The organism is Modestobacter altitudinis (genome assembly GCF_005930475.1).
In the GTDB taxonomy this organism is placed as follows: Bacteria; Actinomycetota; Actinomycetes; order Mycobacteriales; family Geodermatophilaceae; genus Modestobacter; species Modestobacter altitudinis.
In genome coordinates, this window is the sequence record NZ_SJEW01000008.1 from 57,419 (window position 1) to 101,945 (window position 44,527).

The 44,527-nt window shown below is 70.8% G+C and carries 37 protein-coding genes (1 of these 37 only partly in view); 17 read left to right on the forward strand and 20 right to left on the reverse strand.

All coding sequences use genetic code 11. The features are described from left to right. Positions 1-386, reverse strand: partial view of a dioxygenase family protein gene (locus FHL79_RS05085; RefSeq protein ID WP_138757542.1) — the 5' end (the start) only. Its footprint begins 478 nt before the window's first position; the window shows 386 of its 864 coding nt (coding positions 1-386); its start codon is at positions 384-386; its stop codon lies beyond the left edge, outside the window. A 102-nt stretch (positions 387-488) separates the two neighbouring features. Between FHL79_RS05085 and FHL79_RS05090 the strand changes: the two genes are divergently transcribed. Then, a complete protein-coding gene (locus tag FHL79_RS05090; protein WP_138757543.1) occupies positions 489-1,019 on the forward strand; it encodes an NUDIX hydrolase family protein in 531 nt (176 codons plus the stop codon). A gap of 169 nt (positions 1,020-1,188) precedes the next feature. Further along, positions 1,189-2,688 (forward strand): DUF4407 domain-containing protein, encoded by a 1,500-nt coding sequence (locus FHL79_RS05095; protein WP_138757544.1) that lies wholly within the window; start codon positions 1,189-1,191, stop codon positions 2,686-2,688. A gap of 88 nt (positions 2,689-2,776) precedes the next feature. Here the strand turns inward: FHL79_RS05095 and FHL79_RS05100 are convergent, their stop codons facing one another. Beyond that, on the reverse strand, positions 2,777-4,033 hold the full coding sequence (locus tag FHL79_RS05100) for a serine hydrolase domain-containing protein (RefSeq protein ID WP_138757545.1): 1,257 nt from the start codon (positions 4,031-4,033) through the stop codon (positions 2,777-2,779). 185 nt (positions 4,034-4,218) lie between these two features. Here FHL79_RS05100 and FHL79_RS05105 point away from each other — a divergent pair, with 185 nt between their 5' ends. Beyond that, positions 4,219-4,506, forward strand: a complete 288-nt coding sequence (locus FHL79_RS05105) for a hypothetical protein (protein WP_138757546.1) — start codon at positions 4,219-4,221, stop codon at positions 4,504-4,506. Positions 4,507-4,599: 93 nt separating this feature from the next. Further along, positions 4,600-4,947 carry a nuclear transport factor 2 family protein gene (locus tag FHL79_RS05110; protein WP_138757547.1) on the forward strand — a complete coding sequence of 116 codons (348 nt, stop codon included), beginning with the start codon at positions 4,600-4,602 and terminating at the stop codon, positions 4,945-4,947. 4 nt (positions 4,948-4,951) lie between these two features. Here FHL79_RS05110 and FHL79_RS05115 read toward each other — a convergent pair whose 3' ends face one another. The 3 genes from FHL79_RS05115 to FHL79_RS05125 all read right to left on the reverse strand — a co-directional run bounded on the left by FHL79_RS05115 (position 4,952) and on the right by FHL79_RS05125 (position 5,873). Continuing rightward, a complete protein-coding gene (locus tag FHL79_RS05115; protein ID WP_138757548.1) occupies positions 4,952-5,182 on the reverse strand; it encodes a hypothetical protein in 231 nt (76 codons plus the stop codon). Between the two features lie 140 nt (positions 5,183-5,322). Beyond that, the gene (locus FHL79_RS05120; protein WP_138757549.1) at positions 5,323-5,640 is read right to left on the reverse strand and encodes a type II toxin-antitoxin system PemK/MazF family toxin; all 318 of its coding nucleotides are present in this window, start codon (positions 5,638-5,640) and stop codon (positions 5,323-5,325) included. Next, positions 5,640-5,873, reverse strand: a complete 234-nt coding sequence (locus FHL79_RS05125; RefSeq protein WP_138757550.1) for a ribbon-helix-helix domain-containing protein — start codon at positions 5,871-5,873, stop codon at positions 5,640-5,642. The genes FHL79_RS05120 and FHL79_RS05125 overlap by 1 nt, the downstream gene beginning before the upstream one ends. A gap of 101 nt (positions 5,874-5,974) precedes the next feature. On the opposite strand from FHL79_RS05125, the gene FHL79_RS05130 reads away from it, so the two are divergent. After that, positions 5,975-6,988: an LLM class flavin-dependent oxidoreductase gene (locus tag FHL79_RS05130; RefSeq protein WP_138757551.1), complete on the forward strand. Its 1,014-nt coding sequence runs from the start codon at positions 5,975-5,977 to the stop codon at positions 6,986-6,988. Positions 6,989-7,140: 152 nt separating this feature from the next. After that, the gene (locus FHL79_RS05135) at positions 7,141-7,554 is read left to right on the forward strand and encodes a hypothetical protein (protein ID WP_138757552.1); all 414 of its coding nucleotides are present in this window, start codon (positions 7,141-7,143) and stop codon (positions 7,552-7,554) included. A 130-nt stretch (positions 7,555-7,684) separates the two neighbouring features. On the opposite strand, the gene FHL79_RS05140 is transcribed toward FHL79_RS05135, so the two are convergent. From FHL79_RS05140 to FHL79_RS05160, 5 genes are all read right to left on the reverse strand, one after another. After that, complete coding sequence (locus FHL79_RS05140; RefSeq protein ID WP_138757553.1) at positions 7,685-7,906, reverse strand: antitoxin; 222 nt, start codon at positions 7,904-7,906, stop codon at positions 7,685-7,687. Positions 7,907-7,959: 53 nt separating this feature from the next. Further along, positions 7,960-8,745 carry an ABC transporter ATP-binding protein gene (locus FHL79_RS05145; protein ID WP_138757554.1) on the reverse strand — a complete coding sequence of 262 codons (786 nt, stop codon included), beginning with the start codon at positions 8,743-8,745 and terminating at the stop codon, positions 7,960-7,962. A gap of 9 nt (positions 8,746-8,754) precedes the next feature. Continuing rightward, positions 8,755-9,621: an ABC transporter permease gene (locus FHL79_RS05150; protein ID WP_138757555.1), complete on the reverse strand. Its 867-nt coding sequence runs from the start codon at positions 9,619-9,621 to the stop codon at positions 8,755-8,757. A gap of 62 nt (positions 9,622-9,683) precedes the next feature. Further along, a complete protein-coding gene (locus FHL79_RS05155; protein ID WP_171058024.1) occupies positions 9,684-10,658 on the reverse strand; it encodes an ABC transporter substrate-binding protein in 975 nt (324 codons plus the stop codon). A gap of 173 nt (positions 10,659-10,831) precedes the next feature. Further along, on the reverse strand, positions 10,832-11,266 hold the full coding sequence (locus FHL79_RS05160) for a hypothetical protein (protein ID WP_138757557.1): 435 nt from the start codon (positions 11,264-11,266) through the stop codon (positions 10,832-10,834). Positions 11,267-11,408: 142 nt separating this feature from the next. On the opposite strand from FHL79_RS05160, the gene FHL79_RS05165 reads away from it, so the two are divergent. Together FHL79_RS05165 and FHL79_RS05170 are read left to right on the forward strand one after the other, a co-directional pair. After that, entirely contained in the window at positions 11,409-11,639 is a 231-nt protein-coding gene (locus FHL79_RS05165) for a ribbon-helix-helix domain-containing protein (protein ID WP_138757558.1), read from the forward strand. Continuing rightward, on the forward strand, positions 11,626-11,973 hold the full coding sequence (locus FHL79_RS05170) for a type II toxin-antitoxin system PemK/MazF family toxin (protein WP_138757559.1): 348 nt from the start codon (positions 11,626-11,628) through the stop codon (positions 11,971-11,973). The genes FHL79_RS05165 and FHL79_RS05170 overlap by 14 nt, the downstream gene beginning before the upstream one ends. 8 nt (positions 11,974-11,981) lie before the next feature. Here FHL79_RS05170 and FHL79_RS05175 read toward each other — a convergent pair whose 3' ends face one another. Further along, positions 11,982-13,526, reverse strand: coding sequence for a PucR family transcriptional regulator (locus FHL79_RS05175; protein ID WP_171058025.1), 1,545 nt, complete (start codon positions 13,524-13,526; stop codon positions 11,982-11,984). Between the two features lie 130 nt (positions 13,527-13,656). Between FHL79_RS05175 and FHL79_RS05180 the strand changes: the two genes are divergently transcribed. The 5 genes from FHL79_RS05180 to FHL79_RS05200 are packed head-to-tail and all read left to right on the forward strand — an operon-like array spanning position 13,657 to position 18,791. After that, a complete protein-coding gene (locus tag FHL79_RS05180; RefSeq protein WP_138757561.1) occupies positions 13,657-14,772 on the forward strand; it encodes a BMP family protein in 1,116 nt (371 codons plus the stop codon). Continuing rightward, the gene (locus tag FHL79_RS05185; RefSeq protein WP_138757562.1) at positions 14,769-16,352 is read left to right on the forward strand and encodes an ABC transporter ATP-binding protein; all 1,584 of its coding nucleotides are present in this window, start codon (positions 14,769-14,771) and stop codon (positions 16,350-16,352) included. Before FHL79_RS05180 ends, FHL79_RS05185 begins: the two co-directional genes overlap by 4 nt. Continuing rightward, positions 16,349-17,413: an ABC transporter permease gene (locus FHL79_RS05190; RefSeq protein WP_138757563.1), complete on the forward strand. Its 1,065-nt coding sequence runs from the start codon at positions 16,349-16,351 to the stop codon at positions 17,411-17,413. Before FHL79_RS05185 ends, FHL79_RS05190 begins: the two co-directional genes overlap by 4 nt. Before the next feature lie 3 nt (positions 17,414-17,416). Next, on the forward strand, positions 17,417-18,316 hold the full coding sequence (locus FHL79_RS05195; RefSeq protein ID WP_138757564.1) for an ABC transporter permease: 900 nt from the start codon (positions 17,417-17,419) through the stop codon (positions 18,314-18,316). A 25-nt stretch (positions 18,317-18,341) separates the two neighbouring features. After that, positions 18,342-18,791, forward strand: a complete 450-nt coding sequence (locus tag FHL79_RS05200) for a nucleoside deaminase (RefSeq protein ID WP_138757565.1) — start codon at positions 18,342-18,344, stop codon at positions 18,789-18,791. A gap of 5 nt (positions 18,792-18,796) precedes the next feature. On the opposite strand, the gene FHL79_RS24985 is transcribed toward FHL79_RS05200, so the two are convergent. Continuing rightward, positions 18,797-19,486, reverse strand: coding sequence for a hypothetical protein (locus FHL79_RS24985; protein ID WP_171058026.1), 690 nt, complete (start codon positions 19,484-19,486; stop codon positions 18,797-18,799). Positions 19,487-19,526: 40 nt separating this feature from the next. On the opposite strand from FHL79_RS24985, the gene FHL79_RS05210 reads away from it, so the two are divergent. Continuing rightward, positions 19,527-20,138 carry a TetR/AcrR family transcriptional regulator gene (locus FHL79_RS05210; RefSeq protein ID WP_218938331.1) on the forward strand — a complete coding sequence of 204 codons (612 nt, stop codon included), beginning with the start codon at positions 19,527-19,529 and terminating at the stop codon, positions 20,136-20,138. On the opposite strand, the gene FHL79_RS05215 is transcribed toward FHL79_RS05210, so the two are convergent. The 6 genes from FHL79_RS05215 to FHL79_RS05240 all read right to left on the reverse strand — a co-directional run bounded on the left by FHL79_RS05215 (position 20,110) and on the right by FHL79_RS05240 (position 32,773). After that, complete coding sequence (locus FHL79_RS05215; protein WP_138757568.1) at positions 20,110-20,988, reverse strand: hypothetical protein; 879 nt, start codon at positions 20,986-20,988, stop codon at positions 20,110-20,112. The genes FHL79_RS05210 and FHL79_RS05215 overlap by 29 nt on opposite strands. After that, complete coding sequence (locus FHL79_RS05220) at positions 20,985-21,623, reverse strand: MerR family transcriptional regulator (RefSeq protein ID WP_138757569.1); 639 nt, start codon at positions 21,621-21,623, stop codon at positions 20,985-20,987. The genes FHL79_RS05215 and FHL79_RS05220 overlap by 4 nt, the downstream gene beginning before the upstream one ends. A gap of 382 nt (positions 21,624-22,005) precedes the next feature. Then, positions 22,006-23,259: an MFS transporter gene (locus tag FHL79_RS05225; protein WP_171058027.1), complete on the reverse strand. Its 1,254-nt coding sequence runs from the start codon at positions 23,257-23,259 to the stop codon at positions 22,006-22,008. A gap of 167 nt (positions 23,260-23,426) precedes the next feature. After that, positions 23,427-24,224, reverse strand: coding sequence for a nuclease-related domain-containing protein (locus FHL79_RS05230; RefSeq protein WP_138757571.1), 798 nt, complete (start codon positions 24,222-24,224; stop codon positions 23,427-23,429). A gap of 279 nt (positions 24,225-24,503) precedes the next feature. Further along, the gene (locus FHL79_RS05235) at positions 24,504-26,597 is read right to left on the reverse strand and encodes a UvrD-helicase domain-containing protein (protein ID WP_171058028.1); all 2,094 of its coding nucleotides are present in this window, start codon (positions 26,595-26,597) and stop codon (positions 24,504-24,506) included. After that, positions 26,594-32,773, reverse strand: a complete 6,180-nt coding sequence (locus FHL79_RS05240; protein WP_138757573.1) for a DEAD/DEAH box helicase — start codon at positions 32,771-32,773, stop codon at positions 26,594-26,596. The genes FHL79_RS05235 and FHL79_RS05240 overlap by 4 nt, the downstream gene beginning before the upstream one ends. Positions 32,774-32,919: 146 nt before the next feature. On the opposite strand from FHL79_RS05240, the gene FHL79_RS05245 reads away from it, so the two are divergent. Both FHL79_RS05245 and FHL79_RS05250 read left to right on the forward strand, forming a co-directional pair. Beyond that, entirely contained in the window at positions 32,920-34,023 is a 1,104-nt protein-coding gene (locus tag FHL79_RS05245) for a helix-turn-helix domain-containing protein (protein WP_171058029.1), read from the forward strand. Next, positions 33,983-34,561 (forward strand): PIN domain-containing protein, encoded by a 579-nt coding sequence (locus tag FHL79_RS05250; RefSeq protein WP_138757575.1) that lies wholly within the window; start codon positions 33,983-33,985, stop codon positions 34,559-34,561. The genes FHL79_RS05245 and FHL79_RS05250 overlap by 41 nt, the downstream gene beginning before the upstream one ends. A gap of 13 nt (positions 34,562-34,574) precedes the next feature. Here the strand turns inward: FHL79_RS05250 and FHL79_RS05255 are convergent, their stop codons facing one another. Together FHL79_RS05255 and FHL79_RS05260 are read right to left on the reverse strand one after the other, a co-directional pair. Next, on the reverse strand, positions 34,575-39,194 hold the full coding sequence (locus tag FHL79_RS05255) for a DNA methyltransferase (protein ID WP_138757576.1): 4,620 nt from the start codon (positions 39,192-39,194) through the stop codon (positions 34,575-34,577). Beyond that, positions 39,194-41,992, reverse strand: a complete 2,799-nt coding sequence (locus tag FHL79_RS05260; protein ID WP_218938332.1) for a helicase-related protein — start codon at positions 41,990-41,992, stop codon at positions 39,194-39,196. The genes FHL79_RS05255 and FHL79_RS05260 overlap by 1 nt, the downstream gene beginning before the upstream one ends. Positions 41,993-42,299: 307 nt before the next feature. On the opposite strand from FHL79_RS05260, the gene FHL79_RS05265 reads away from it, so the two are divergent. Next, positions 42,300-44,474: a GmrSD restriction endonuclease domain-containing protein gene (locus tag FHL79_RS05265; RefSeq protein ID WP_138757578.1), complete on the forward strand. Its 2,175-nt coding sequence runs from the start codon at positions 42,300-42,302 to the stop codon at positions 44,472-44,474. Positions 44,475-44,527 lie beyond the last annotated feature (53 nt).

Consider the following 44,527-nt stretch of genomic DNA (forward strand, 5'->3'; position numbering starts at 1 on the left):
TGCAGCTCCTCGCCGTCGGGCAGCACCGACATGACCAGCTGCGCCAGGTCCGCAGCCGACGGGGTGTCGTAGCGCATCCGGTAGTACATCGGCGCGAAGCCGCCGAAGTCGTAGACCAACTCGGTGCCGGCCTGGGTGCTGCTGATCGACAGCGGCGCGGACTCCCAGTGCGCGCTGACGATCAGGATGGCCCGCGGCTTGGGCAGCGACCGGGCCCAGGTGTGCAGCTCGGTCATCCAGGCGGCGTCCTCGAAGGTCGGCGGGGCGCCGTGGCTGAGGTACAGGCTCGGCAGCGCGCCGTCCTCCGGCGTCCACGTCCGCTGTGGCGCGGACGCCTCCAGCTCGGCGTGCCGCTGCAGGTGGGTGCTGAACGGGTGCTGGGCCATGCCCCGACCATACGCCTTCTGCTTGAAGATTCAAGTACCGACGTGAGGAGTGCCACGCCCCGCCGTCAGGAGAGTCCGGCTGCCGTCGGCTAGACAGTGGGCATGACCGAGGTGACGCAATCTGGTGCCGGCTGGCTCTCCCGCGAGGAGATGGACGCCGCGCGCGAGCGGCTGCCGATCCTCTACGTCGACGCCGTCCCGGTGCGGGTGGACGACCACGGCGTCGTCACCGCGGTCGGTCTGCTGCTGCGGATCGGGCAGAACGGCCAGGTCAAGCGGGCTCTGGTGTCCGGGCGGGTGCTGTACCACGAGCGGGTCCGCTCGGCGCTGCTCCGGCACCTGGAGAAGGACCTCGGCCCGCTGGCGCTGCCCCGGGTCCCGTCGGCGCCGCAGCCGTTCACCATCGCCGAGTACTTCCCGACCCCGGGCGTGACGCCGTTCCACGACCCCCGGCAGCACGCGGTGTCGCTGGCCTACGTGGTGCCGGTCGGGGGCGACTGCGCGCCGCAGCAGGACGCGCTGGAGCTGACCTGGTTCGCGCCGGACGACGTCCGGGACCCGGCGGTGCTCGCCGAGCTGGCGAACGGCCAGAGCACCCTGCTGCTCCAGGCCCTCGCGCACCTCGGCGTCTGACCCCCCGTTCGCCAAGAGCGCCACTTTGGCGAACGGGACGGCTGCCGAAGGCGCGCCTTGGGCGAAGACCGGAGGCATGACGTGGGCGACGCCGGGCGCAGGGGGTACCGATCCGCGGCTGGACGACCGATACCGGGTCTGAACAGACCTGGGAGAGGACGTCGTCTGCATGAGGGCCCGCAACAGTTCCGTCGGTGACCGCCTGGCCGTGCTCGCCGGAGCACGGTTGGACGTGCTCACGGTCGCGCCGGGCTCCCGCGCCAAGTACGTGGCGCTCGGTGGTGTCCTGCTCAGCACGGGTGGGCTGGCGGCCGTGTCGGCGGCCTTCGCCGTGCACATGGCCCTCGGCGCCCCGTGGCTGCTGGCCGGCGTGATCGGCCTCGGCTGGGGCCTGGTGATCGTCAACCTGGACCGGATGCTGCTGGTCGGCATGGGCCACGACGCCTCGGTGTTCCGCAACGTCGCGATGGCGGTGCCACGCATCGCCCTCGGCGTCCTGCTCGGCACGGTGATCTCGATGCCGCTGACGCTGCAGGTGTTCAACAAGGAGATCGACGCGACGATCGTGACGCTGCAGGCCGAGGCGGCCGACGAGTTCACCGCCGAGCTGGACGCCGACGCCCGGTACGCGCAGATCCCCGAGCTGCAGGACAAGATCGCCTCCGAGCAGGCCGTGCTGGCCGGCGGTGGGCAGACCGACTCGAACGCCGACCCGCGGGTCACCGCCGCGCAGACGGACCGGGAGTCGAAGCAGCAGGCCTACGACGCCGCGCTGGCCAGCTACGGCACGCTGCAGGCCAAGGCGCAGTGCGAGCTCGACGGCACGTGCGGCTCCGGTGATCCCGGCGAGGGCGACGCCTACGTCTCCGCCGCCGCGGCCGCCGCGCAGCAGGCCACCGTCCGGGACGCCGCCAAGGCCGAGCTGGACGCCGCCGACGCCGCGCTCGTCGACGCCCGGACGTCGGCCGGCGCGGACGCGGCCAGCAACGGTGCCCGCAGCGTCGCGATGGCGCAGGCCGACCTGGCCACCGACCAGGCCGAGCTGGCCCGGCTGACCGCGCTGCGCACCGCCGAGCAGGAGGCGTTCGCCGCGCAGAACTCCCAGGCCGACGGCCTGCTCGCCCGGCTCGAGGCGATGGACCGGCTGGCCGAGGACCGGCGGGCCGCCGGCACCGCGCACGTGATGCTGTTCCTGCTCTTCCTGTCCGTCGAGCTGCTGCCGGTGCTGATGAAGACGCTGCTCAACTTCGGTGAGCCCAACGCCTACGAGGTGCTGGAGAAGCTGCGCGACGAGGAGGACGTCGAGGCGGAGAAGATCCGCCGCGACGGACGCCAGCGCGCGGTGCAGGCCCGCGCCGACCTGGTGGTCGCCGCCGAGACCGACCGGATGGCCCGGGAGATCCTGGACCGGGAGATCGCCGCCCGCGAGGAGGCCGAGCGCCGGGAGGCCCGCCGGCAGGCCCGCCGCGGCCGGTTCGCCCGGATCCTGCGCAACGCGGTCGGCTCCGACCGCCCGGTTCCGGCGGCGACCGAGGTCGTCGAGCCCACGCTGGACACCGGCGAGCTCGAGGCGCTGATGACCGCCCCGTCCGCCGTCCGCCCGTGGCCGCTGCCGGCCCCGCGTCCGGCCGCGGAGCTGTTCACCCCGGTGGAGTCCCGCGAGCGCTGACCCGCCCCACCCGTACTGGCCTCGACCCCGGCATCTCGCGGGGGTCGGGGCCAGTCGGCGTTCGGGACGGCGCGGGTTCGCCGGTCGGTCAGGCTCCGGGGACCAACCCTGCTGCGTCCACGGTCTCGTACAGCGTCTGCATCAGCGGTCCGATCTGGTCATTGGGGCCCTCGACGGAGCTGTTCAGGGCGAAGGCGATGATCAGGCCCGACTCCGGGAAGTAGGCGTGCACGGCGCGGAAGCCGAGAGTCTGGCCTTCGTAGAACCAGAACGTGCCGAGTTGCGGGGTCGTGAGCTGGGCGATCCCCAGACCGAACCCCTGGGGGTCGGTCGCCGACGTGCTGTCGATGGGCTGGCCGGTCGTGGTCGAGACGAGGCTCTCCAGCTCGGCCTGCTGCTGGGGTGGGAGCAGCCGGCCACCGTAGAGCGCGCGTTCCCACCGGGTCATGTCGCTGGTGGTGCTGATGATGGCGCCGGCGGAGCGCGCCCAGGACAGCGTGTCCCGGCTGACGTCCTGTCCCAGGAGCCCGGGCAGCGGGAAGTCGGGGTTGAAGAGGTAGCCGGCGGGTTCGCGGTCGGTCACCCAGGCGGGGTAGACGTCGGGGCGGTAGTGCAGGTCGCGCAGGCCCAGCGGCTCGATGATGCGGCGGTACAGCTGGTCGGAGTAGCTGTGCCCGGTCGCCCGCTCGATGATCATCTCGGCGAGGACGTAGTTCGTGTTCGAGTAGCTGTAGCCCGACGTCGCCGGGGCGTCGAGCACGTAGCCGACCAGCCGCTCCTGTGAGAAGTACGTGTGCGGATCGGCGGCGTAGTCGGCGTACCAGGCCGGCTGGTCGTCGTAGGTCGGGATGCCGCTGGTCATGTTCAGCAGCCGCCGGATCGTGACGTCCCGCCACTGCGGGTACTGCGGCAGCCACGTCCCGAGCGTGTCGTCGATGGACAGCCGGTGCTGTGCCTCCAGCTGCAGCAGCAGCACGGCGGTGAACGCCTTGGTGTTGCTGCCGATCTGCCAGACGGCGTCCGGTGGCACCGGCACGGAGCCGCCGAAGGTCGTCGTCCCGGTGGTCACGTCGATCGTCGACCGGCGGCCGGGCAGGTTGACGCTGACGCCGGCGGCCGAGACGTGCTCCGCCGCACCGCGGTCACGCAGGTAGGCGTCGAGGTCCGCGCGCAACTCCGCAGCGACGTCGTCGCCGCGTGCCCCCTCTGGAATGGACGGCGCGGCGTGCGCGGGGACATTCCCCGCGATCGGGGCCACGAGGCCCGCGAGCACGAGCAGCGCGACGACGAGGGCGCGGATCAGCGCGGCTCGGGTGGTCAGGTGAGGTGCGCGGTGTCCGGTCATGGCGGGCTCCACCCAGGAACATCGAAGGTGTCGGGCGAGTGGCCCACCGTTCCGCAGGCGGAGCGGCCCGTGGTGGCTGGGAATCGCGGTGTGCAGGCGCAGACGGCGCGTCCCTACGCCGTGGCAGTGTCGGCTCCGGTCAGCACGACGTCCCAGTTGCGGCGAAGCGGTGCCACGCTGACTGCATGAGCAGCCCGGTGGAGGTGACTGCCCTGGCGATCAACGTGACGATCCCGGAGGCGATGCGCTGGACGGACACCCGGCGCGGTCAGGAGTTCCTGCTCAGCACGCTGAACGTCCGGCTGCTGCCGGACGGGCACCTGGCGGCGAAGGCCTACGGGCGGCCGACCGCCGGCGGTCGCGGCACGTACGTCTCCTTCCGGGTCCCCGACCGGCCGGAGCTGGCGGCGCTGGTGTCGGAGGCCGCCGGCCGCGCCGGTGAGCTGTGGGCGGCTCACCGCGGCCTCGGCTGAGGCCCGGCGGATCCGACTGGTTCCCCGGGGGGCGTGGGCGGACTAGCTTGCCCGGCGACGGCACCCCCGCCGTCCGATCCACGGGAGGCAGCCGTGACCCGCACCCCGCAGGAGATCTTCGCCCACCACGCGAGCGCGTTGATGGCCGGTGACGTCGACGAGCTCGTCGCCGACTACGCCGAGGACGCGGTCCTCATCACCCCGGCCGAGGTCTTCCGCGGCCGGGACGGCGTCCGGGGGTGGGTCAAGGGGATGCTCGCCGACCTGCCCGACGCGAGCTGGGACGTGCCCACGCAGGTCTTCGAGGGTGACGTCCTGTTCATCGAGTGGTCGGCCGTCGCCACGTCCAGCCGGGTGACCGACGGCGTGGACACCTTCGTCTTCGCGGACGACAGCATCCGAGTGCAGACGGTGCGCTGCACTCTGGAGAAGACGGGCTGACGTGTCAGGCGGTGACGCGGCGCCCGTGCAGGTGGCCCTCGAGGCCGAAGTAGATCTTGCCGGTGGCGGCGCCGTCGCAGACCTCGCAGGTCGCCTCGGGGCGCTCGCCGGAGTCGTCCAGCCGCTTGCGCAGCCGACGGGCCGTCGTCTCGCCGTCGACGAGGTCCTCCAGCCAGGTCTGCAGCCCGCCGTCGTCCGGCGGCACCGCGTCGTGCGCTCTCTTCCGGAACCTCACGGTGCTGTTGTCGGCAGGTGGGGCGGGGGAATCGCCGGGAACGGGTGCTGGTCGAGCCGGGGCACCCCACCTGCCCCAGGCGCCACTCCCGTGCGGACATCCGGGGCCGCACGCGACCACGGCAGGCAGACGCTGGGGAATCAGCGCAGTGGGGGGAGATCGTCGAGGTCGAAGGCCGCGTGCAGTGCCGCGGTGAGCGCCGTCTCCTGGTCAGGCAGCAGGCGGCCGATCTGCCGGCCGAGGGCCGTGACCGGAACGGTGACGACGTCGTCGCAGCTGACCACGCTCGGGTGGTCGAGCCCGTTGTCGTGGCCGACGGGGACCTCGGTGGACAGTCCCCGGATCGTGCTGGTGATCGGGGCAACGGTCACCCGGCTCAGGTGCGGCCGGACGAGCTCGCGGGTCAGCACGAGGACCGGGCGCGTCTTGTCCAGGGAGGCCAGGTGGATCGGCCGCATCAGTCGAGGTCGTCGAGCGGCAGCGCGGCGACGTGTTCGGCCAGCCCGTCCAGGTCGTCGCTCGGTCCACCCGCCAGGATGGCGGCGTCCCGGGCGGCCAGCTCCCGACGGCGCTCGCGCTGCAGAGCCTGGCTCACCGCCGCAGCACGGGAGGACGCTCGACCGTCGGCCACGAGCTGGTCGATGAAGCGGACGAGTTCCTCCGGCAGGCGGACGGCGACCTGGATGCTCACGCACCTACGGTACCGCCGTGGGATGCGAGGTGCTACCACCCGAGGGGTTCCCGCTCTGGACCGAGTGCGACCGCCGCATCTCCTCGCTGCATGATCAGGACATGCCGCTGCCTGGGGTGCCGCTGGAGAAGCTCGGTTTCCTGACGATCGGGTTGTTCGACGGGGACGACCCCGGGCCGGGCCACGAGTCGACGCTGCAGGTGATCGAGCTGGGGGAGCGGCTCGGCTTCGACAGCGCCTGGCTGCGGCACCGGCACCTTCAGTACGGGATCAGCTCACCGGTCGCCGTCCTCGCCGCGGCGACGCAGCGGACGTCGCGGATCTCGCTGGGGACGGCGGTGACGCCGCTGGCGTGGGAGAACCCGCTGCGGCTGGCCGAGGACCTGGCGACGGTCGACGTGCTGTCCGGTGGCCGGCTGAACCCGGGGGTCAGCGTCGGGCAGCCGATGCACTGGGACGACGTCAAGGCAGCGCTCTACCCGGACACTGCGGACGTCGAGGACTTCTCCTACGAACGGGTGGCGCGGCTGCGTCGGCTCATCGCGGGGGAGCCGGCGTCGTCCTTCCGCGGCAAGGAGGGCGTGGTCGAGGAGTGGTCGGACCGGGTGCAACCGCACGCTCCCGGGCTGGCCGACCGGCTCTGGTACGGCGGGGCGTCGCTGAGGTCGGCGCAGTGGGCGGGGGAGCAGGGGATGAACTTCCTGACCTCGAGCGTGATCAAGGCAGAGTCGAGCGAAGACTTCGCGGTCGAGCAGGCGAGTCAGGTGCAGGCGTTCAAGGCCGCCAACCCGACCGGGCGGGTGTCGCAGGGCCTGGTGGTCATCCCGACCGACTCGGCGTCGGGCGCGCAACGCCAGAAGTACCAGGCCTACGTGGACGCCCGGACCCCGCGGACGACGGCGCCGCAGGGTCCGGCCCGGATGATGTTCGCGGTCGACCTGATCGGGACGTCGGAGCAGATCGCCGAGCAGCTGTACGCCCACGCCGGCTTTTGCGAGGTGTCCGAGGTGGTGTTCGCGCTGCCGTTCAGCTTCGAGCACGAGGACTACGTGCAGATCCTCACGGACATGGCGCGACACCTCGGCCCCGCGCTCGGATGGACGCCGACGACCTGAGCCAGACGGTCGACCCTCGTACGAGCGACCGGGGTCCCTACTGTGCGGTAGCCATCACACTGCGTAGATCGGCGCGCCCGAACCTAAACTTGATGGTTTCGGATCCGGGTCGGCCTCTTTCGGGTGACTGGCTGACCGCGCAGGGTGTGCGTATGACGTCAGCAGAGCTGGTCGGGAGCAGGCCCCCTCGCCGTGCCCATGCCCGGCTCATCGTCGCGCTCGACGGGACGGCGGCGACCTCGGCCGACCTCGTCCGGGCACTGCGCGACGCCGCCCGCCACGAGGGCACCGTCCTGGCGTGCGCCGTCGTCGATCCGCGGGCCTACGACGCCGAGCGCGAGCTGGTCCGCGCCCGGCTGGCGGCGCAGGTGGACCGGGCCGTCGAGGAGTCCGGTGTGCAGGGCCGCTGCGAGGCCACGCTGCTGGAACCGGCTGTCTACGAGGCGCTGTGCGGGGCGGCCCGGGGCGGCACCATCGTCGTCGTCCAGGAGAACCACCGCTCGGTGCTGCGGTGTGCGCCCGCGCGCACGCCCGGCCGTCCACTGGTCCGCCCCCACCGGAGCTGAGACCGCGGCCCTGCAGCGTCAGGTGGACACGACTGTGACCGGACACGTGGCGCCGGGGGCACGCGCGAGGCGCGCGTCGGCGGTGAGCAAGGCACCGGAGCCGCGACCGCAGTAGAGACGTCGAGGACGATCACCGGTCGGCGCGGCCTACGTCCAACGCATCGACGACGTCGTCCACAGCGATGCCGGTGCCTGGTAGGGCTGCCAACAGCGTCGGGTTGTCCGCCCGGCGGCTGGCATCTGCCAACTCGCGGACGGCGACCGCGCTCACCGACGTGTGCTCCCGCTCGGCCAACCTGGACAGCCGCTCGATGACCTCGGCGGGGACGTTCCGGAGGTAGAGCGTCGGCATGCCGCAACCGTCCACCTGCCTCGCGCACACGGCAAGCGCTGCGCGCGAGGCCCTCAGACCGGCTCAGGCACCGTGTGCACGAGCTCGGCGATCTCCCGTTTGACCTCGTTGAACGGCGGTGAGGTGACGTCCCGGTCGGCGAGCTCGACCGGCACGATGCGGCTGATGTGCCCCGGTACACCGTGCGCGGCGCCGCCGGTCATCACCACCACCCGGTCGGCCAGAAAGACGGCCTCCTCGATCGAGTGCGTCACGAAGACGACCGTCGTCCGGGTGTCGACGTGGATGCGCTTGAGCTCGGCCTGCAGGTCGGAGCGGGTGAGGGCGTCCAGCGCACCGAACGGCTCGTCCATGAGCAGCAGCGATGGGTCGTTGGCCAGCACCCGGGCGATCGCGACCCGCTGCTGCATCCCGCCGGAGAGCTGTGCGGGGTACTTGCCGGCGAACCGGGTCAACCCGACGGCGGCGATGAACCGGTCGGTGATCGCCGCGACCTCCGCCTTCGGCAGCTTCTTGCGGGCCGGGCCGTAGCCGACGTTCTCCCGCACCGACAGCCAGGGGAACAGCCCGTAGTCCTGGAAGACGACGCCGCGGTCGGGGCCGGGCCCGGTGACCGGCGTCCCGCCGACCTCGACGACGCCGGCCGACGGCTGCTCGAAGCCGGCCAGGATGCGCAGCAGCGTGCTCTTCCCGCAGCCGCTGGCGCCGACCACGGCGACGAACTCACCGGAGGGGATGGTCAGGTCGACGTCGGCCATCGCGGTGACGGCGCCGGCGTAGTTCTTGGTCAGCCCGGCGATCCGGACGTCGGCGGTCCGGCCGGCGGCGAGGTGTTCCATGGTCGGCTCCTACTTGATCAGCGGGCGGTCGCGGAACAGGACACGGAACAGCAGCATCAGCAGCCGGTCGGAGAGGAAGCCGGCGACGGCGATGCAGATCATCCCGACGACGATCTGGTCGGTCTGGACGACGTCACGGGCCAGGAAGATCGTCGAGCCCAGGCCGGTCGGGACGCCGGTGGTCTCGCTGAGCACGAGGATCACCCAGGACAGCCCGAGGCCCACCCGCATGCCGTTGACGATGGCCGGCGCCGCGGCCGGCAGCACCACCCGCAGCAGCGTGCCGACGCCGGAGGTGCCGAGCATCCGGGCGGCCTCCAGCAGCCGTTCGGGCACCTGCCGGGCGCCGCTGATGGTGCCGAGCACGACCGGGAAGAACGCGGACAGCGTGATCAGGAAGATCGAGGCCTGGTCGCCGTAGCCGATGAGCAGCGCGACCAGCGGCACCCAGGCCGTCGCCGGGATGGGCCGGAACAGGTTGATCATCGGGTCGAACAGGGCGTGGGCGGTGCTGAAGCGGCCCATCAGCACCCCGAGCGGGACGGCGACCAGCGTGGCGAGCGCGAAGCCGGAGAGGACCCGCAGCGCGCTGGCCGGGAGGTCCTCCCAGAGCAGGTTGCTGAAGGCGTCGTCCCGGGTGCCGAACGCGTAGTTCGCCAGCCCGCGGGCGACGTCGGCGGGGTAGGGGAGGAAGCCCATCCGGATGCCGAAGGGGAGTTCCCAGGCGTTCTCCCGGCCGACGTGCCACAGCAGCAGGAACAGCAGCGGGACGGGCAGGCCGAGCAGCACGGTGCGCAGCCGGCCGCGCCGTCTGCGGGCCGGTGGCACCGGGACCGTGGGGGCCGCGGCTTCGACCGGGACGGTGCTGGTGGTCATGGGACGTTCCTCCCGGGGAGGGAGGGGCGCCGGCACGGACTGCGCCGGCGCCCCTGGCGAGATCAGGACTCGGGGGCGAAGGACGCGTCGACGAGCTCGTCCCCGGTCGGGGCGGTGTCGATCAGGCCCAGGTCGACCATGGCGGTGGCCAGCGCCTCGACCTGGCCCTGGTACTCCTCACTCAGGTCGGCGCGCAGCCAGAAGTTCTCCAGCGCCGACTCCAGGACGGCCTGGTCACCGCCGAACTCCTGGACCATCTCCGGGAGCCACTCGTCGATGTTGTCGGTCATGTACGCGGTGGTCGCGGCGTGCGTGTCGACGACCTTCTGCACCAGCTCCGGGTCGTCGGCGACCATCGACCCGGTGGTGACCAGGCCGATGTTCACCTTGCCGATCGGGGTGTCGTACGGGTCGGTGATCGCATGCCCGCCGGCGGCGGTGGCCAGGGAGACGGCGATCTCCGTGCCGAAGAACGCGTCGACCGAGCCGCTGTTGAAGGCCGAGGCCATCTCCGGCGGCGGGACGGCGACCAGCTCGAGGCTGCTCGGGTCGACGTCGTTCTCGGCCAGGATCAGCCGCATCGCCACCTCGGGCGCGCTGCCCTGGATGTAGCCGACCTTCTTCCCGACCAGGTCGGCGACGGTGTCGATGTCGTCGCCGCCGATGAACCCGGAGCCGCCGTCCGCGGCCGAGGCGACGATCCGCAGATCACGGTCCTGCGAGATGCCGGAGATGGTCGCGGTGATGCCGGTGATGGCGAAGTCGACGGTGCCGGAGGAGACGGCGTCGGTCAGCGCCGGGGTGCTGTCGAGCGTGACGACCTCGAACTCCACGCCGTTCACGGCGTGGTCCTCGTAGAGGAACGGCGCGTAGAAGTGCGGCTGGCCGCGCAGCGTGCCGACGGTGACCGTCTGCGTCTCCCCGCTGCTGCCCGACGACTCGGCCTCTGCGGAGTCGGAGCCGCAGGCGGCGAGGGAGAGGACGGTCGCGGCGACGGCAGTGCCGGCGAGCGCGCGGCGGACGGCGGAGGGGCTCAACGGGTCTCCTCTGAGGGCGGTGGCAGCGCGGGGTGCGCTGTCGGCCTGCACTCAACGGGCCGTCTGGGCGTCCCCTGTGTCAGCGCTGTAACGAGTCCATGACGTGACCTCCGCGTGACCTGCCGGGCCGCGGCACGCTCGTGCTCTGCTGCCGCTGTGGCAGCAGAGCACGATCACGCTGCCGGCCAGTTGCGCCGGAGGAGCAGCGGGGCAGTGGTGCGTCCGTCGCCGACGTGCAGGCTGCAGTCGACGCCGTCCCGCTCGCGGACGATCGACTCGATGGCTGCGCACCAGGCGTCGTCGTCGGCGGTGGCCGGCCCGGGCCGCTCCAGGCACATGGCCAGGTGCAGGTCGGCCGGGCCGACGCCCTCGGACTCCGCCACGACGGAGTGCAGGTCGTGGAGTTTGCCGATCGCCACCCGGTCGGGTTCGACCGGGAGGTCCTCGACCGGGATCAGCAGCGGGACCATCGTGCCGTCGGTGCGGAGCCAGGCGAGGAAGAGCCGGCGCTGGGACGGCGGCTCGTCGAGGTGGAGCAAGGTGCGCCAGCGCTCGGTGAGTTCGGCGCCACTGGTGACGGGGATGCTGGGGTGCGGCAGGGTCGTCATGGCCGGGCACTCTGCTGCACAGCGGCCGTCCGCCGCTGGCCCTGTCCACAGGGGCCGGCGGGTTTGGTAGTCGTCATACGAGCTGACGGTTCTAGTAGTAGAAGCGTTGCTACCGGACTGCTACCGCCGGTAGCATTGCGGTATGAAGCTGAGCGTCAGCTTGCCCGATGACGATGTGGCCCTGCTGGACGAGTACGCCCGCGCCGCCGGTCTGAAGGGGCGGTCCGCCGTGATCCAGCACGCGCTCCGGCTGCTGCGGCAAGCTGAGCTCGAGCAGGACTACGCCGCGGCGTGGGAGGAGTGGGAAGTCTCCGGCGAGCAGTCGACGTGGGACGCCACAGCAGGAGACGGCGTGATCGATGCGCCGCGGTGAGGTCCGGCTCGTCGACCTGGAGCCCGTGCGGGGCAGCGAGGCGAGCAAGCGGCGGCCGGCTGTGCTCGTGAGCAACGACCGCGCCAACGCAACAGCCACGCGGCTGGGACGCGGCGTGGTCACGGTCGTGCCGGTGACCAGCAACGTGTCGCGGGTGTTCGCCTTCCAGACACTGCTCCCGGCTGACCGGACCGGACTGACCGCCGACTCCAAGGCCCAGGCGGAGCAGGTGCGGTCGGTGGCCGTCGAGCGGATCGGTGTTGTTCTGGGCCGGGTGCCCGTGGACCTGATGCGCGAGTTGGACGAGGCACTGCGGATCCACCTGCAGCTGTAGGCGTTGGGTCAGCGCGGCGGCGCCCCCGCGTCAGCTCCGGCGCGGCCGCCGTTGAGCCGCAGCCGCCAGCACAGCAGGGCCAGGTCCAGCGCGGTGCGGGCCTCGCGCTGCTCCAGGTCGATCCCGCCCAGCAGCTGGGAGATGCGCTCGACCCGCCCGTAGAGGGTCTGCCGCCGCACACCCAGCATGTCCGCGGCCCGGCTCTTGCTCATCCCGGCCACGAACAGGGTGTCCAGGGTCATCACCAGGCCGGCGCCGGTGCGGGCGTCGTGCTGGAGCAGCGGGCCGAGCTGGGCCAGGGTGAAGCGCTCCAGGGCCGCGTCGTCCACCATCGTCAGCAGCAGCTGGTAGAGCGCGACGTCCTCCGACAGCACCAGGTCCGACGCCGTGGCCATCCGCACCGCGAGGTCGGAGGTGTCCACGGCCGACTGGAGCGACCCGGCGAGCGCGGGGACGTCGTCCACCAGCGGCCCGGCGCACACGAGCACGCCGCCCATGGCGCCCAGCCGGGCGTTGAGGTCGGCGGTGAGGGCGGCCAGCTGACGGCGGGCGCCCGCCCGGGGCACGGCGGCAGCCAGCAGCACGTGCCCCTCTCGCTCGGCCACCATCGCGGCCGGGAGGTGGCGGGCCGAGCGCTCCTGCACCGTCTGCAGCCACCCCGGCAACGCCGACCGGTGCGACCGCGGGCGCACCACGCAGCCGATCACGGCGTGCCCCGGCCGGACGACGAACCCGACCCCCAGCGCCCGCGACGCCAGGTCCCCGGTCGAGGCGTAGCGGCCGGTCATCAGGTCGGTGAGCAGCTGGGCGGCGGACAGCCGGCGGCTGCTGGTGCCCGACGGGGACCGCTGCACCTCCAGCGCGACGAGCGGTCCGGCCGCCTCCGCCGTGGCCCGGGTCCGCGCGCCGGCCGGTCCGAGCAGGGCGAGCCGGCCCCAGACCTGACCGCCGACCAGGACGTCCACGCCGTCGCCGGCGCCGTCCTCCGGGACCGCGGACCCGGCGACCAGCTCGCCGTCCGCGGTGACCAGGCTGGCCGGCTGGCCGCTCAGCTGGGCGCAGGCGCCGACCAGCCCGACGACGCCGGGGCTCTCGGCCATGGCCTGCAGCAGGCGGTTGCGCTGCTCGGCGACCTCCCGCAGCGCGGTGACCTCCTGCTCGAGGATCGCGGCATGGGCGGCCTCGGTCACCTCGATGAAGGGCACCACCCCGTGCAGCAGCACCACCGGCAGCCCGACCCGGGCGGCCTCGTCGAGCAGTGCCGGCGGTGCGGTGGGGAAGCTGCGCCCCAGCTCCAGCAGCAGCGCCGTCAGTCCCACTCGGGCGAGGGCGGCGGCATAGGCCCGGTGCGCCTCCGGCGGCAGCGCGACCAGCCCGAGTCCGGTGGTCAGCAGCGCCTCCCCGCCCTTGAGCAGCGGCGCGATGTCCTGGATCTCGCTGGTGTGCACCCAGCGGACCACCCGCTCGTCCACGCCGTCCCGGTGCCCGACCAGCTCCGGGCGGGCACCTTGCACCGCCGGCAGGGCCAGCAGGTCGCGCAGGGTGAACGGCACGCGCGCACCGTACAGATCGTCCACCGTTAACCGGGCGTTGACGACACGGCGTCTCTTGGGGCCGACCGCACCGCGCGCCTAGCGTCCTCGCCAGCCGACCGCCCGGGTCGCCGCAGGGAGGGAGGGCCCCATGTCCTTGAAGTCCAGCACGGTCTCGATGTCCAGCACGCAGCAGACCGCCGGCCGACGCCGGCGCGGGGGACCGGCGCGGCCGGGGCTGGTCGCGGGCCTCGCGGTGTCCGCCCTGGTGCTGGCCGCCTGCGGCGGCACCACCGGCGAGGAGGACACCGGCTCGGCGTCCTCGGCCGACGACGACACCATCTCGGTCTTCGGCGCGTTCGCGACGCCGCTGGAGGAGCCTTGGGACGGCGCCATCCACGCGGCGCTGACCGCCGTCGCCGAGGACGGCGAGATCGAGTACGAGCACGTCGACGACCTGGGCACCGCCGACGAGATGGAGCGGGCGCTGCGCGACATCATCGCCACCGAGGACCCGGACGTGATCATCGGCGACGCGTTCGCGGCGGAGGAGGCGGTGCGCGAGGTCGCCGCGGAGTTCCCCGATACGGCGTTCGCCTTCGGCTCCGGCGGCGCGGAGCAGGCCCCCAACTTCAGCGTCTTCGACAACTGGCTGCAGGACCCCGCCTACCTGGCCGGGATGCTGGCCGGCGGGCTGACGAAGACCGGCACCATCGGCGTCGTGGGCGCGATGCCCATCCCCGAGGTCAACCGGATCGTCAACGCCTTCACCGCAGGCGCCCAGGAGGTCAACCCCTCCGCCCGGGTCACCGTCTCCTTCATCAACTCCTTCTTCGACCCGGCGACGGCCAAGCAGGCCGCCGAGGCGGCCATCGCCGGCGGGGCCGACGTGCTGTTCGCCGAGCGGGACGGCGTCATCGCCGCGGCGCAGGAGAACGGGCTGCCGGTGTTCGGGATGATGGTCGACCAGCAGGACCAGGCCCCCGAGCACGTGGTGTCCTCGCTGGTCTGGGACATGCGCCCGACGGTCGAGGCGGTGGTGACCGCGGTCGCCGACGGCAGCTACGAGGCCACCAACCTGGCCGAGTACTCGTTCATGAAGCAGGGCGGCAGCTCGCTGGCCCCGATCAACACCGGGACGGCCTTCCCGATCCCGGCCGAGTTGACCGCCAGGGTCGAGGAGCGGCAGGCGGCGATCATGGACGGCAGCGTCGTCACCCCGGTGGACGAGGACGAGCCGGCCGGCTCCACCACGGTCGGGGAGTGACCTCGGGGGCTGCCCCGCTGGTCGAGCTGCGGGGGATCACCAAGCGGTTCGGGTCGCTGCTGGCCAACGACGCGATCGACCTCTCCGTGGACGCCGGTCAGGTGCTGGCCCTGCTGGGGGAGAACGGCGCGGGCAAGAGCACGCTCACCCGCATCCTGTACGGGCTCAGCCGGGCCGACGCCGGGGAGATCCGGATCGCCGGGCAACCGGTGACGATGACCTCGCCGGCGGACGCGCTGGCCGCAGGGATCGGCATGGTGACCCAGGAGTTCACCCTGGTCGGCCCGATGACGGTCACCGAGAACCTGATGCTGGCCGGCTCCCCGCTGGGCCGGATCGACCGGAAGGCGGCCCGCGCCCGGGTGCTGGCGGCGTCGCAGCGGCTGGGCGTGCCGGTCGACCCGGACGCCGTCGTCGAGCGGCTGTCGGTGGGGGAGCGGCAGCGGGTGGAGATCCTCAAGGCGCTGCTGGGCGACTGCCGGCTGCTGGTCCTCGACGAGCCCACCGCGGTGCTGGTCCCGGCCGACGTCGACCTGCTGTTCGCCTCGATCCGGCGGCTGACCGCCGACGGCATGGCGGTCGTGTTCATCTCGCACAAGCTGCACGAGGTGGTCGACCTCGCCGACCGGATCGGCGTCCTGCGGCGGGGCCGGCTGGTGGCCGACCTGCCGGCCGAGGGACTGGACCCGGTCGCGATCGCGGCGCTGATGGTGGGCGCGGCCGGGCCCGCGGATGCTGAGCTGCCGGACGACGTGGTGGACGAGGCGCTGGCGACCGCGGTCGGCCTGGACGGCGCTGCACCATCGGCTACGGCCGCGCCGGTCGACCGCGCCCGGCCGGCAGCCTTGGAGGTCAGCGGGCTGACCCTGGCCGGCGACCCGCGGCCGCGGCTGGACGACGTCTCGCTGACCGTGCGCGCCGGGGAGATCGTCGGCGTGGCCGGGGTGTCCGGCAACGGCCAGACCGAGCTGGTCGCCGCGCTGTGCGGCACCACCCCGGCCACCGCCGGCACGGTGCACGTCGGCGGCGCCGAGGTCACCGGCCTGGACGTCGCCGCGCGGCTGAAGGCGGGGTTGGGCCGGCTGACCGAGGACCGCCGCGGCAGCGTCGTGCTGGGCATGAGCGTGGAGCAGAACCTGGTGCTGGAGGACCTGGACCGGTTCCGCACCGGGCCCTTCCTCAGCCGCCGCCGGGTCCGGGCGCACGCGGAGGCGCTGATCGAGCGCTTCGACATCCGGGCCGCTCCCGGCGACCCGATCCGGTCGCTGTCCGGCGGCAACATGCAGAAGGTGCTGCTCGCCCGGGCTCTCGAGCGCGACCCCACCGTGCTGGTCGCCTCCCAGCCCACCCGCGGCCTGGACGTCGGCGCCTGCCAGTACGTCTACACCCAGCTGCGCGCGCTGCGGGACGCCGGCAGCGGGGTGCTGCTGGTGTCCGAGGACCTCGACGAGCTGATCGGCATAGCCGACCGGATCGTCGTGCTCTCCGGTGGCCGGCTGGTGGGCGAGGTCGCCGCGGCCGACGCCACCCGCGAGGCGCTGGGCGTGCTGATGACCGGCTCGAGGGAGTACGCGGCATGAGGTTCGTGCTGCGCTCCCGCGAGCCCCGCTGGCTGCCCGCGGCGGCCGCCGGCCTCGCCATTGTGGCCACATTGGCGCTGACCGCCGGGCCGATCCGGCTGGCCGGCGCGGCGCCGGTGTCGGCGTTCGAGCGGTACGTCGTCACCCCGCTGACCACCGGCAACGGCATCGCCGAGGTGCTGCTCGCCGCCACCCCGCTGCTGTTCACCGGCCTGGCCGTGGCCATCGCCTTCCGGGTCGGTTACTACAACATCGGCGCCGAGGGGCAGTTCCTCGCCGGCGCGATGGCCACCACCGCGGTGGCCCTCGCCCTGCCGGACCTGCCCACCGCCGCGGCGCTGCCGCTGGCGCTGGTCGGCGGCGCGTTCGGCGGGGTGGCGTGGGCGTTCCTGCCTGCGTTCCTGCGCCGCCGGGCCGGCATCGACGAGGTGGTCACCACCCTGCTGCTCAACCCGGTCGCGGTGCTGCTGCTGCAGGGGCTGCTGAACGGGCCGTGGCGCAACCCGGACACCGGCTTCCCGGACTCGGCGACCTTCGCCGACGGCTACCGGCTGCCCGCGCTGTTCGGCAGCCGGGTGCACGCCGGGCTGCTGGTCGGGCTGGTGCTGGTCGCCGTCACCGCCGTCGTGCTGCGGGCCACGCCGCTGGGCGTGCGGCTGCGCGCCGCCGGGCAGTCCCCGGCGGCGGCAGAGTTCTCCGGCGTGAAGGTCGGGCTGCTGCAGTGGCGCAGCGCGCTGGTCTCCGGCGGGCTGGCCGGGCTCGGCGGGGCGTCCCAGGTGCTCGGCGTGCAGCACCAGCTGACCGGCAGCCTGGCCGCCGGCTACGGCTACACCGGCGTCGTCGTCGCCACCCTGGGCGGACTGTCCGCGGTCGGGGTGCTGGCCGTCGCGCTGCTGCTGGGCGACGTCCAGGTCGGGGCGCAGGGCGCCTCGATCGCGCTGCAGCTGCCCAGCCAGATGGGCGGGGTGCTGACCTCGGTACTGCTGCTGACGGTGGTCGCGGCGCTGTCGGTGCGGCACTACCGGCTGGTCCGGCGATCACCGCGTGCGGTGGGGGGCTGAGCCGTGGACTTCCCCGTCGTCGCGGTGCTCGCCGCGACCCTGACCATCGCCACCCCGCTGGTGTTCGGCGCGCTCGGCGCGCTGCTCGGCGAGCGGGCCGGCGTCCTCAACCTCGGCATCGAGGGCACCCTGTACGCCGGTGCCTTCGTCGGCTTCCTCGTCGCGGCGCGCAGCGGCTCGCTGGCCCTGGCCACGCTGGCGGCGGTGGTCGCCGGCGCGCTCGCCGGTGCGCTGATGGCGCTGCTGACGGTGACGCTGGGGGTCAACCAGCACGTCGCCGGCATCGGCACGACGCTGCTGCTGGTCGCGGCCTGCGACTTCAGCAACCGGCAGCTGTTCGGCGGCGGCCAGCAGACGGTGACCGAGAAGTTCGGCCGGCTGTTCGCCGGGGGCGGCATCGTCGCGCAGTACCCGATGACCTACGTGGCCTTCCTGCTGCTGGCCCCGGCCGTGTGGTGGGTGCTCCGCGCGACCGGGGCAGGCCTGCGGCTGACCGCCGTCGGTGAGAACCCGGAGGCCGCGGACACCGCCGGCATCTCGGTGGCCCGCACCCGGTGGACGGCGCTGGTCGTCGGCGGTGCGCTGATGGGGCTGGGCGGGTCGTTCCTGACCCTGTCGGTGCTGGGCACCTTCACCCTGGACATCGTCAGCGGGCGCGGGTGGATCTGCATCGCCCTGGTCATCTTCGGCCGCTGGAAGGTGGTGCCGGTGGTGCTGGGGGCGCTGCTGTTCGGCCTGTTCGACGCCCTGCAGCTGCAGCTGGCCATCACCCCCGCGTTCGGCTCGATCCCCAACGAGCTGCTGATCGCGCTGCCCTACCTCGTCGTCATCGCCGCGCTGGCCGTCCGCGGCCGCGGGGTGCGCTACCCGGGGTCGTACCTGACCGCGTACCGCCGCGCCTGAACCCCACGTCCCCTGGAGGTCGTCCATGTCTGTCGATGCTGAGCTGCTCGCCCACGCCGTCGCCGAGGCCCGCAAGGGCCGGGACGAGGGCGGGGTGCCGATCGGTGCCGCGCTCGTCGTCGACCGGGAGGTGGTCGCCGTCGGGCACAACCGGCGGGTGCAGCTGAACAGCGCCATCCGGCACGGCGAGACCGACTGCCTGGAGGCCGCCGGCCGGCTGCCCGCGTCTGTCTACGCCCGGGCCACGATGGTCACCACGCTGTCGCCGTGCGACATGTGCACCGGGGCGATCCTGCTCTACAAGATCCCGCGGGTGGTGATCGGGGAGAACCGCACGTTCTACGGCGGGGAGGACCTGCTGCGCGCCCGCGGGGTGGACGTCGCGGTGCTGGACGACCCCGAGTGCATCGCGCTGATGGAGGAGTTCATCGCCCGCGAGCCCGGCCTGTGGAACGAGGACATCGGCGAGCCCTGAAACGCTCAGGCGGCGTCGTCCGCGTCGCGCTTGCGCTGGTCCTGGGTGTGACGCCGGCGGACCTCGGCCCGGGCCAGGACGAAGGCCACCACGATGGGGACGACGTACTTGGCCTTGTCGAGCAGCTCCCGTAGCCACGCGGGCAGTTCCGGCAGGTCCCAGTCGGGCCAGGGGATCCCCGGCAGGTCCGGCCACGGGATCGACGGCAGGTCCCAGTCCGGCAGGTTCCAGTCCGGCCACGGGATGTCGATGCGGGTCAGCAGCCACACCGTGAGCAGTGGCAGCAGGACGCCGAGGACGGCGGCCCCGGTGCGCCGGGCCGCGTGCAGGTTCGGATGGGCGCGGATCCACGCCTCCCGTGCTGCGGCGCGCGAGCCCGGCTCGGGGTCCAGGTCGACGCCACCGAGGCCGGTCTGGGCCGAGGCGACGGCGCCCAGGTCGGCGTCGGGGGAGTACCAGGTGACCCGCCGGGCAGGTCCGCTGAACGACGGCAGCCGCGCGCCGAGGGCGCCGTGCTCGCCGCCGTCGAGGGTGACGCGCTCGTCACTGGTCGTCTTGGTCGCCGCCTCGGTGCCGTCGACCTGCCAGGTGAGCCTGCGACGGAGTCCCGCGTCGGCGATCTCCAGCACGTGCTCGCGCCCGTCATGGGTGAGCAGCCAGCGTTCAGGAGTCTTCCGCGTGCCGGCTCGCGTCACGCCATGAATACTAGAGCGGTTACTCCAGGAAAGGGAGCCCGTGCCACGCACGATCGACCCGGTTCGGCATGAGGCGCGGCGGATGGTCATCATCGACGCCGCGCTGACCCGCTTCGCCGAGGACGGGTTCGACCGCGCGACGACCGCGGCCATCTGCCGGACCGCGAGGATCGGATCGGGGACGTTCTTCCACTACTTCCCGACGAAGCTCGACGTCCTGCTGGCCATCCTCGAGCTCGGCACCACCGAGACCGGAAACTGGTTCGCCGCCCAGCGGGGCCGCGCCGACCCCGGCGGCGTGCTCGCCGACTATGTCGTCCATGCCGCCACCGAGTTCGCCGACCCCCGGGTCGCCGGGTTCGTGAAGGCGGTGGGGGCCGTGATGAACGACGAGCAGGTTGCCGCCGCCCTGGCCCGGGACGACGCCGCTCTCCACGACGGACTGCTGCCCTGGGTCGAGGCCGCGCAGGCCGCCGGTGAGGTCCGGGTCGACGTCCCGGCTGCCCGCCTGTGCGCGTGGGTGCTGGTCGTCCTCGACGGGTTCGTCGGCCGGCTGGCGGGGGAGTCGGGCTTCACCGCCGCTGCCGAGCAGGACATGCTGCTGGACACCGTCCAGCGCCTGCTCAGCGCAGGAAGCCCAGCGGCTCGGTGACCGGGATGCCGGCGAGCGCCTGCAGGGTGAGCAGCACCAGCAGGACGACGTAGCCGCCCGACGCGAACGCGACGACGCGGAACCGGGTGCCGGGATCGGTCAGCGCGGGCACCCGGCGGGCCATCGCCTCCAGCCCGAACGCCAGCAGCGGCAGGAACTGGAGGGCGTGCATGCCGACGAAGTGCGGCACGCGCAGGTCGCCGCCGGTGGTGCTCCAGCCCAGGAGCGGCAAGCCCGGACCGTCGTCCGGGGCGCCGACGGCGTGCGCGCCGGCCACCCCGGCGAAGCTGTCGAGCTGCTCGGGCGTCGGCGACGTCATGAGGAAGGCCACCGCCATGCCCGCCAGCCCGATGACCAGGCCGGCGCGGACGGCGAGCTGACGGGCGGCGTCGTCCGGGCTGCGCCACAGCAGGGCCGCGAGGACCAGGGTGACCAGCCACACGGCCGCGATCGCCGTCCCCATGGTGGTCCAGAGCGTGGTGGCCAGCGGCGATGAGACGTTGAAGTGGCTGGTGGTCCCGGCGGCGACCGCGCCGACGATGACCACCATCTCGACGACCAGGGCCGCGGTCACCACGACGGCGCCGATCCGGCCGGCCCGCCGGCGCCGCTCGGGCAGCCGGTCGAGCAGCCAGGCGAGGGTGACGGCGTAGATGCCGATGGAGATGGCGAACTTCAGCGGCTTGAGCCAGCCGTTGCGCCCGGTGATCTGGACCGGGTCGACGACCGCGAGGACGGCGGTGACCACGGCGGTCACTGCCATCAGCGCGGCGAGGGCCATCAGTGGTCGGTTCGGCGGCCGGGTGAAGAGCGCGCGGGGAGCGGTCGGTCGTTGCTCGAGGACGGTCATGACGGGCTCCCGGGGGTCGGTCCGAACCGGCGGTCGGACTCGCTGGCCTGGGCCATGCGGCGCAGTCCGGCGAGCAGGGCGTCCCCGAGCACGGTGCCGACGACGACGGTCTGGGCCGCCGTCGCGGGGCCCGCGTCGAGGTTCTTCGTGATGCAGTCCAGGTCGGCGGCGGCGGCGACCTCCGCGGCCCGGACGTAGCCGGGCAGGGTGGCGGTGAGGTCCTCGCGGCCCAAGGCGCGGTAGCGGTCGAGCACGGCCGCGGCTGCCGGTAGGCCGGGGTTGTCGTCGCAGACCTCCCAGCCCTGCGCCCGGGTGGCGTCCTTCACCTGCTGCACCGACTCCGCCGTCGGTGGGGCGGCCGAGCGGGGCAGCGACGCCTGCGCGATGCCCAGGGTGTCGCCGAACGGGTGGTCCGGGTCGTCGGCGGCGGCCAGCACGGCACGCGCGGCGGCGACGCTGAGCCCGCCCACCTCGATCAGCGACCGGATCAGCTGCAGGCGGGCCAGGTGGTCCTCGCCGTACTCGGTCTGGTTGTAGCCGGTGCGCTCACCGGCCGGTAGCAGGCCCTCGCGTGCGTACCACTTGATGGACGCCGCGCTCACGCCGCTACGGGTGGCGAGCTCGGAGATGCGCATGTTGATAGCCTGACTATCGATAGTCGGCCTGTCAATAGCTCTCGACCCACACCGGCGACATGGTGTGGTTGACGCGGACCGCTCGATGGTGGGTCGACCCTGTCCTGGTGCGGCCCTGCACTGGACAGGATCCTGCGACAGGGACGGCCATGTCGATCGTGCAGCGTCGCTGCCGGGGAGGCGGTAAGCAACCTGGTAGCGCCGGCGGTGTGATGCGGGTCGACGTCCCGGCTGGCCGGCTGCGCGCGTGGGTGCTGGTCGTCCTCGAGGGGTTTCTGGGCCGGCTCGCCGGATCGTTGTACTCCACCGCCGCGGGGGAGCGAGACATATCGCTGGACACCGGCCGGCGCCTGCTCGCTCCGCCCGGCTGGCCTCCCGCCCGTCAGACCAGGACCGACTCCGTGTGGCGTTCCGGACGAGGTGCCGCAGGTGTCGACAGGGCGTGGGCGATGCCGACGGCGACGATGAAGGCAGCGGTGACCGCGGGGAGCGCCATGGCGGTGGTTGCGCCAAGCTGGTCGACGACGGCGCCGGTCAACGCGGAGGAGACCGCCTGGCCGACGACGACGGCGGACCCGAGCATCGTCATGGTGGTCGCCGAGCGGCCGGCCGGGCTGAGCTGGGCGGCGAGGCTGTACTGGCTGACCAAGGTGGGGCCGATGCCGCAGCCGAGCACCGCGAGCGCGACGACGATGGCCGGCTCGGAGCGGGCGCTGGCGTAGGCGATCGCGGCGGCGAGCATCAGCGAGCCGAAGACCAGCCAGCGGGCTGTGAGCGTGAACCGGGCCGGGAAGGCGGCCGAGCCGAGGGCGAGGGCGGCCGACCCGATGCCCATGACGCCGTAGAGCAGCCCGGCGCGGTCGCCGTTGCCGTCGGCGGCGAGGAAGCCGGTGAGCGAGGTGAGGGTGGCGCCGAAGAAGAAGCCGATGCCGAGGGTGCCGGCGACGACGGTGAGCAGCGGGAAGCTGGCGAGCTCCCGGGCGGGGGCCTGCTGGTGCTGGGCGTCCCGTGTGCCGGGATCGAGCCGGCCGGTGGGGTGCAGCGCGAAGCGGGTGACGAAGACCAGCGTCAACGCGGCGGCGCCGGCGATGGCCACCCACGGGGCGATGGCGGTGGCGAGGAGGCCGACGAGGAAGGGGCCGACGATGAAGACGGTCTCGTCGGCGGCCGACTCGTAGGCCATGGTCGAGCTGAGCACCTGCTCGCGGTCGGCCGGCCGGATCTTCCGCTTGATGATGGCGACCAGGCGGGTGCGGGACATCGGCGCGATCTGCGGCGCGGAGGCGCCGATCAGCACGGACATCGCGAGCAGGGCGAGGTCGGGGACGGCGCTGGCGACGACGAGGACGAAGGCGCCGAGGAGGGCGGCGTTGATCAGGCCGACCGGGACGAGGACCCGGCGCTGGCCGAGCCGGTCGGCGGCGGCACCGAGGAGCGGGCCGGCGAGGGCGGTGCCGAGGCCAGCGGCGGCGGAGTTGAGCCCGCCGAGGGTGACCGAGCCGCGCTCGGCGACGACAAGGGTGAGGACACCGACGGTCATCATCGCGAAGGGGAGTCGGGCGATGAAGGCGAGCGGGAAGTAGGACGGCCCGGCGTGCCGGATGAGCTCGTGGCTCGATGAGCGCGTGTGGAACATGACCTCTGCTGGCGGATCAGGCGTGCCGCCTTGCTTCCTCAGCAGGTAGTTGCACACGGACTGGTTCAGGACGTGATCCCACCGTAACCGATCTGCTTTGGGCCGGCCCGGACGCGCACCGAGGAGTGAACCGGCCGCTTGCGTGCGGTCAGCCGTTAGACGGAGGGCTACCCGTTCGAGCGCAGCGGCGCTCCGGACGACGGTTGCGGCTTCCCGACCCGTCGTGCAGGACGAGCGCGCTCGTACTCGGTGCGCTGCTCGCGGTAGGCCAGCAGCTCGTCCGCCGCACGCCGGGCGGTGTCGAGGTCGAGCGATGCGCCCGCAGCTCCCTCCACCCACGTCGCCGGATCGGTGAAGCCGGTGATGGTCACGTCGTCGTGCTGGACGACGGGAGGCATGAAGGGCGCACCAAGACCGGTGAACAGGAGGACGGGCCGCACCGGCAGGTCGACGCCCCGGCTACGAAGCAGCCGCTGCACCCGCTGGGCGCCGTCCCGGGTCTGCGCCACCTTGCCGGCGAGGTCGGGGACCTGGGCGAAGTCCTGCCGCCGGGAGAAGGAGCTCTTGACCTCGACCGCCAGGCAGCCGTGCGGCGTCAGGACGACGTGGTCGACGTTCACGTGCTCGAACGAGACATCACTGATGACGCCGTAGACGCCAGGGACCCGGCGGAGGTCCGTGCCGACGCTGCGCTCCACCAGCCGGCCGAGGCGGGGATGAAAGCTCCCGTCGACCACGGACATGAAGACGACGGACGAGACGGCGGTGGCGCCGAGGTATAAGCCGAGCACGAGACCCAGGAGCACGGGGGACTGGTGCATCGTCAGGCTCATCCCGAAGGCGGAGGCAGCCAGCGCCACCAGGACGACGGTGAGGTCCTTCCAGCGGCTGCGCAGCAGAGCCCTCCGCCGCGTCCGCAGGTCGTTGTCCAGCCAGGAGACGCGCTCGTGACGGCGACGGTCCACCGGTAGCCGGAGAGCACCGTAGCGACGTCGATCCCAAAGAGAGCCCACGCTGTCTCTTCGGTCATGTGCCCAGGGAGCCGGACTTGCGGACCGCAAGCCTTCACCCGACGGAGTGTCTCCGACGGCGGTTGAGAACGTTACCCGGCTGGTGCTACTTGACCGGGGAAAATTTCTAGGCCAAAGGCGCCTACGTTGACCGGCCAATCAACGTTGCCGTTGTTTGCTCGCTGGCTGGGAACGTTGAACGCGAATGTTTGATCGCAAAACCGCAGCTGGCGGTTAAGCGATCTTTGTAGCCGGCAAGAACGGGCTGGGATCGCCGGCCCAAGTCACCACCAGCTCGTCGCGGGCGCGGCTGCATGCGACGTAGAGAAGCGATCGCTCCCTGTCGATGGCTGCAGGCTGCTCCGCCGGCGCAGTGTGGTCCAGCACATATCGCAGAGGAATGACAGAGGCTGCGGCGCCGAAGACCACGACCCGCGAGAACTCCATCCCCTTGGCCCGGTGCATCGTCGTCACTACGACCGCGTCACGCGTCGACCGCGCATTGGCCGCAAGGACCTCGACGGGCGAACCAACCGCTTGCAGAGCTGCTCGTGCACGCTCCTGGTCGGCCTGGCGCCGGACCAGCACTCCGACAGCACGCGGGTCCTCGCCATCAGTCAGCCATCCCGACACGACCTTCGCGAGGTGGTCGTTCTCGGCTGCGGTGGTGGCGAGCCCGACTTGCTTTGGTTCCACGGTGCCGCTGAATGCGGCACGGTAACCGGCAACGGTCTCCTGGTCTCCCTCGGAGTCGACGATGTCAGCCCCGGCGATGACCCCGAGGGCGAACCTGAGGTTTTGCCGGGACGACCGGTAGTTCAGCGTCAGCCGCCGTGAACGCCCGCGGGTCTCGATGCCGAAGCGGCTGAGCACCAACTTTTCGCCGTAGATCCGCTGGTGGGCGTCTTCACAGATGAACATGTCGTTCGGCCCGGGCGCCACGAGGGCACGCAGGAATCGCCAGTGTCCGGCATGCAGATCTTGACCCTCATCGACGACGACGTGATCGTAGGAGGGCGAGGCGATGGTCGCTGCTCGGGCCGCAAGCAGCTCGTAGGTGGTGAGCTGTTCGGTGTCCAGCGCGCGCCGGAACTCCTCGACAACCCGCCACACCGCCGTTCGCTGCAGGCGGTTGAGCCGCACCGACCGCCCGGGCCGCTTGGCCACCAGGTAGTTGTTCCGGGTCAGCTCTGGCATACCGAGCAGGACGGTGCGCAGCTCCGCGTCCAGGAAGGTCGGGGTGAGCGACCGGACGAGGTCGGCCGGAACGTCGGCGGAGGCGACCGCGTCGATCCACATCCGCTCGGTAGTCCGGCTGTCGGCGAACCGCGGTACGGCCTTGTCGTGCGCCCGAACAGCGGCGTTGACGGCCTGGTCGACACCCTGGACGTCGATGTGCCCGAGCTCCTCGATCGACGCCAGCCGTCGCAGCTGTTCGCTCAGGGAGTCAGCCAGCGTGCGGTTGAAGGTGCACAGCAGTACGCGACCACCGCCGCGTGCCAGGTGGGCGGCGCGGTGCAGGGCGACCACCGTCTTCCCAGTGCCTGCCCCACCGGCGAGCCGGAATGGGCCGTTGTAGACCGGCCTGTCCACGATGGCTCGCTGTTGCGGGTGGAGGAAGGTCCGCCACTCGTCGAAGTCGCCCTCGATCATCCGGCGCAGTTCGTCGTCGCCTTCGATGCGCACGAACTCCATCCGGGTGACGGCGCGCTCCAGGGCCTTATCCGGGTCGTCGTCCGTCGCTGGGTCGTTGACTCCGTAGTCACCGCGGACGTCGTCCAAGCTCTTGCCGGTAGCCAAGTCGAGGAGGGCCTGCTGCTGCCACTCGGGAATGTGGGCGACTAGCCCGAGCAGGTCGTCCTCTGAGGCCACCCGGATGGCCTCAGTCGCGATATCGCGCAGGATGCCGACGCGCACGAGCTCGTCGACGGTGAATGGCAGGATGGGTGGCGCCTCCACCGGCCGTGGTCGTTCGCGAGACGTCTCAACGGCTCTTTGGATCGCCGCTTCCGCGATCAACTCCATCGCGCCGTTGGCCGGGTTGACCTCCAACCGCGTCGTCTGCGCGTAGGCGTACGCCTCGTCGTGCGGCTTGATCGCTGCCATCACGAGCATGCCGCCATCGAGGACGAACAGCACCGCGCGGTTGCTCTGGTCGACACGGGCCGTTCGGACCCGCCTGTCGATCACGTTCTTCGGGATCTTGAGATCCAGCCCGTTGCTGTCCGGGTCTGCGTTCAGCTTCATCATGAAGTCCCACGCTCGGGCCTTCATCGAGCCGTCGACACGCAGGTCCTTCTCGTACTGCTTGGCGATGACGACGGTCACGAGCTGCTCTCCTCCAGGCCGAGCGCGCTGGCGAGCACGGTACGGATGTCGTCCGCACCAGCCCGGAGGACGGTCCACGAGTGAGCCGCCAACCAGGTGTCCCGGTCCGGGTCTGGCTCGAACACGACGACGACGTGCCGGTCTGGCCAGGCGAGGTCGAGCAGGTGCTCGCCATCCGCAACCTCGAGACCGGCCTCCGGCAGTGGGTAGCCGGCAGAGGCGAGGCCGCGGACGATGTCCGCTTCTGGCTCGCCGAACGTCGTGGCGATCTCCTCCCATGCCGGGTCGGCCACCGGGCTCGGCGGCGAACCGGTGATCGACAGGCCAGCCAGGCTGGCCATGTGAGCGTGCCCCGGAGGCAGCAGCTGCAGGACGTTCCCGAGGGCCAGCCAGTCACGCCACGCGGCAATATGGATTTCGGTGCCGACTTCGCCGTCCCGGTCGTCGACAGCCAGCACCACTCGGACGTCGTTCATGCCCCGCACGTCGATCGCGAGGGTCGCGCCACCGGGCGTGCGATCGGTGAGGAGCTCTGACTTGCCGGGGAGGGCATCGGGTGCCTGCCCGAGTACGTCTGCCTCGGCCAGCGTCTCGAGCTGATCAGGAGCCCCCAGCACCGGGGGAGCCGGCACCCCCGCAGCAAAGGCAAGGGCAAGCGCCTGCGTAGAGCGCTGCCAGCGGTCGGTGTCGGGTCGCAGCAGGAGACGGGTCAGGGTGGTGAGCGGATCGCCGAGGAGCTGGGTGACCGGCACGTCTCCCGGCCCGCAGAGCTGCGCGCCGAAATGCTCGGCCGTCGCCGCCACGGCGGTGGTCCAGGCGGCTGGCCCGGCTGTTGAGCTTGCTTCGAAGGCATCGAGGTCGGCGTGCGTGAGCGACCAGACCACGACACCCTGCTGGCGAAGCGCATGCCGCTTGACCGCGTCATCGGCGACCCGGTTGCAGTCGGTGTGGGCGTGATAGCGCACGCCGTCGCAGAAGACCGCGATGCGGGCCATGTCCGGGTCGTCGGTGGTCAGCTCGAAGTCCGGCCGCACGAAGCTGTGGTTGACCTGGGGAGTCAACTTCCACCGGAGGCCAGCCAGGGCCTGCGGGAAGGTGATGTCCGCGCGATCGCCAAAGCTCGTCGCGTGTCGGCTGACGGCGGCACCACGCTTCTTGGCCCAGCCGAGCAGTAGTTCCCGGAAGCGACGTTCGATCGGGGTGTCGTGGGCGGTGACCTTGATGTCGACGAGTGACTCGATCTTCCGCGGGATCCAGTCGCGGAGGATATCGACGAGTAGTTCCTCGGCGCGGTCACGCCGGGCGAGCGCCGCCTGGTACGGCGGTACGTGGGGGAGTAGGCAGCGATGGCAGGCCGTCACCGGGTCGTCCTTGCACGGGCAGTGCGCGATGACGTCCAACGCCGCCTGCAGCAGCCGCTGCACCTCCTCCGGGTCACCGAACCGAGCCAGGTAGCCAGTACCGCCGGGCACCCGGTCGTGCAACACCATCGCCCAGCGATCCACCGAGCCAGGAGAAGGGTCTGCAGCCACGACGACGTCGAGGTGGTCGGGATCGCCGCCGAGCACGGCGCGCAGGCCGACCAGCAGAGCCGCCCGGAACGAGGTCAACAGCGTCGGATCGACCAGCACGACCGGAGGCACCAGCAACCGCACTGCCTGGGTGCGCAGGTGGTGCGTCAGCACCACGCTGGTCCACTGATCGGCGCTCGGCGTCCGGCGTTGGGGGCACCAGCCCCGGTGTCGGGTATCAGCGAGGGTGTTAACGCCGCGCTGCGCCGTCCACACGACTCCGCACTTCGTGCAGGCCTCGAACCGGGCCGCCTGGTAGTCCTCGCCGGCGATCCGGACGGCCGCCCCATTGCGCTCGGCGGGCCCCAGGTTGAGCCAGCGAATGTCGGCCCGGCGGAGGAACTCGGCGCCAAACTGGAAGGTCTCCAACCCCCAGGCGACAGCTATGTCCGCAGGGTCGGCGTCCACAGTGGCGACCAGGTCGAAGGCCGTGCGGCGCCGGTCGTCCCGGTCCTCATCGCGCATCGCCAGTTCACGTGACGCGTACGCCGACGCCTTGCGGAAGGGCAGCGTCCGGATGATCTGGCCGGTGTCAGCGGCGGCCGGGTCGGCGCAGCGCGGGCACGCGGCGATGCTGACCGAGGCCGGCGCGGACCAGCCGCACGATGGGCAGAACCGGCGTAGCTCGTGCGCCGGGTTCTTGCTGCTGCCGAGGTCCAGGCCGTCGACCTCGATGGCCATGCCCCGCACGTAGAAGGTGGCGCCAGGAGCGAGTTCGGCCAGTGCAGTGCGGCTCCCGCGCACGTAGGTGTCCTCGCTGGACTGGGGGTCGCCGGTCTCCTCATCGGTCCACCACAGGCCGACGTCGAGCTGGGTGCTGTCGTCGAGTAGCGCGTAGTTGGGTAGCAGGCCCTGCGACTCCAGGGCGTCGATCCAGTACTGCATCCGCCGGGCCGACTGGGCTGAGCGAACCGCGGAGAGCTCCCCGCGCAGCCGCTTGAGGTCGCGTTCCTGGGCGTCGTCCTTCGACGGCGCCGCGTCCAGCGCGTCGTGCTCGACCTGCAAGGCGCGCTTGCGGGAGTCCAATTCGGCGAGCTCTTCTTGCCAGGCGTGGGCCGCTTCTTCGACAGCCCGTTCCAGGCCTGGGACGTCGCCGTCATCGACGGCGCCCACCCACCGGCGGAGCTCCTCGGCGGTCTCCTTGGTAACGCCGGACCCGAAGCCGGCGAGGAACTCGGTGACGTACTCATCGGCGTGCGCGCGGGCGTCGAGCAGGATGCGCCCGAGGTAAGACGCCGGGCCGAGGCCAGCGGCGAAGACGTCGTGGGCGCGGTGCGGTGGCTGCGGATTCTCAGCGCGAGCCTGCCGGTCGATGAGCGAGGCCAGGTACTGCCGGCGCAGGATCTCGACGGCATCCAGGTAGCAGGCCGGCGGCACGACCTCGCCAGCGATCATGGTGAGCGGGTCAGCCAGGCGCTGGAGCTCCAGCGGGCGGGCAGGGAGCAGGGACAGCACCAGCGAGCTGCCGGTCAGCCGGCCCGCACGGCCGACCCGCTGCAGGTATGAAGCTGTGGAACGCGGCATCGAGGCGAGGGCGACCATCGACAGGTCACCGATGTCGATGCCCAGTTCCAGTGTCGGGGTGCAGGTCAGCACGTTGGGTGCGTCAGCCCGCTGGACGCGCTGCTTGAAGGCGGTCTCCCGGGCGATGCGGTCCCCGCGGCCCAGCAAGGAGGTGTGCTCGCGGGCGACGATGCGCCGAACCCGCCCGGCGCGGTAGAGCTGCCGGTAGTAGTCGGGGTCGAGGTTGACGGCGGTGTAGACGCCGGTGCAGGTCAGCCGCATGCACGGGGCGCCGCGGAGCTGAGCGCGCACGTCTTCCGGGGCCGGTAGGTCGCTTGCGCACACGGTGCACCGCAGGACGGCGGGGGTCTCGCCGGAGGTACGTGCCAGCTGCACTCGTGCGGCTGGCACCTGCCAGACCCGCACGGCGGTGCCGCCGTTGCCCTTGAGTTCGGTCAGCGCACCCGTCCTGGTGAGCGCGTCGAGTAGCGCGCGGACGTAGGCGGGCGCGTCGACGGTCGGGACGCCGAGAGCTCGTGACGTCCACGAGGCGTACCAGCCCTTGGTGCCGGTGATGGTGTCAAAGGCATCGGAGGCCGAGATCGTCGTCGGGTAGCTCGGCGCCGGACGCCCCCGCGGGAACGCAGGCATGCCCTCGCCGCGCGGACGTCCGGACCAGATGCTGCGCCGGTCGCCGCCGTCGGTGGCGAACCGCGCGAACCACGGGTGGCCGATACCGCCCTGGAGCCGGATGCGTTCGAGCACACCGCGGGCCCACCGCAGTTCGCGGCCGCTGGCATGGCCGCGCAGCTCCAGCTGGCCGGTGAGCGCCGGGTCATCGGTGACATCGTCGAGGGATCGCTGCCCACCGAAACTCTCGACCTCGGCGAGGACGGCAGCCGCGATGCTTGGCAGGTCGTCGACGTAGACGTTCGCGGTTGCTGTTCCGGTGAGCTCCAAGGTGCGCCCGAGCCGCGCGGAGAGGCCGAACTCCAGAGCAGCGTGGAAGTCCAGCAAGCGGGTGACCCGTGCGCAGTCTTCCTCCGAGGGGACGTCGTCCAGCCAGAACCGGTGGAACGACGTGACCTTGGCCTTTGGGTCTCGGGGCAGCGACGCGAGGTCCGGCGGCAGGGCGGAGAAGCGGTCCTCTTGGCTCTGCGCGGCAGCGACGACGGCGGCGCCGAGCTGGTCGAGGGTGCAGCCTTCGGCCGGGATGGCGCGCAGCAGCAACGCGCGGCGGTTGAGCGCGTAGGAGCGAGACTCGACGAACCCGGCCCGATGGGAGGCGTCTTGGACGCTGTCGGTGAAGAGCAGAGTCTTCTTCTGCTCCGGCTCGATGTCGGGGCTGGCGAACACTTGGCCTAGAGCAGCGGAGGCGAGGGTAGCCACGCTGGAGCCGAGGAAGCGCAGCCCATCGGCTAGTCCGCAGATGGGGCAGGTCTGGCTGCGGGCCATGTCGTCGTCGGCGGTCACGATCACCGGCACCTCTGTGCTGTGCCGGCCCGAGAGCGTGCGGCTCAGCTCGCCGGTCTCCGCATCGACCCACTGCACGCGGGGGTCGCCGGCGCTGCCCTCTCCCGGCGCGTACATCCAGGCGCGCTGCCGACGACGATCGGTCAGCGCACCCCGCCAGACTGTCTCCGGGGTGACGGTCTCCCCGCCACCGGGCTTTGCCGCCGCTCCCCAGCCGGAGCGGCCGCAGTGGCGGCAGTACACGGCGGCCAGCGCGTGACCCTGCTGTTGGTTGTTTCCCTCGAACCACTCGAAGCGCGGGGCAACGTCCAAGCGTCGCAGCACCCGGCTGACCTCCCGCAGCCACAGTTGGACGTCGACGGTGAGCAAGGCGCGACCGTTCTCGTCACGGGCGTGGCTGAGCAGCGCGAGGTAGGCGCACACCGCGATGCGGGCGTCGCCCGGTCGGGCCGCCCAGCCCGGTTCGACGCCGGCGGCGACGTCGTCCAGGTGTCGTGGGTCTCGAGCCTCGGTGACTAGCCGGCGGGTCATCGGGTGTGCACGCAGCCGGCGACCCAGCTCGCGGGTGTCGTCGGTGACTGAGCCCAGGAACACCTGCTGAGCTGCGTCGACGACGTCGGCGTGCGATCGGCAGCGGGCGAGGGCGGTGACGATGCGGTCGAGCAGGGGGACGGCGCCGACCGGGCCGGTGGCCCACTCGGCGGGTGCGAGCCGGTCTTCGCGCACGATGGCGTCGGCGTTGAACGGAACGCCGAACACCGTCTCGGCGAAGGCGCGCAACGCGTCGGTGCTGTCGTCGCCGGTACCGAGAGTGGCTGAGGTGGCGACCGGCGTGATGCCGGTCAGCGGACCGTCGTCGTCCTGGGTGCCCAGTGCCATACCAAGCCGGCGCAGCAGCATGGCGACGTCAGTGCCCTGCGCCCCGTCGTAGGTGTGGAACTCATCGAGCACGAGGTAGCGCAGCGAGGTGGCCGCACCGTCGAAGAGGCGCTTGTCCTCGCTTCGGAGCAGGAGCATGTCGAGCATCTTGTAGTTGGTGAGCAGGATGTCCGGCGGGTTGTTGCGTAGCTCGTAGCGGTTGCCGATGACGTCGGTCTCGGTCATCGCGGTGGTGTCGGGCGAGTCGCCGGTGTACAGGCCCACCCGGACGCCGCCGAGCTCCTCGGGATGGGCGTGCACGAGGGCCGCGATGCGGCGGGCCTGGTCGTTGGCCAGCGCGTTCATCGGGTAGAGCACGATCGCTTTGATCCCGCGCACGTCGGCGCCACGGCGGGCGTGGTCGAGCAGGGGCACTAGAAAGCTCTCGGTCTTTCCCGAGCCGGTACCGGTGGTGACGATGGTCGGCTCGGGTACGTGCTGCTTGGACGAGAGTCGGCGCCACGCCTCAGCCTGGTGCCGGTGCGGGGTGAACCCGGCTGGGATGAACTGCAGGGCGTCCCGCCATCCGTCGGCCGCGGCGCGGAAGGGGAGGCGGAGCCGGACGTACGGCCCGCGGAAGACGCCGAACTGGTCGTCGGCGATGAATCGTTCGAGCTCAGCCCGGACGTCGTCGTCGGCGAGCGCGAACGTGGTGCCGAGGAAGCTGGTCAGCGTTGCACGCAGCTCCTCCGCGACCAACGACGGCAGCATGATCGTCCTCGTTCCCCCGCGTTACGGACAGGCCAGCACACTATGTGTCACGGACCCAACACTGGCGGAACCGGACTCGGTAACGGCCTGACCATGTCGGGGGAGTCTCCCGACCGCCACGACGCAGATGTGTGAAACTCGCACACGTGAACAAGGCGGAGCTAGGTCGGCGAGTGGCGACCGCGCGCAAGGATCAGGGACTCACCCAACAGCAGCTCGGTGAGCGGCTGGGCCTAGACCCCTCGGCCGTGTCGCGTCTGGAGAAGGGCGAGCGCAAGTTGAGCGTGCCCGAGCTGGTAGGCATCGCCGAGGCGCTAGGCCGACCGCTGACGCTCTTCGTATCTGATGCGGCGCCGGCGATCGTGAGTCGACGCTCAAACCCTAACGCGTCACACGGCTCGACCGACCAGCTCGATCGTGAGCTGCAGATGTTCGAATCCGACGTCCGGACCCTGCTCAGCCTCCGACTGCTGCGTGGCCCCGGTCGCGACGTGACCGCCCGCACCCCAAAGAACCACCGGGCTGCTGAGAACATGGCATGGGCGATGCGTCAGCGGCTGGGCCTGGGTGCCGCGCCGATCGACGACCTTGGGAGTGCAACGGCGTCGCTCGGCCTCTACTCCTACGTTGCTGAGCTTGGCGCGGACGGGCCGGACGGCGGCTGCGTGGCCGTCGAGGAAGATGGAACCCCAGGTGCTGGGGTAGCCGTGATCAACGGCGACCTGCCTTCGGGGCGACGCCGAATGACACTGGCGCACGAGTTGGGGCATTGGCTCTCGGGGGACGCCTTCGACGCGGCTGCCACGGATGCCGAACGGATGATCAGCTCATTCGCCATCCACTTCCTGATGCCGCGGGCAGGGGTCGCGTCGGCGTGGCAGTCAGCCGCGCCACTGCGGGAGCGATGCCTCCGGTTGGCCGCTGAATTCCAAGTCAGCTGGTCCGCGGCCCTGGGGCAGCTGAGCAACCTCAACCTAATTAGCCGCCCAGAGTTTCGAAGCTTGTCGGCGCAGGAACCGCGGCGCGGCGAGTTCGTGCAGCTCGGCGTGGGGTGGACGGAAGATATGCGCTCGCCGTACATCGCTCCCCTCGTGGCTCAAGCGGCCGTCGATGGGTACGTGTCCGGCAAACTGACCATGGACCGGGTCGTCGGTATCCTTCGCGGCACGTTGGGTCCGGGCGACCTCCCGGAGGTCTCACCTCTCACTCTTGACGATCTTCGCCCTGCCTTTTCGGGACACGGTGCCTGAATCGGTGCGGTGGGTAGTCGACACCAGCTGCTTCACCCATCTCTTTCAGGCTGGCCTTGGCCAGCTGCTCGAAGAGTTAAGTCCCGGTGGCATCGTGCTCATCCCCACGGACGTGCTTACCGAAGTCGCAAACCGACGGTCGCTGCACGCGGGAATCCCCGATCCACAAAGCCTCAACTGGGTAGAGACGGCGGTGCTTACCGACGATGAAGTACTGACGCACCTCCAGGTCAACGTCGCACTGGGTGGTGAAGGTCAGCGCCACCTCGGGGAGTCGGCCGTCATTTCCACCGCGTACCACCGGGGCCTGATTGCGATACTCGACGACCGCGCGGCCGTGGCGCAGGCAGACGAGCTGGGGGTTCCGCACTACAGCACGCTGTGGCTGGTGGTGGAGGCGTACCGAACGGTGTTCGGCCGGGACCGACAGCGAGCCGCTGAGGCAGTCGACGGCCTTCTCGCCTCAGGCATGTACCTGCCGATCTCAGACGGCGACAGTCTCGTCGTTTGGGCCTACGAGGAGGGCATCCTTCCTTAGGTGCTTGGTTGAGTCATGACTGACGGATTGAGGCGCGGCGGGTGAACTCGGCGTGGGCGATGGTCATCTCGACTTCGCGGTCGACGCCGGTGAAGGGGAGCTGCCACACGCCGCCGGCCGCCCGGGCCAGGTCGGCTTTCTCACCCTTCTTGGCGTACTCTTTCAATACCTCCGCGGGCACCTGACGGCCGTTGGCGTCCATCTGCATGACTCGCTCGTACTTGCGCAGAACGCCGAACTGAGTCCGGTAGATCGCGCACAGTTCTTCCGCGGTGATGCCGACCATTACTGCAGCCAGCGCGTCGATCTCGACCAGTGCTTGCCGGCGCTCCGCGTCCCTCCGCAAGGGGGTGGTTGTCGTCCACTGCGCTTGGACGTCGCCCATCGCGGAGGCCGGCAACTCGCGTGTCCAGGAGTCCTGCTGCCAGGTGAGATCGAACAGCTCCTCCCACAGCGGCGCATAGTCGGCAGTCAGACAATTCAACCGTAGCGCTCGCAGAATTAGCTCAGGAACGAGTACATGCTCCCGCGGATGCGGGAAGCGACGGATCACCGATTGGTTGAGCTCGGCGAAACCGCTGGCCTTGACCATGAAGTCGACAGGCAACGAGGACCACAGGCCAGCCGCGATAGCCAGGTCGGTCGTCTTGATGTCACCAAGGGACAGTACGCCGTGAATGTGCGCTGCGCCCGGAGGAATTAGCGCTGCGTGCAAGGTTCGAACGGTGACCGAGTCGGCCATGCGACGCCAGGCAAGTCGGAAAAATGCGTTGTTTGACTTGCCGTTCCACCTCGGATAACCAGAGATGTACTCCTCCGCGGTCTTGGCGCGCTGATAATTCGTGCGTGGGAGGGCTCGCTCTGGTAGTGACTCCAGGTTCCAAGGGCTGTAGTCCTGATTGCTGCGCATCGTTGGGTTTGGTTGCTTAGCGAACGGGGTGGCGACGGTAATGTGTGGGCCCTGAAGAATCACGTCGTTCCACGTTGCCGGCGTTGCGGATTGTCCGCTAAAGTATCCTGCTTGCCGGTCGCTTGTCTCGTTCCAGCCGGAGGTCCAGGAAAAGTCGTTCGCTCCGAAGCGCCGAGCGGCCGCCAGCTTGCTCAGCACCGCTTGGCTCGACGAGGTGACGGGTCTCAACATGCGAGCCTCTGCGCTAGGCGTACCGGGCTCATCGATGAGGGCACCCCAATCCGCCAGCACGTTGTTATCGACGGTGATGATCCGGTTGCCGTGAGGTCGAATGTCCCATGTGTCTTCGTCATTTCGAACACCAGGTTCAAGGCCGTTCCCGTCGTGTTCAAGGGATCGCTCGACGGTGCTCGGTTGAAAGATAGATGACGCATTAAGGAACCGCGGGTCGCGCTCGTGCCCGTAAATGTGCACGCCGAAGGTTCGCGCGTGCCCCATCTCGAAATGGCGAAATTCGTTGTGAAACTGCCAGTGGCGCCGAAGTCGTCGGTAGGTCATGCGTCGCAAGCCACCGGCCCTAGCCTCGGTTAGGTGTGACTCTGGATGAATTAGCCCAACGACACCGGTTGGTGCCATGAATCGCCAAGTGCGGTCCATAAAACACCGGTAGAGGTCGGGGCGCAGGCCCGCAAGAAGCGGACGGTCAACCGTGCTGCCGAGGTGGTCGCTCAATCCAGCGATCGCCGCCCGTGCATCGAGATAGCGCTGGGTACGGGCAGCGGATCCCAGGACGAGCGCACGGCGCTCTCGGATGTCGGCTACGGCAGGCTTGTCGGCCAACCCAAACCAGGCGTCGCTCTCGGCCAAAGTCAGGGCGTCGTCCCAGTCCGGGCGTACCCAGGGTGGGTTGCCGAGCTGCAGGTTGAAGCCGCCGCTGCGGGCGAAGACCGGGCCGAAGGCAAGCTCCCAGTGAAAGAACCCGTCACGGCGGCCGATCTGCTCGCAGACCCGCAGCCACGGCTGCTCGCTCAGCACCCGGGCCAGCGGGCGGGCGCCGGCCACAGCCCCGTCGTCGTGCTCGGCGCGGTCCAGGTCGTCCCAGCTGGCGAGGTCGGAGAAGAACGTCGCGTCCCCGTGCTTGGGGTTCTCCCTAGCCGGGATGCCGAGCAGCCCTTCCAGCGCGACAAGCCACTGCTCGCGGGTGGGCGGCGCGACCTCAGCGGTCACCGGCCAGCTCCACAGCGCGGCCCAGGCGTCCATCACCCGGTGCAGCCGCTGGTAGACGCCTTCCGGGTCGGTCAGCACCTTCTCGATCTGCTCCCGCTGCACCGCACCCGACCCGGCACGCAGGTCGTCGGCGCCCCACACGTCGATGTGCCGGCGGGCTTCGGCCTCGGCAATCTCCAGCCGGCGCAACGCCATCCTCCACAGCACCTCGACCCGCTGCGCTAGCGCAGCCAGCCGCTTGCGCTCCGGCGGCGACAGGGCGGCGGTGACCTTCTTCCGCCACTCCGCGAGCTTCGCCCGGGCGCCAGGGGCCAGCTCCTTGGCCTCTTTGGTGTCGGCCACCGCGCCCCACCCGGCAGCGGGCAGCAGAAAGTGGTGAACCTCGCCGGCCTTGATCGCCGTGACCAGTGGACGAGCGGTGGGCACGGTGGTGAGCCAGGCCTTCTTGTCGAGCTCCTTGCTCGAGTACACCTCGCGGCGGGCGCCGATGAGCGAGTTCCCGCGGCGCAGGTGCAGGCCGAACCACGGCGCACGCAAGCCCGGGTGCATGGAATCGAGCCACAGGGTGATCTCGGCCAGCTCGACGGCGGTGGCATTTAGGTCGACGCCATAGCACTGATGGAGCGCGATGTGCGCCTTCACCTTCTGCAGCTCGGCGGGGTACTCCTCGGCCGCGATGCGCTCACCCAACTCGGCCTGCCGACGCTTGAGGTACTGCTCGGCAAGCTGGTTTACCGCCTCCACCAGGAAGGCGCCCGACCCCAGTGCGGGCTCGCAGATCGTCAGACTGAGCAGCTCGGCCGCGGGCGTCGTCCGGCCGTCCTGGTCGAGCAGCTCGGCCAGCGAGTGGTCGACCACCAGCCGGGTCAGCACCTCGGGCGTGTAATAGCTCGCGCTCCGCTGCCGCTCGTAGCCCGACAGTCGAAACACGAAATCGCCGGGTGCGTAGCTGACGTTGCGGACCACGCCCGTCTCCGGGTCTGTCGTCCGGACGAACCACGACTCGTCGAAGCCTGCGGTCGAGGCCTGCGGAACCACCCACGAGCCCTTGCTACGGTCACCGTCCTTGGCGACCTCTACCGAGGGCACCGTGGCGATCGAGCCGGTGTAGGACATCAGGCCCTCGTACACCGCGCCGAGCTGGTTGATGCCCAGCTGGGCGTAGGAAACGAAGCCCCGATCGCGGCCTTTTTGCTTTTTCGACAGCAGCAGCCGGCCGAGCACCTGCTGCAGGCAGCGGTTGCCCAGTCCGACCTCGTCGATCAGCGCGACAGCGTCATGGGAGAAGAGATCGGCGCGCAGGGCTTCAAACCGCAGTTCGCCGCCGTCGTCCACCGACTCGTCGTTCCGAGTGCCTTGGGCGCTCAGGGTCTCCGGCGGGTAGCCGTCGTTGACCAGTCGGAACAGGGTCTTCAGCGATTCGTAGACGTGAGTGCCGCGCTGGGCCTGCTCGGTGGTGAGCTCGGTGAGCACCAGCTCGCGCAGCCGGTCCAGCCCGTAGCCCTCGGCGTACTCGGGCGTCTTGACCGGCAACACACCCAGCTCCGGCCGCGCCTCGGCGTAGAGCAGAAAGAGGATCCGGTACAGGAAGCGCAGGGACTGGCGGGTCAGGTCAGCGGCGAGATCCGGGATGTCGTCCGGCATGCCTTGGGCGCGGCGGCGGTGCAGCACATCGGTGGCCAGCAGCTCGATCGACTCGCGGATGCCGTCGCGCAGATCCTGGGAGACGCCAACCGCGTGCTTCACCGACTCCTGCAGCAGGGTGCCGATCAGCGCGATGCCATCGTCGGCGGGCAGCAGTGCGTCGGCGGAGACGAGCGCGGCGGCCGTCTCCAGCTCGCCGGCAGCCTTGACATCGCGACGGTCGCAGACGGTTGCCAGGTCAACGGCGAGCCAGCGGCCCTCGGGCCAGCGTTCCCGTTCGGCAAGCAGCAGCCACGCCCCGGCGGTGACCAGCACCAGGGCCGGGGGCTCTTCGGTCTGGAAGATCTCGCTGATTGCCGTCGCAGTGGCCGAAATGGTCTCGTTGCCCAGCTGAACCGGGTGCAGCAGATGGCCTCGGCCCGTTGCGTCGTCGTCCTCGTCGTCCAGGAGATCCTCGACTGTGAGGGCGTCGCGAGCTTGGAGCACCAGCAGGGGCGTGCTGGCTGGGGAGCCGAGCGCGATGGCGTCGACGGTGAGCTCGGCAGCACCCCGGTCACCGGTCCAGGAGGTCTCGTCGCCGGGGAGCTGCAGCGCCGCTCGGACGGCGGTGTGCAGCGCGTTCAGCGGCTCCGTGGTGTCGCGGCCGGCAGCGTCAGCTTCTCGGATGCGAGTGAGCCGATCGACGAAAGTGCCAGCCAACGCGCGCAGACCGGAGCGGGGGGTCTCCTTGCCGTAGCTCTCGCGTTCGGCCCAGGCGGTGCGCAAGGTCTTGACGGTGGCCGGGAACTGCTCGGCGAGCCAGTGTTCGGAGACCAGGTCGTTGCCGACCACGATGGAGTCGAAAGCGGACATCAGCGTGTTCCCTTGGTGGTGTGGGGGAGGAGTAGCAGCAGGACGCGCACCATCGGATCGGGGCGGGCCGTGAGACTCGCGGCCAGCTCGGTCGCGGTCCGGCGGTTGCGTTCGGTCTCCCGGCGTAGCCGAGCAGCCTGCGCGGGGGCACGGGTCTCGGCAAGCTGCTCAGCCTGGGCGCTCCAGACGTCGATGCGCTGTTCGGCGTGCTCAATCGGAGCGGTCAACGCGGTGACCCGGCTGGAGTGCAAGGCCGACATGTAGTCGTTCATCTGGGCCACCGCGCGGGGGACGAGCGACTGGTAGCGGGTGAGGTCGATCGGCTCGCCGGTGTTCACCCCACCCTTGGTGAAGCCCGAGTGCTCCAGCAGCCACGCAACGTCCTCGGAGACGATCGGCGGAACACCGGCGGCGCCGAACTCCTGGGCCACGATGGTGCGCAGCACGACCTGCCCACGCCGGTTGCTCAGCGTGCCCAGGGTGATTGCAGTGGGGGCATCGACGTCGGCCAGCGCCACCGGCACGTGGTTGCGGCCAAGCCGACCCAGTGCTCGGTCGACGGCCCAGTCGAGCACCGGGTGCAGCGGGGAGAGGTAGTGCGCGGAGGGCCACTGTGTGGTCTGGTCGTTGCGTGCGGTGCGCAGCGAGGCGTCGGCGGCCTCGCGAGTGGTGGCCAGCACCAACCCCTCGCGGACCTTCCGCTCCGCCAGATAGCTCTGCGGGAGCGAGCCGAGCCGAGCCATCAGGTCCCGCGGCGGGACCAGCTCCACCACGTCGTCATCGGGGTGCTCGCGCCAGCCGACCCCGCCGTCGGCCGGCGCGGCACCTGGCTCGTGGAACGCCTCGTGCAACGCCTCGCGGAGGAAGGCCAGCTCGCTGCCGAACAGACCGTGCTCGTCGGCCTCCGGGACCTTGGGCGGTGCAGCGTCCGTCTTCGCCTTGAGCATGGCGAGGACGGCGAGGCCGCTCACCTTGGGCCCAAGCTGTTCCGGCTGGGGCACGACGTCGTCCAGGGATGAGCCGTCGGCGAGCGCCTTGCGAATGGCGTCCTCCTCGCGGCCGACGTCGTGCAGGTCGAGCAGGCTGGCCGCGTCGCCGAGCGCGGCGTGGGCGGCGTGCTCCTTGTCCAGCAGCTTGCTGATCACTCGGACGTCCCCGGAGAAGCGGTCGTCGGACGTGGTGAGCGCGAGCGTGGTGATGATCGGCGGGTGCACCTGGCCGTAGCGGTCGATGCGGCCGTTGCGCTGCTCGATCCGGATGAGGCTCCACGGGATGTCGACGTGGATGAGGTGATGGCACTGCTTGTGCAGGTTGACGCCCTCGCTGGCGACATCGCCGGTGAGCAGTACCCGCACCGGGGTGGCCGAGCGACCGAAGCGGTCGACGACGTCCAGCTGCTCGGCGTCCGGCAGACTCCCGTGCAGGACGGCGAAGGCGTCGTCGTTCAGGCCCAACGCCTTCGGCAGCTTGGCGCGCAGCCAGCGCAGAGTGGCGAGCCGCTCGGTGAACAGCACCACGCGAACGTCACTGCCCTTGCCGACGCCGATACCCCGCAGGTAGTCGGTGAGGGCGCGGAGCTTGGCTGAACCTTCGCGAGCTGCGGCTTCGGTCAGCTCAGCAAGCCTCGCCAGCGCAGCACCCTCCGCGGTGTGCGTCTCACCCTTGTCGGCCACCGTCTTCTGCCGGTTCTGCACGGTCTCGAGCAAGGCGTCGGCGGAGGAGAGGAACGCCTTTGCCAGGGTCCACGGGAACAGCTGCCGGCCCTGCCCGGTGATCGGCGCCTTGCCCTCGGCTGGGTGCAGCCAGACGGTGGAGAGCTCGGTGGCGACGGCGTCCTCGGCTGTGGTGGCCTGGACTGGAAGCACCTGCGGGGCCGGGCGCTTGGCCCACGTCGTGCCGACCTCGCGGGCGACGTCCGGTGAGTTGCGGTGCCGCCGAATGAACAGGTGCTCGATGTCGCTGAGCTCGTAGTTTTTCGGGTCGGCGATCGCGATCGGGTCGAGCAGCTGCACGAGGTTGGCGAACGACTCGGGGTCCCCGTTGTGCGGAGTTGCAGAGGCCAGCAGGAGCGCCTCGGTGTTGGGCGCGATGGTGCGGGCGAGCCGGCTGTTGAGGGTCGCCGTCCGGGCGAGGTTGTGCGCCTCGTCGATGACGACGACGTCCCACCGGTGGTGCTCGAGGTGGGCGCGGTAGCGGGCCGACTTCAGGGTGTCGATGGAGACGATCACCTTGGGGAACTTGGTGAAGGGGTTGCGGCTGGCGGGCAGATCGCGGCGAACCCGCGCGATTCCCTCGGAGTCCAGGCGCACCAGCGGGATGCCGAAGCGGGTCCAGAGCTCAAACTGCATCTGCTCCAACACGTGCCGAGGCGTGACGACCAGAACGCGGTCGGCGCGGCCGCGGCGCTGCAGCTCGGCCAGGGTCATGCCGATCTCGAGGGTCTTGCCCAACCCAACGGCGTCAGCGATGAGCAGCCGGGGGCGGAGACGGGCCGGGTCGAGTGCGCGCTGGACTGCCTGGCGCTGGTACTCGTTGCGATCGAGCAGCATGTGCTGGGCGACGGTGAGGCCCGGCTCGTGCAGCGGCATGGGTGTCTTGCGCCGGACCGCCTCGACCCACAGCCGGCTGCGGCGGAAGCCCGGGGAGGTGTCCTGCACGAGCTCGGCCTCGGCGGGGTCGAGCCGCTCGATGGTGTCAAGCCCGGTGAAGAACGTGGCGGCCATGCCGCGCACCAGCTCGGTGCGGCCGACGCAGCGGACCTTCCATCCATCGCCGGCGGGTTCGGTGGACGAGACCACCCACTCCTCGTCTCGAACCACGACGACGCTTCCGGCCGGATGAGCAGCGGTAGCGGACATGAGTCTCCCCCCGAGACGGCGTGTGACTGGACGACAGTAGGTGAGCAGCCACGAGCGTCTAGCTACTTGGGCGTTTTTCGAGACCTTGAGAGGGCGCGCCCTGCCCGGTACGTCCGTGCCGCGTCTCAGCGGCACCATCCGTATCTCACTGCCACGGAAGTGACGCAGCTCCCGCGGGAGCGCCCTCCGTTGATCTAACGTCCGACGAGCCTCACCGGAACCGGCGGGGACGGAAGTCAGGGGTCGCATGCGCGCGCACGAGGTCAGCTTCTTGGACCTGGTTCAAGGGGAAAAGCAGTTCCAGGTGCCTCTCTATCAGCGCACCTACGCGTGGAAGCTCGCGCAGCTCGAGCAGCTGTGGCGCGACCTCCTCGATCAGGCAGAGGCGTCGGCTCACCCCGGCGGTCGGTCGGGTCACTTCATCGGTTCCATCGTGCTGGCGCCCAGCCCGACCTTGTCCGCCGGCGGAGTGCAGCGATGGCTGGTTGTGGACGGGCAGCAGCGCCTCACCACGTTGATGCTGGCTCTTGCTGCCATCAGGGACCACGTGCGGGACACCGAACCGGCAACGGCCGACCGCATCACGCGGCAATACCTCGTCAACGAGTTCCGCACGGGCGACGAGCACCTTCGCCTGCTCCCGACCCAGGCCGACCGGGAGGCTTTCCGGTCACTCGTGTTGGGGAACACGCAGCACATCGGGTCGACGGGCGGCATCGCCGAGGCCTACCAGTTCTTCCGCACGGCGCTCGTCAAGGCGGACGACCCCGACGACCCGGAGGACATCAACCGGATCGAGCAGGTGATCCGCTCGGGTCTGTCCATCGTCGAGATCACTGCTGACCGCGGGGACAACGTCTTCCGGATCTTCGAGTCGCTGAACAACACCGGGCTTAAGCTCAGCCAAGCGGACCTCCTGCGGAACTACCTGTTCATGCGGCTCCCAACTCGCGGCGAAGACGTCTACCGCGACATCTGGATGCCGATGCAAGACCGGTTGAGCTCCTCGGAACTGGAGCTGCTCGTTTGGCTGGACCTCGTCATCCGCGGCAACGAAACCGTTAAGCAGTCGGAGATCTACCGGGCGCAGCAAGTGCGCCTGGAGGGAATCGATGCAGACGACGAAGAGGGCGTCGTCCGAGAGATTGCCGAGTTGGGGCGGCGTGCGCGTCACCTGGAACGCGTTCTCCACCCGGAGAAGGAGCCCGACGAGCAACTCCGAGTGGGGCTCCAGCGCCTCCGTGATTGGAACGCCCAGACGTCTTATCCCCTGATCATGCACCTGCTCGACCTGCTCGATCGCGGGGTCACGACCGCTCCGGAGGTGGCCCAGGCGCTCAGCTACGTCGAGAGCTACGTCGTTCGCCGGATGGTCTGCCAGGTGCCGTCCAACAACCTTAACCGGGTCTTCAACGCCTCTTCGCCGGCCGTTGGTGAGAGTTCCGGAGCTGCCGCAGACGTCCGGCGTTACCTGTCTGGGCGTCGCCGCTACTGGCCCAGCGATGCCGAGCTCCGGCGAAGTGTCCGGACCCGCCCCTTCTACTGGATCGGTCGCTGGCCACAGCGGGTCTTCGTCCTGCGCCGGCTGGAGGAGAGCTACCGGGCAGCCGAGCCGGTCGACTTCGCGAAGGCCCAGTTGACTATCGAGCATGTGCTCCCGCAGACGGCCACGGAGGAATGGCTTGCCCTTCTGTCGGACGAAGTGACCGACGAGGGCGGTCCGCAGCAGCTGCACGACCTGGTTGTGCACACACTCGGAAACCTGACCCTCTCCGCGGAGAACGCCCGCCTCTCGAACAGCCCCTTCCAACGCAAGCAGGACATCCTCTCGGCGAGTGCGCTGCGCATGAACAGGGAGATTGCCGAAGCTCCCGGCTGGGGAAAGAAGCAGATCCTCGAGCGCGCCGACGTGCTTGCCGAACGGATGATCTCGCTGTGGCCTGGGCCGGCCGAGCGCGGAGCAGAGTCAGGGGACGAGGGGCGCGATTGGACCCTGCTGTGGAGGGCGTGCAGCGTCATCCCTGAGGGAGCGTGGACCACCTACGGCGACATGGCGGAGCTGATCGGCAGCCACCCGGTCCCGGTCGGTGCCCACCTCGCTACCCAGCCCGTGCCGAATGCCTGGCGGGTCCTGAACTCGGAAGGGCGAATCTCTCCGCAGTTCCGGTGGGGCGATCCCGAGCGAACCGACGACCCCATCGACGTATTGGAGCGGGAAGGGGTGACCTTCACCGGCAAGCGGGCGAACCCGGCGCAACGGCTCACTGCTCGCGAGATCGCTGACCTGCTGGGGATGGAGCCTGTCGAGCCGCCAGTGCGGCCAACCACGGAGGCCCCGTTGGCCGAGGGTGTCCCGCCCCGGGTTCAGTGGAGGCTCGGAACTGACGCGGCGACGGTAGTCGCCGCGGTGTTGTGCCGGTAGAAGTTGTCTTCGTGTTCGGCCGGTGGGATCAGGCCGATTTCGCCGTGCAGGCG

Coding starts and splice junctions, on each gene's coding strand:
- FHL79_RS05090 (WP_138757543.1), top strand. CDS start 489: ATGACCGAGGTGACGCAATCTGGTGCCGGCTGGCTCTCCCGCGAGGAG.
- FHL79_RS05095 (WP_138757544.1), top strand. CDS start 1,189: ATGAGGGCCCGCAACAGTTCCGTCGGTGACCGCCTGGCCGTGCTCGCC.
- FHL79_RS05100 (WP_138757545.1), bottom strand. CDS start 4,033: ATGACCGGACACCGCGCACCTCACCTGACCACCCGAGCCGCGCTGATC.
- FHL79_RS05105 (WP_138757546.1), top strand. CDS start 4,219: ATGAGCAGCCCGGTGGAGGTGACTGCCCTGGCGATCAACGTGACGATC.
- FHL79_RS05120 (WP_138757549.1), bottom strand. CDS start 5,640: ATGCGGCCGATCCACCTGGCCTCCCTGGACAAGACGCGCCCGGTCCTC.
- FHL79_RS05130 (WP_138757551.1), top strand. CDS start 5,975: ATGCCGCTGCCTGGGGTGCCGCTGGAGAAGCTCGGTTTCCTGACGATC.
- FHL79_RS05135 (WP_138757552.1), top strand. CDS start 7,141: ATGACGTCAGCAGAGCTGGTCGGGAGCAGGCCCCCTCGCCGTGCCCAT.
- FHL79_RS05140 (WP_138757553.1), bottom strand. CDS start 7,906: ATGCCGACGCTCTACCTCCGGAACGTCCCCGCCGAGGTCATCGAGCGG.
- FHL79_RS05145 (WP_138757554.1), bottom strand. CDS start 8,745: ATGGAACACCTCGCCGCCGGCCGGACCGCCGACGTCCGGATCGCCGGG.
- FHL79_RS05150 (WP_138757555.1), bottom strand. CDS start 9,621: ATGACCACCAGCACCGTCCCGGTCGAAGCCGCGGCCCCCACGGTCCCG.
- FHL79_RS05160 (WP_138757557.1), bottom strand. CDS start 11,266: ATGACGACCCTGCCGCACCCCAGCATCCCCGTCACCAGTGGCGCCGAA.
- FHL79_RS05165 (WP_138757558.1), top strand. CDS start 11,409: ATGAAGCTGAGCGTCAGCTTGCCCGATGACGATGTGGCCCTGCTGGAC.
- FHL79_RS05170 (WP_138757559.1), top strand. CDS start 11,626: ATGCGCCGCGGTGAGGTCCGGCTCGTCGACCTGGAGCCCGTGCGGGGC.
- FHL79_RS05180 (WP_138757561.1), top strand. CDS start 13,657: ATGTCCTTGAAGTCCAGCACGGTCTCGATGTCCAGCACGCAGCAGACC.
- FHL79_RS05190 (WP_138757563.1), top strand. CDS start 16,349: ATGAGGTTCGTGCTGCGCTCCCGCGAGCCCCGCTGGCTGCCCGCGGCG.
- FHL79_RS05200 (WP_138757565.1), top strand. CDS start 18,342: ATGTCTGTCGATGCTGAGCTGCTCGCCCACGCCGTCGCCGAGGCCCGC.
- FHL79_RS05215 (WP_138757568.1), bottom strand. CDS start 20,988: ATGACCGTCCTCGAGCAACGACCGACCGCTCCCCGCGCGCTCTTCACC.
- FHL79_RS05220 (WP_138757569.1), bottom strand. CDS start 21,623: ATGCGCATCTCCGAGCTCGCCACCCGTAGCGGCGTGAGCGCGGCGTCC.
- FHL79_RS05225 (WP_171058027.1), bottom strand. CDS start 23,259: ATGTTCCACACGCGCTCATCGAGCCACGAGCTCATCCGGCACGCCGGG.
- FHL79_RS05240 (WP_138757573.1), bottom strand. CDS start 32,773: ATGCTGCCGTCGTTGGTCGCGGAGGAGCTGCGTGCAACGCTGACCAGC.
- FHL79_RS05255 (WP_138757576.1), bottom strand. CDS start 39,194: ATGTCCGCTTTCGACTCCATCGTGGTCGGCAACGACCTGGTCTCCGAA.
- FHL79_RS05265 (WP_138757578.1), top strand. CDS start 42,300: ATGCGCGCGCACGAGGTCAGCTTCTTGGACCTGGTTCAAGGGGAAAAG.